Consider the following 57068-nt stretch of genomic DNA (forward strand, 5'->3'; position numbering starts at 1 on the left):
CGAGCACGAAGCCCCAGTGCAGCCGGAACTGCTCGCCGAGCAGCTTGGGGAACATCGCGGTGTCCGCTACCTGGGGGCTCACGGGGTTGGAGGAGCCCGGGCGCAGGAACGCCGGGCGGGTGAGCAGCCAGGCGACGAGGTTCAGCGCGATGTAGTTGAGCATGATCGTCAGGATCACCTCGTGGGCGCCGGTGCGGGCCTTGAGCACGCCGACGATCGCGCCCCACAGCGCGCCGCCGACGGCCCCCGCGAGGATCACGGCGAGCAGGTGCACGCCCACCGGCAGCTGCCAGGCGAAGCCGACCCAGGCGGCGAGCGCCGCGCCGATCAGCAGCTGCCCCTGGGCGCCGATGTTGAACAGCCCGGCCTGGAAGGCCACGGCCACGCCGAGCCCCGCCAGGACCAGCGGCGTGGCCACGGTGAGGGTCTCCGCGAGCGGGTAGACCCGCTGCGCGAACGTGGTGCCGTTCGGGTTGTAGACGGCGCCGTAGAACATCGCCTCGTAGGCGGAGGACGCGGCGGCCCACATGGCCGCGAGCGTGTCACCGGGGCGGGCGAAGAAGTAGCTCGCGGCGTCGGCGACCCGGTCGTCGGTCAGGGCGATGAGCAGTCCGCCCAGGACCAGGGCGGCGACGATCGCGAGCACGGACTGCACCGCGGAGCCCGTCCAGTCGCGCCGCGGCGCCCCGGGCGCGACGGCCGTGGGCGGCGGCGCCTTCTGCTGGTCGGCGACCGCGGGGGCCGGTCCGGTGGCACTCATGCCTGCTCCTTCGTGTGCTCCGCCGTGTCCTGCGGGGCGTCGGTCTGCTGGGGGACGGTCTGCTGGGCGCCGGTCTGCCGAGGCCCGGCCGGCCAGGCGCCGGCCGCGCGGAGCTCCTCGGCGGTGGCGCCGGCCATCATCTGCCCCAGCACGTCGCGCGGGGTGTCGGGGCCCACGATCCCCATGATCCGGCCGTGGAAGAACACGGCGATCCGGTCGGCCAGCGCGTACACCTCGTCGAGCTCGGTCGAGACGATGAGGACCGGCACGCCCTTGTCCCGCTCGGCGACGATCCGCTCGTGGATGAACTCGACCGAGCCGACGTCCACGCCGCGGGTGGGCTGGGAGGCGAGGAACAGCTCGAGGGGCCGGGAGAGCTCCCGGGCGATGACGACCTTCTGCTGGTTGCCGCCGGACAGGGTCTGCACGGGGGCGTCCACGGAGGGGGTGCGGACGTCGAACTGCTCGACGGCGCGGCGGGCGTTGGCCTGGACCTCGCCCCGGCGCAGGGACGGTCCGCGGGAGAAGCGGTCGTCGCCGTATAGGTCCAGCACGAGGTTCTCGGCGACGGTGAAGGGACCCACGAGCCCGTCCGTGGAGCGGTCCTCCGGGACGAAGCCCACGCCGGCGTCGAGGACCTGGCGCACGGACTTCCCGAGCAGCTCCGTGCCGCCCAGCCGGATGGACCCGGTGGCCCGCTCCCGCAGGCCGAGGATCGCCTCGGCCAGTTCCGTCTGGCCGTTGCCCTGCACGCCGGCCACCGCGAGGATCTCCCCGCGGGCCACGTCGAAGCTGACGTCGTCGAGCAGCTTCACGCCGTTGTCCGCGACCACGGTGAGCCCGGAGACCTCCAGGGCGCGCTCTCCCGGCTCGGCCTCGTCCTTGGCGACGGTCAGGGACACGTCCCGGCCCACCATGAGGGCCGCGAGCTCGGCGGTCGAGGCCTCCGGGGACGTCTGCCCCACCACCCGGCCGCGGCGGATCACCGTGATGACGTCGGAGATCGCCTTGACCTCCCGCAGCTTGTGGGAAATGAACAGGATCGACTTCCCGGAGCCGCGCAGCTGGCGCATGATCTCGAGCAGCTCGTCGGTCTCCCGCGGCGTGAGCACCGCGGTGGGCTCGTCGAGGATGAGCACCTGCGCCTCCCGCACGAGGGCCTTGATGATCTCGACGCGCTGCTGCACGCCCACGGGCAGGTCCTCGACCACGGCGTCCGGGTCCACGTGGAAGCCGTAGCGCTGCGAGATCTCCCGGATCCGGCGTCGGGTGGTCTCGAGGTCGAGGGTGCCGCCGCGGGTGCTCTCGGCGCCGAGCGCCACGTTCTCCGCGACGGTGAACACCGGCACGAGCATGAAGTGCTGGTGCACCATGCCGATCCCGGCGGCCATGGCGTCCCCGGGGCCCCGGAAGGCCACCGCGGAGCCGTCCACGAGGATGCGCCCCTCCGTCGGCCGGTACAGGCCGTACAGGACGTTCATCAGGGTGGACTTGCCGGCCCCGTTCTCGCCGAGGAGGCAGTGGATCTGCCCGGGCTCCACGACGAGGTCGACGTCCTCGTTCGCCGCGAAGGAGCCGAACCGCTTGGTGATGGACTGCAGTTCCAGCTTCATGTGGGGTGGTCCTCCTCCTGGGCCGTCCGCCGGTCCTGGGCGGGCACGCCACCGCCGCCAGCTGCGGCGGTGGCCTCCGCTGGCGGCGGTGGGTGCGGTGGTCGGTGTCGTCCGGGCTCAGGCCTGCGGCGAGTTCTCGGACTCGACGGTGACGGTGCCGTCGATGATGTCCTGGCGCAGCTGCTCGACCTCGCCGGCGAGCTCCTCGCCCACGGCCTCCTCCTGGTCGTGGAACGGGGCGATGCCCACGCCGTCGTTGTCGAGGGTGCCGACGTAGGGCTCGTTGCTGAACTCGCCCTCGGCGGCCGACTCGACGACGTCCTGCACGGAGGTGCTCATCTGCTTGAGCACGGAGGTGAGCTGGTACTCCTTGCCCTGGTCGAGGGTCTCGTAGCCGTCGGCGTCGACCCACACGAAGCGGACGTCGTCGCCGCCGCCGCTGTTGGCCTCCACCACGGCGTCGAGGGTGCCGAGCGCCGCCTGCCCGGCCACGGGCAGGACGATGTCCGCGCCCTCGTTGATGAAGTTCTGCGTGGTGGTCTTGGCGGCGGAGGTGTCCGTGAAGCTGTTGACGAAGGTGCCGTCCTGGGAGTCCTTGTCCCAGCCCAGCAGCCGGACGTCCTCGCCCTTGGTCTGGTTGTAGTGGTCGATGCCGTCGGCGAAGCCGTCCATGAACACGGTCACGGTCGGGATGTCCATGCCGCCGTAGGTCGCCACGGTCCCGCTCTGGGTGCTGCCCGCCGCGACGTAGCCGGCGAGGAACGCGGCCTCGGCCGTGTTGTAGACGAGCGGCTTGACGTTGTCGAGCTCGATCGAGGCGTCGTCGACGATCGCGAAGTTCGACTCGGGGTTGGCCTCGGCCACGGCCCGGGTGGCGTCGGCGAGCAGGAAGCCCACGGACAGCGTCAGGTCGCACCCGGACTGCACCATGGACGTCAGGTTGGGCTCGAAGTCGGTCTCGGCCTGGGACTCGGCCTGGTTGACCTCGATGCCCATGCTCTCCTCGACGGCCTTCAGGCCCTCGTAGGAGTTCTGGTTGAACGATCGGTCCTGGAACCCGCCGGAGTCCGAGACGATGCAGCCGGTGAAGTCCGTGGCCTGCTCCTGCGCCTCGCCGCCCTCCTCGGGGGCGGCGCCGCAGCCGGCAAGGACGAGGGCGGAGGCGCCGAGCAGCGCGGCGGCGGAGAGCGGGCGGGTTCCTCGGGACGTCCGGGGCGAGAAGGTCATGGTTCCTCCAGGAGACGGGCGCGGCCGGGCTGTGGGCCCGGTCACGCGGCAAGCGCGACGTGGTGCCACTCTACCCACGGGTAGACGCGGCGGGCCGGAGGCCGCCGCTAATTCGTCGTGACGTCCGGCCGTGTCTGCCGGGAGTGCAGCCGGATGGCCCGCAGGGCCGTGCTGGCCATCACCTGGATGCCGCAGCCGATCGCGGCCTCGTCCGCCACGTAGTCCGACTGGTGCAGGTCGTAGGTGTGCCCGCCCCGCGTGCGCGTGCCCAGCCGCATCATCGCCCCGGGGACCTCCTGGAGGAACCACGCGAAGTCCTCCCCGCCCATCGACTGGTGCACCAGCACCACCGCGTCCTCGCCGAGCTCGGCGCGGGCGGCGTTCTCGATCAGGGTGGTCTCGGCCTCCCCGTTGACCACGGGAGGGACGCCGCGGATGTGCTCCAGCTCCACGTCCACCCCGTACGGCGCCGCGACCTGGTGCACGACCTCGTCGAGCAGCTTGCCCGCCCGGTGCCAGGCGTCGGCGTCGAGGCACCGCATGGTCCCGGACATGAACCCGGTGGCGGGGATGGCGTTGGGCGCCACGCCGGCGTGCAGCTGGCCCCACACCACGGCCACCCCGGAGCGGACGTCGATCCGCCGGGAGAGCACGGCCGGGACGTTGACGGCGATCTGGGCCATCGCGTAGACGAGGTCCTGCGTGAGGTGGGGGCGGGAGGTGTGCCCGCCGCGGCCGGTGAACTCGATGCGCACGGTGTCGGAGGCGGACGTGATCGCACCGATCCGGGTGCCCACCTGACCGACGTCGACCTTGGGCTCGCAGTGCAGGGCGAACATCCGCGGCACGCCCTCGAGGACGCCCTGGCGCAGCACGGTGAGCGCGCCGCCGGGCAGCTGCTCCTCGGCGGGCTGGAAGACGATCCGCACGGTCCCGGCGATGTGCGCGGTCCGGTGCAGGTCCGCGAGCACCTTGGCCACGCCCACCATCACCGTGGCGTGGATGTCGTGCCCGCAGGAGTGCGCCACGCCGTCGTTGACGGAGGAGTACTCGAGGCCCGTGCCCTCCTGGATCGGCAGCGCGTCGATGTCCGCCCGCAGGCCCACGGCGATCGGGCCGTGCCCGATGTCCACGTAGCACCCGGTGTCCGAGAGCCGCACCGGGGTGAGGCCCATGTTCTCCAGGGCGCCCACGATCCGGTCCGTGGTGCGGAACTCCTGGTAGGACAGCTCCGGGTGCCGGTGCAGGTCCCGCCGGAAGGCGATCAGGTCGGGCAGGTAGCGCTTGAGCAGGGGGCCGATGGCGGGCGGGAGGCCGGCCTCCGGGGCCGCGGCGGTGGATGGCGCGTCAGGCATCTGTCCAGCCTACTCCCGGGCGCGCACGGCCCGGGACGCTCACAGGACGTCCGTGTTGCCGCTCTGCTTGAGCGAGGCCACCGCGTCCTTGACGCGCTGGGCGTGCTCCCGGGTGGTCACCAGCAGCGCGTCGTGGGTGTCGACGACGACGATGTCCTCGACGCCGATCAGCGCGATCAGCCGGCCCGTGTCCGAGACGACGATGCCGCTGGAGCTGTCGGAGAGCACCCGGCTGTTGTCGCCGAGGACCGTGACGTCGGGGTCGGTCTCGGGATCGACGTGGTTGAGCCGCCGGATCGCGGCGAAGTCCCCGACGTCGTCCCAGGTGAAGCTCGCCGGGACCATGGCCACGTCCCCGGCGGCCGCCGCGGGCTCGGCCACGGCGTAGTCGATCGCGATCTTGGGCAGGCCGGGCCACACCCGGTCCACCACCTCGTCCTGGGCGGGTGTGCCCCAGGCGTCGGCGATCTCGGTGAGCCCCGCGTGCAGCTCCGGCTGGCTCGCGGCGAGGTGGCGCAGCATCAGGGACGCGGGCGCCACGAACATCCCGGCGTTCCACGTGTAGTTGCCGCCGGCCACGTAGTGGCGGGCGGTGTCCTCGTCGGGCTTCTCCACGAACTCCTCGACCTGCAGGGCGTGCGGCGCGTCCGGCAGGCCGAGCTGGGAGCCGGCCCGGATGTAGCCGAAACCGGTGGCCGGGGAGCTCGGCGGGATGCCGATCGTCACGATCCGCCCCGACGCCGCCGCGGCCACGGCCTCCCGGACGACGTCCTGGAAGGCGTCGGCGGGCTCGATGACGTGGTCGGCGGCGAAGGACCCGACGATCGCCTCGGGGTCCCGGCGCTGGACGAGCATGCAGGCCAGGCCGATGGCCGCCGCGGAGTCCTTCGGGGACGGCTCGAGCACGAGGTCCCCGGCGGAGAGCTCCGGGAGCTGACGGCAGACCGCGGCGGCGTGGGTGCGCCCGGTCACGACCATGACCGGACCGTCGCCGAGGCCCGCGAGCCGGTCGTACGTGGCACGGAGCAGGGACGAGCCGGAACCGGTGAGGTCGAGCAGGAACTTGGGGGCGTCGGCCCGGGACAGGGGCCACAGCCGGGAGCCGACCCCTCCGGCAGGGATGAAGGGGTGGAAGTGCGCGAGTGGGGAGGTCACGGACAACACCATACGACCTCCCCCCGGGACGCACGGAAAACGACGTCAGCCCGCGGCGGAAACCGCGCGAGGGCGAGGGACAGCCTGTCAGTAAACACCGGCCGTGCTGGTATCGTGGGAGGGAACTCGCGCATCATCCGACACAGAGCCGGAGGGCTCCGCTCACGTCGTGCGCAGTGCGAATTCCCGAATATTTCTAGAGCGCACGACGGCGAGCGACTCAGGGAGGTTTTTCAGTGGCGAAGACATCCAAGGGCACCCTGTACCGCGGCCAGGCTCATGGCCAGTGGTCCTGGGTGGCCCACCGCATCACCGGCGTGGCCATCTTCTTCTTTCTTCTGGTCCACGTCCTGGACACCGCGCTCGTGCGGGTCTCACCCGAGGCCTACAACGCGGTCATGGCGACCTACAAGAACCCGGTCATGGGCCTCGGCGAGGCCGGCCTCGTGGCGGCCATCGTCTACCACGCGTTCAACGGCCTGCGCATCATCATGGTCGACTTCTGGTCCAGCGGCACCAAGTACCAGAAGCAGATGCTCTGGGGCGTCCTGGCCCTGTGGGTCGTCGTCATGATCCCGTTCCTCATCCGTCACCTGTCCCACGTCTTCGGGGGTTAATCACAATGAGCACACCGCTCAAGGCAAGCATCTCGGTCCCCCGGAGCAAGGACCTCGAGGTCAACGGCATCAAGTACAACCGCTCCTCGTCCCGCCGCAACAACTTCGAGATGTTCGCGTGGCTGTTCATGCGCCTGTCCGGCGTGATCCTGCTGGTGCTCGTCTTCGTCCACCTCTGGGTCAACCTCGTGGGCCCCGAGGGCGGCGTGAACGCCGTCGACTTCGCGTTCGTGGCCGGCAAGTGGGCCAGCCCCTTCTGGCAGGTCTTCGACCTGCTCCTGCTGTGGCTCGCGATGCTGCACGGCACCAACGGCCTGCGCGTGATCATCGACGACTACGCGGAGCGTGACCGCACCCGGTTCTGGCTGAAGGTCTTCCTCTTCACCACCTCCGCCTTCGTGATCCTGCTCGGCACCCTCGTCATCTTCACCTTCGAGCCCTGCCCCGCCGGCGCGGACCCCGCGCTGCTCGCGAGCTTCTGCACCGCGGGCTGAGCCCTGCCGGGGACGGTCCGCCCGCGGCGGGCCGTCTCCGCCGTCCGGTCACAGGCGACCGGGCCCCAGCACATCTGACTGAACATCCAACAGAAAGAACAACCGGTATGCAGGTTCACAAGTACGACGTGGTCATCATCGGCGCCGGTGGTGCCGGTATGCGCGCCGCCATCGAGGCCGGTCAGCGCTCCCGCACTGCCGTACTGACCAAGCTGTACCCCACGCGTTCGCACACCGGCGCGGCGCAGGGCGGCATGTGCGCGGCCCTCGCCAACGTCGAGGAGGACAACTGGGAGTGGCACACGTTCGACACCATCAAGGGCGGCGACTACCTGGTCGACCAGGACGCCGCCGAGGTGATGGCCAAGGAGGCCATCGACGCCGTCCTCGACCTCGAGAAGATGGGCCTGCCGTTCAACCGCACCCCCGAGGGCAAGATCGACCAGCGCCGCTTCGGCGGCCACACCCGGGACCACGGCAAGGCCCCCGTGCGCCGCGCGTGCTACGCCGCGGACCGCACCGGCCACATGATCCTCCAGACGCTGTACCAGAACTGCATCAAGCACAACGTGGAGTTCTTCAACGAGTACTACGTCCTGGACCTGATCATGACCGAGGTCGACGGTCAGCGCCGCGTCGCCGGCGTCGTCTCCTACGACCTCGCCTCCGGGGAGCTGCACGTCTTCCAGGCCAAGTCCGTGGTCTTCGCCTCCGGCGGGGCCGGCAAGGTCTACAAGACGACCTCCAACGCGCACACGCTCACCGGCGACGGCATGGCGATCGCGTTCCGCAACGGCCTTCCCCTCGAGGACATGGAGTTCATCCAGTTCCACCCGACGGGTCTGGCCGGGCTGGGCATCCTCGTCTCCGAGGCGGCCCGCGGCGAAGGCGGGATCCTGCGCAACGCCGACGGCGAGCGGTTCATGGAGCGCTACGCCCCGACCATCAAGGACCTCGCCCCCCGTGACATCGTGGCCCGCTCCATGGCCAACGAGGTGCGCGAGGGCCGCGGCGCCGGGCCCAACAAGGACTACGTCCTGCTCGACCTCACGCACCTCGAGCCGGCGCACATCGACGCGAAGCTGCCCGACATCACGGAGTTCGCCCGCACGTACCTGGGCGTGGAGCCCTACACCGAGCCCGTCCCGGTGTTCCCGACCTGCCACTACGCCATGGGCGGCATCCCGACCAACATCAAGGCCGAGGTGCTCCAGGACAACGAGACGGTGGTCCCCGGCCTGTACGCCGCGGGCGAGGTCGCCTGCGTGTCCGTGCACGGCTCCAACCGCCTGGGCACCAACTCGCTGCTGGACATCAACGTGTTCGGCAAGCGCGCCGGCATCTACGCGGCCGAGTACGCGCAGCAGGCCGAGTTCGTGCCCGTCCCGGACACCGCCCTGGACAGCACCGTGTCGCTGCTCGACAACGCCCGCAACGGCACGGGCACCGAGAAGGTCGCCGCGATCCGCAAGGACCTGCAGGACACCATGGACCTCAACGTCCAGGTGTTCCGCACCGCCGACACCCTGCAGGCGGCGCTGGACGACATCGCCGCCCTCGAGGCCCGGTACGCGAACATCTCCATCCAGGACAAGGGCAAGCGCTTCAACCTCGACCTGCTCGAGGCCGTGGAGCTCGGCTTCCTCCTGCAGCTCGCGAAGGTCATGACCGTGGCCGCCCTGCACCGCACCGAGTCCCGCGGCGGGCACTTCCGGGAGGACTTCCCGGAGCGCGACGACGCCAACTTCATGAAGCACTCGATGGTCTACCTCGACCCCTCCTCCCCCACCGCGGGGATCCGGCAGGAGACGAAGCCCGTCATCTTCACCCGCTACGAGCCCATGGAGCGTAAGTACTGATGTCTACCGCACAAACTCCCGACCGGCCCGAGGACGGCCGCAGCGAGGATCCCCAGGACCGCGCCCCCGAGCACGGCCACGCCCCGGCCCACGACCAGGACGACCGCGCCGGCTACAAGACCGACGCGGACGCCGGGTCGATCGACGAGCGCGACGAGGCCACGGCCCCGGCCGTGGACCCCGCCGCCGAGAACGCCGAGGGCGGGGAGCCCGCCGCGCGGGTGGAGCTTCCCGAGGAGCAGCAGGGCAACCAGGAGATCCCGACCTTCGACCTCACCCTGCAGATCCGCCGCTACAACCCGGAGGTCTCCGACGAGGTCCGCTGGGACGAGTTCAAGCTCACCATGTACGGCACCGACCGGGTGCTGGACGCCCTGCACAAGGTGAAGTGGGAGATCGACGGCACGCTGGTGTTCCGCCGCTCCTGCGCCCACGGCGTGTGCGGTTCGGACGCCATGCGCATCAACGGCCAGAACCGCCTCGCGTGCAAGGTGCTGCTCAAGGACCTGGACCTGTCCAAGCCCGTCACGGTGGAGCCCATCAAGGGCCTGCCGTGCGAGAAGGACCTGATCGTGGACATGGAGCCGTTCTTCCAGTCCTACCGCGAGATCATGCCGTTCCTGGTGGCCGGCGGCAACGAGCCGACCATGGAGCGCTACCAGTCCCAGGAGGACCGGGCGCGCTTCGACGACACCACCAAGTGCATCCTGTGCGCCGCGTGCACGTCGTCCTGCCCCGTGTTCTGGACCGACGGCCAGTACTTCGGTCCGGCGGCGATCGTCAACGCGCACCGGTTCATCTTCGACTCCCGCGACGACGCCGGGGACCTGCGCCTGGAGATCCTCAACGACAAGGAGGGCGTGTGGCGGTGCCGCACGACCTTCAACTGCACCGAGGCGTGCCCGCGCGGCATCCAGGTCACGAAGGCCATCGCCGAGGTCAAGAACGCCATCCTGAGCCGCTCCATGTGAGCGTCCCCCGAGGCCGCGGCGGCCCGTCCCCTGCACGGCAGGGGACGGGCCGCCGTCGTCGTGCGGGGCCGCTCCTCAGGGGCGCCCGGCCAGGGAGGCCATGGGCACCACGGTGATCGCCACCTTCTCGCCGTGCGGCTGCACGCGCCCCCCGCGCTGGTCCGCGTGCACGATCGCCCCGATGGCCGCCGAGAACAGCAGGATCTGGTTGAACAGGTAGAACCACAGGAGCACGCCGACCACGAGGGCGACCGAGAGCAGATACGGGTTGGTGGTGGCCCCGGCGACCACCGCGCCCCCGATGTAGCGCAGCGCGAAGCTGCCGGTCGCCGCGGAGAGCACCGTGACGGCCAGGGCTCGGCGGGTGATCCGCAGCCCGGCCACGCCCCGCACGAGCTCGAGGGCGAACAGCGCGTCGAGCACGACGACGAGCAGGGTGCTCAGCGCCCACGTCAGCCCCGTGCGCAGCCACTCGGGGCCGCTGCCCCAGCCGAGCTCTCCGGCGGAGTCCAGCAGGAACCCGAGGAAGCCGGAGGCCGCGCCGTTGGCCACGACCGAGAGGGCGAGCAGCACACCGAGCACGAGCAGGCCCAGCAGGTCGCGCGGCACGGCCGCGATGGGCAGGCCCTGCGCCGGGGGCACCTCGAAGAGACGGCGGAACGCGAGCCGCACCCCGGAGACCCAGCGCCAGCCGGAGAAGAACAGGACCGCGCCGCCGATCACCGTGGCGAGGGTGAAGGGCCGGGTGTCCTCGAGCAGCTCCAGGGGCACCACTCCCCCGCTGCCGGTGTCCAGCAGACCCGGCACCCTCTCGGTCACGGCCTCCACCACGGCGTCCCGCACCAGGGGGTCGTTGCCCAGGAACACGCCGATCACGGAGAAGCCCATCACCAGCAGGGCGGTCGACGCGAAGATCAGCACGAAGGACAGGCCCGCCGCCATGAGGGGCCCGCCGTGGAAGAGGTAGTGCAGGACCACGCGGACGGGCATCCGCCGGTACGTCTCGGCGAGCGCCACCCCGAGCGCCGAGCCGGCCACGCCGAGGGCGCCGGCGCCGGCGGCCCGCTTCTCGCGCAGCAGCGCCCGCTGGCGCAGCGCCTCGCGCCGCATGCCGTGCCGGTCGACCGCGCGGGGCGGCAGGTCAGGGGCGGGACCGGTGCGGGGACCGGCTCGGGTGCTCATGGCCGGGGCGGCTCAGCGCCGGTCGCGGTCGCGCCCCGTGAAGGGGAACTCCTCGCGGATCCGCCAGACGCCCCGGCCGTCGAGCTCGTAGAGGCCGATCCGGTCCACGAGGAACCCGGCGCGGTAGGTCCGCAGCATCTCCTGGGCCCGGTCGAGGTCCTCCTCCTCCACGGCCTGGGCGATCGTGACGTGGGGGTGGAAATCGAAGGGCGACGCCGAGACGAGCTGCTCCTCGTGCAGGGCGTCGTGCAGCGCCCGGCACTGCTGCTCGCCCTCCTGGATGCGCAGGTAGACCACCGGGCTCACGGGGCGGAACGTGCCGGTGCCGTTGATCTCCACCCGGAACGGCTCCCACTCGCGGGCCACGGACCCCACCCGCTGCACCACGTCCGCCCAGCGCTCCGCCTGCGGGGCGATCATCAGCGTGATGTGCGCCGGCACGGCGTAGGAGGCGGGGTCCCCGAAGGACGCGCGCCAGTCCTGCAGCTCCCGGCCCACGGGCTCGGGCAGCTCGATCACCACGCCCGCGTACACCTGGCCGGGACGGATGGTGGGGGACTGCTGCGTACGGGTCAACTCAACTCCTCACAGGACGGGACCCAGCCTAGCCCAGCCCTCCGGACCCGCCCAGGCTCGGCAGGAAGCCCATCCGGTCGTAGACCGACGCCAGGGTCCGGACGGTGATCTCCCGGCCCTTCTCGGCGCCCCGGGCGAGGAGGCGATCCAGTTCCGCCGGGTCGTCCAGCAGCTCCTGGGCGCGCGCCTGGATGGGGTCCAGCGTCCCGGTGACCACCTCGGCCAGCCCCACCTTGAGGTGGCCGTACAGCTTCCCCTCGTACTCCCCCACGACGTCGGCCACGGACCGGCCCGTGAGCGCCGAGTACACGGTCAGCAGGTTGGCGATGCCCGGCTTGGCCTCGCGGTCGAAACGGATCTCCGTGCCGTCGTCGGTGACCGCCGACCTGATCTTCTTCGCGTTCTTCTTGGCCGGGTCGAGCAGCCGGATCAGCCCGCTCTCCGACGCGGCGGACTTGGACATCTTGGCGGTGGGGTTCTGCAGGTCGTAGATCTTGGCGGACTCGGCGAGGATCAGCGCGTCCGGCACCACGAACGTGTCCCCGAGGCGGGCGTTGAACCGCTGGGCGAGGTTGCGGGTCAGCTCGAGGTGCTGGCGCTGATCCTCCCCCACGGGCACCTGGTGCGCCTGGTAGATCAGGATGTCCGCGGCCATGAGCACCGGGTAGGCGAACAGGCCGACCGTGGCGTTCTCGGCGCCCTGCCTGGCGGACTTGTCCTTGAACTGCGTCATCCGGGACGCCTCGCCGAAGCCCGTGATGCAGTTGAGCGCCCAGGCGAGCTGGGCGTGCTCGGGCACGTGCGACTGCACCAGCAGGGTGGAGCGCTCGGGGTCGATGCCCGCGGCGATGTACTGGGCCGCCGTGGTGCGGGTCCGCTGGGCGAGGGCGGCCGGGTCCTGCTCCGCGGTGATGGCGTGCAGGTCGGCGACGAAGAACACGCACTCGTTGTCGTCCTGCAGGTCCACCCAGTTGCGCACGGCCCCCACGTAGTTGCCCAGGTGCAGGGAGTCCGCCGAGGGCTGCACCCCCGAGACGACACGGGGCTTGCCGGAAGCGGTGGGGACGTCGAACGGTACGGGCTCAGGGGTCACGGTGCGGGGTCCTTCGATCGGGCGTGCGCGGGCGGGCGCGGAGCGGGAACGGGTCAGAGCTGGTAGTCGACCACCACGGGCGCGTGGTCGGAGAAGCGGGTGTCGTAGCTGGGGGCGCGGTCCACGGCGGCCGTCACTGCCCGGGCCGCGAGCCCCGGGGTGGCCATGTGGTAGTCGATGCGCCACCCGGCGTCGGTGTCGAAGGCCTTGCCCCGGTAGGACCACCACGTGTAGGGCCCGGGGACCGGACCGGCCAGCTCCCGGGCGACGTCCTTGTACCCGTGCTCGCCGAAGAAGCGGTCGAAGTAGGCGCGCTCCTCGGGCAGGAAGCCGGCGTTCTTGACGTTGCCCTTCCAGTTCTTGATGTCCAGCTCCGTGTGCCCCACGTTGAGGTCGCCGACGACGAGCACGTGCTCCCTCGTGCGGGCGAGCTCGGGCAGCCGCTCGGTCATGACGTCGAGGAAGCGGTACTTGTCGTCCTGACGGGGGGTGCCGACCTCCCCGGAGTGGACGTAGGCCGAGACCACGGTCAGCGTGCTGCCGTCGGACAGGGAGTGGTCGGTCTCGACCCACCGGCCCGAGGTCTCGAAGTGGTCGTGGCCGATGGAGTCGCGCCGCTGCACGGGCAGCAGCGACCCGTCCCGGGCGTCGCGGCGGGTGGCCACGGCCACACCGGCCCGGCCCTTGTCGGCCGCCTCGGCGTGGTGGACGTCCCACACCTGCTCGTCGAGCAGGTCCCGGACGATCCTGTCGGGGGCCCGGACCTCCTGCAGGCACAGGATGTCGACGTCACGGCCCGCCAGCCAGTCGGCCATGCCGCGCTTGTAGGCGGCGCGGATGCCGTTGACGTTGACGGTGGCGATGCGCAGGACGTTCTCGGGGCGGGACATGCGGGGGCACCTGGCTTCCGGGGAGTGGTGTGCGGGGGGGTCGTGCTGGGGCGGGCGGAGGTCAGTCGACCACGGTGCCGCTGAGGGGTTCCTGCCGCAGCATGCTCATCCCGTTGCCGGCCGTGATGTCGATGGTGTCGAGGGCGCGGTCCAGCGCCTCGCGCTCGGGCCCCTCGACGGACAGCGCGGTGAGCTCCTGCTTGATCACCTTGGACTGGACCAGGACGATCTGGAAGCTGTGGGAGAGCTTCTCGTCCCGCATGGAGCCCGCGGCGCCGGAGCGGGTGGCGGCGGGGGCGCGGCCGGAGCCGGTGCGCAGCTGCTCCCGGGCCTCGTCGACCTGCCGGCGGCCGAACCGGGCGGCCTTGCGGACCATGAGCACCACCCAGGTGGCGAGCAGCAGCCAGCCGAGGGCGATGCCGGCGAGCGCCCAGCCCAGCCACGAGTTGGCGTTCGCGGCCTGCAGCAGCGCCACCACGAAGATGACCACGAGCACGGCCAGTCCGATCACCGTGCCCCACTGGGCGGTGCGGCTGCCGGGCTCGGCGGCCGGGGAGGTGGACGGGGTCGAGGATCCGAGGGAGCGCATGGTCCCCATTGTCTCAAATCCCGGCCCGGGCCACGAACCGGCGCGGGCGCCCTCCCCGCCCCAGGGCCGGGAACGGCCGCGCCCCCGGGAGCGACGGCTCCCGGGGGCGTGGCGCGGTGGACGGTGCTCAGCGGAGGCCGGCGTGCCGCTCGGCGGTCTCCACGACGTTGAGCAGCAGCATGGCCCGGGTCATGGGCCCGACCCCGCCGGGGTTCGGCGACATCCAGGAGGCCTTCTCCGCCGCGGCCGGGTCGATGTCCCCGGTGAGCCTCTTGTTCCCCGTCGCGGGGTCCTCCACGCGGGAGACCCCGACGTCGAGGAGCACGACGCCGTCCTTGAGGCTGTCGGCCGTGATCATGTGCGGCCGCCCGGCGGCGGCCACGACGACGTCGGCCTGGGCCAGCAGCGCGTCGAGGTCCTGCGTGCCGGTGTGGGCGAGGGTGACCGTGGCGTTGATCTCCTTGCGGGTCAGCAGCAGCCCGATCGGCCGTCCGACGGTCACGCCGCGGCCCACGACGAGCACGTGCCGGCCCGCGAGCTCGACGTCGTTCCGGCGCAGCAGCTCGATCACCCCGTTCGGCGTGCACGGCAGCGGGGAGGTCATCGGCTCGGAGACGTTGAGCACCAGGCGGCCGAGGTTCGTCGGGTGCAGCCCGTCCGCGTCCTTGTCCGGGTCGATCCGCTCGAGGATCGCGTTGGTGTCGATGTGCGCCGGCAGCGGCAGCTGGACGATGTAGCCGGTGCACGCGGGGTCCGCGTTGAGCTCGTCAAGGACGTGCTCGAGCTCCTCCTGGGAGACGTCCGCGGGCAGGTTCCGGCGGATCGAGGAGATGCCGACCTCGGCGCAGTCCTTGTGCTTGCCGCCCACGTAGGAGTGCGAGGCGGGGTCGTCGCCCACCAGCACCGTGCCGAGGCCGGGGGTGATCCCCCGCTCCGCCAGCACGGCGACGCGCTCGGCGAGCTCGGCCTTGATGGCGGCGGAGGCCGCCCGTCCGTCGAGGACCCGCGCCCCCACGCTCACCACTCCTCGAGGCCGTCGTAGAGCGGGAAGTCCGCGGCCAGCCGGTCCACGCGGGCCCGCAGGCCGGGGATGTCCGCCCCGGGCTTGAGGGCGGTGGCGATGATCTCGGCGACCTCCTCGAACTGCGGGGCGCCGAAGCCGCGGGTGGCCAGCGCGGGGGTGCCGATCCGCAGCCCGGAGGTGACCATCGGCGGGCGCGGGTCCCACGGCACGGCGTTGCGGTTGACGGTGATCCCCGCCTGGTGCAGGAGGTCCTCGGCCTGCTTGCCGTCCAGCTCGGAGTCGCGCAGGTCCACCAGGACCAGGTGCACGTCGGTGCCGCCGGTCAGCACGGACACCCCCGCCGCGGCGACGTCGTCGGCGCCGAGCCGCTCGGCGAGGATGCGGGCGCCCTCGACGGTGCGCTCCTGGCGGGCGCGGAACTCCTCGGTGGCCGCGATCCTGAAGGCCACCGCCTTGCCCGCGATGGCGTGCATGAGCGGTCCGCCCTGCTGGCCCGGGAAGACGGCGGAGTCGATCTTCTTCTTGAGCTCGCCCGTGGTCAGGATCACGCCGGAGCGGGGCCCGGCGAGGGTCTTGTGCACGGTGGAGGTCACCACGTGGGCGTGCGGCACGGGGTTGGCGTGCAGACCCGCGGCCACGAGGCCCGCGAAGTGGGCCATGTCCACCCACAGCTTCGCCCCCACCTCGTCGGCGACCGAGCGGAACGCCTCGAAGTCCAGCTCCCGCGAGTACGCGGACCAGCCGGCCACGATGACCTGCGGGCGCTCGGCGAGGGCCTGCTCCCGCACCTTGTCCATGTCGATGGTGTAGGTGCCGGGGTCGACCTCGTAGGCGGCGATCTCGTAGAGCTTGCCGGAGACGTTGAGCTTCATCCCGTGCGTGAGGTGGCCGCCGTGGGCGAGGGAGAGGCCCATCAGCTTGTCGCCGGGGGTCATGAGCGCCTGCATGACCGCCGTGTTGGCCTGGGCGCCGGAGTGCGGCTGGACGTTGGCGTGCTCGGCGCCGAACAGGGCCGTGGCCCGGTCCCGGGCGAGGTTCTCGACGACGTCGACGAACTCGCAGCCGCCGTAGTAGCGGCGCCCGGGATAGCCCTCGGCGTACTTGTTCGTCAGCACGGAGCCCTGCGCCTCGAGGACCGCCCGGGGCGCGAAGTTCTCGGAGGCGATCATCTCGAGGGTGCCGCGCTGGCGGCCGAGCTCGTCGGCGATGGCCGCCGCGATCTCCGGATCGACCTCGGCGAGGGGCTGGTTGGTGACGGACGGGGACGTGCTCGTGGACATGCCGCTCCTGAAGTCGGGGACCTGGGTGGACCGTCTACGAGTTTAGGCGATGCCGCAGCACCCGGTCCCGCCCGGCGTGCGCGGCCCGGCCGACGACCCGCTCGAGGGGCCCCTGGCCCCGGACCCGGTGCCACAGGACCGCGAAGACGGTGCCCACCAGGACGTGCACGAGGAACCACAGCACCGGCTGCTCGTAGTGCAGCTCCAGGAAGAGGCCGAGCAGGTGCGCCGAGTACAGGGTGAGGGTCATGGAGCCGGTCGCGACCAGCGGCAGCAGCACGGACCCGGCCCGGCGGGCCACCAGGAGGCACAGTCCCAGCACGAGGGCGCCGGTGCCCACCCCGCTCAGCAGGGCGAACGGGGTGTTGGTGTGCGGCCCGTCCACGGCCAGCCACCACCAGGTGGAGGAGGGCAGGACGGGGTCCGGCCCGTACACGAGGATGTCCCGGACGTCCTCCCGGCCCAGGAAGGGACTGGCGGCGAGCAGGCGCTCGATCCCGCCGAGGGGGTGCAGCAGCAGCCAGGAGGTGACGGCGGACGCCGCCGCGAGCGCGGCCCCGCCGATCACCAGCCCGGCCTGCGTGCGTGCGGCCGAGAGGTCCAGCCGGCCCAGGGCCAGGCCGGCGAGCAGGAGGACGAGGTACGTCACGCCGGGGTACGAGCCGGTCACGAGAAGCTGGGCGAGGGTGGTGCCCGGCTCGGTGACGAGCTCGGCGAAGCCGGGGTTGTAGACGCCGGACATGGGCAGCACGGGGCCCAGCGCGTGCACCAGCACGGGCCCGAGCACGGCGAACCCCGCGGCCCAGGCGAGCAGGGCGCGCGCGGACAGGTGCAGGAAGGGCAGGGCGAGCAGGAAGAAGACGCCGTAGTAGACCAGGATGTTGTAGGCGGGCGGGTCGCCCGGCGAGAGCTGGTTGATCAGCAGCCCCAGGACGGTGATGAGCACCGCGCGCACGAGCAGCCCCGCCCGGTCGGCGGACATCCGCCGGCCCTCGTGCACCCGGGTCCCGCCCGAGCCGAGGGCCAGCCCCACGCCGGCGAGGAGGGCGAACAGGGCGGCGGCCCGGCCGGAGAACAGCGTCCACTGGGCGGTGGCCTCGAAGGTCTCCGGGTCCCAGGCCGGCAGGATGTGCACGGAGACCATGCCGAGCAGGGCGAGACCGCGGGCCGCGTCGATCCCGACCAGGCGCCGGCGGGCGGGCGGACCCGCGGACGGCTCCGCGGACCGGGCCTCTCCGACCGGGTGGCGGGTGTGCAGCATGGCGGTGGTTCCCCTCTCGTGGCGCGCCGCGCGGGCACCTGCCCGACGGGTCCGGGCCCGAGGGCCCGGTCATGGACCCACTCCAGCAGACGGGGATGTGGCGCTCTTATCGGCTTCCTGTGCCGGGGCTGTGAAGTGCGTCCGCGAACGATCCGCGGAGGAGCGAGGGGCGGGTCCGGCGCTACGCTGAGGACGGTCCGAGGACGCCGGTGCCGCCGGCGGGGACCAGGAGGGAGCCCGCCGTGACCGAGCCCGTGCAGCGGCCCACCGCCGTGGACCTCCCGCGCCTGCGACACCCCGACGGCGCACCGGTGCGCGCCCTCGTCGTCGACGACGAGCCGCTGCTGGGCCAGATGGTGTCCATGGGGCTGTCGATGCTGGGCTGGCAGGTGCGCTCCGCCCACGACGGGGACGCCGCGGTGGCCGAGGCCCGCGGCTTCCGGCCCGACGTCCTGGTGCTGGACGTCATGCTCCCGGGGTGCTCGGGGGTGGAGGTGCTCGAGCGGATCCGCTCCTTCTCCCCCACCGTCCCGGCCCTGTTCCTCACCGCGAAGGACAGCACCGAGGACCGCATCACCGGCCTCGCGGCGGGCGGGGACGACTACGTGACGAAGCCGTTCGACATGGAGGAGCTGCTGCTGCGGCTGCACCGCCTGGTGCAGCGCGCAGGCATCGCCCACCCGGACGCCGCCGAGCTGGTCGTGGGGGACCTCGTGCTCAACGCGGACACCCGGGAGGTCCACCGCGGCGGCGACGAGATCGCGCTGACGGCCACCCAGTTCGACCTGCTGCGCTGTCTGATGGAGAACGCGCGCCGGGTGCTCAGCAAGCCGCAGCTCCTGGAGCTGGTCTGGGGCTACGACTTCGGCGGACAGACCAACGTCGTGGAGCTCTACATCTCCTACCTGCGCAAGAAGATCGACGCCGGACGCCCGCCCATGATCCACACCGTGCGCGGCGCCGGCTACGTGCTCAAACCGGTCGAGTGAGCACCCGTCGAGGACGTGCCGTCCCATGAGCAGCGTTCGATGAGCACGGGGGGAGCGGCTCCGCGGGCCCGACCGCGGGGCACCGGCCGGGCCCTGCAGCTGCGCACGAAGCTGCTGCTGACGGTCCTGGCGCTGCTGACCGTCGCGTGCGCCGCGGTGGGCGCTCTGGGTCTCGCGGTCCTCGACATGTCCCTGGGCGAGCAGCTGGACGGCCGGGTCCGGGAGGCCTCGTTCCGCACGATCGAGTACGGGGTCCGGGCCGCGGCCGGGCCCTCGGAGGAGCTCGAGGCCATGATGGAGGTGCCCGCGCAGGGCGCCGGCACCCTCAACGCCCGGATCGTGGACGACGAGGTGGTCCGCGCCGGGCTGTTCGCGGCCGACGGGACGCGGCAGGAGCTGACCGACGAGGACCGCCGGCGCCTCGGGGAGCTCGTGACGTCGCTCGGGGCGGAGTCGGACGAGACCGGGGGCCGTCAGTGGGGCCCCGTGGACGTGGAGCTGACCGTGGGCGGCTACCGCGTGCTGGTGGTCGACGACCCGTGGGACTGGGGGCTCGTGCTGACCGGTCTGCCACTGGCCGACAAGGAGGACACCCTGCGCAGCTTCGGGGTGAGCACCGCGGCGATCTCGACCGGCGCCATCGCCGTCACGGGGCTGGTCGGGCTCGTCGTCGTCCGGCGCACCCTGCGCCCCGTGGAGCGGCTCTCCGAAGTGGCAACCCGCGTCTCGGAGCTCGACCTCGACCGCGGGGAGGTGGTCCTGCCGGTGGGCGCCGTGGCGCCGGCCGCGCACCCGGACACGGAGGTGGGCCGGCTCGGCCACGCCTTCGGGCGGATGCTGGACAACGTGGCCCACGCCCTGACCGCGCGACAGCGCAGCGAGACGCGCGTGCGCCGGTTCGTGGCCGACGCCAGCCACGAGCTGCGCACTCCCCTGGCCAGCATCCGCGGCTACGCGGAGCTGATCCGGCTCACGGAGCCGATGAGCGTGCAGGGCCGCAGCTCCCTGTCCCGGGTGGAGTCCGAGGCGGCGCGGATGACCGCGCTCGTCGAGGACCTGCTGCTGCTCGCGCGACTGGACGAGGGCCGGGCCGTGGTCAGCGAGGACGTCGACCTGCTCGAGCTGGTGGTCGAGACCGTCAGCGACCTCCGGGTCGCGGCGCCCGGCCACGTCTGGCGCCTCGAGCTGCCCGACGAGCCCGTGCTCGTCCGGGGCGACCCGGCCCAGCTGCGTCAGGTGCTCATCAACCTGCTCGCCAACGCCCACCAGCACACGCCCGCCGGGACGACGGTCACGGCGTCGCTCGGGACGGAGGCCGGGACGGAGGCCGGGACGGAGCCCGGCGGCGAGGCCGTGCTCGCGGTGGGCGACGACGGCCCGGGCATCGGCGCCGACTTCCTCGAGCACATCTTCTCCCGCTTCGCCCGGGAGGACCACGCCCGTGCCGGGAGCGCCCGCGGCGCGGGACTGGGGCTCTCGATCGTGGAGGCCATCGTGCACGCGCACCACGGGCGGATCGACGTCAGCAGCGTCCCGGGCAGCACCCGGTTCACCGTGCGCCTCCCCCTGGCGGACCACTGAGCGGACGCGGCTTGCCCCTGGGGCCCCCTGGCCGTTTAATGGGCTGGTCAGGAACCGTCGGCACGGACGGCCGTCCCCGCTCCAGTGCCAAACCGCAACGCCGCGTCCGGGGTCCGTCGCGTGCCGCGTGCTGAGGGTTTCTCCGTGCGGTTCCGAGGGGCCGCGGAAGCCGCACCCACCTTCCGGAGGAACTCTCGTGAACGCACTGCCCACCGCCCCGTTCACCGCGTCCCTGCCCCGCATCCAGGGCGCGGACGCACCTCCGCAGGCGGTCGACCAGCTGCGCATCCCCCACGAGGCCGTGATCTTCGACATGGACGGGGTGGTCACGGACACCGCCGCCGTGCACGCGGCGGCCTGGAAGACCCTCTTCGACGCGATCCTGGCCGACGACAGGCTCGAGCCGGCCGAGGCGGGCACCACGGTGGACCGGCGGCCCTTCGACGTCGACGCCGACTACCGCCACTACGTGGACGGGAGGCGTCGCGAGGACGGGATCCGCTCCCTGCTCGCCGCCCGGGGCGCGCGCCTGCCGGAGGGCGACGAGACGCCGGGGGCGTGGACGGTGCAGGGGCAGGCCGTGCTGAAGAACACCTACTTCCAGGACGCGCTGCAGGTCCAGGGCGTCCGCGTCTTCGAGAAGACCGTGGCGCTCATCGAGCGGCTCCGCGCGGCCGGGGTGCCGGTGGGCCTCGTGACCGCGAGCCGCAACAGCGTCCCCGTGCTGGCGGCGGCCGGGCTGCAGGACTCCTTCGACATCATCGTGGACGGCCACTTCGCCGCCGAGCACGGGCTGCCCGGCAAGCCGGCTCCCGACACGTTCCTGACCTGCGCGAAGATGCTCGGGGTGAACCCCGCCCGGTCCGCGGTGGTGGAGGACGCCGTGTCCGGGGTGCAGGCCGCGGCCGCCGGCGGCTTCGGCATGGTGGTGGGGATCCGCCGCCACGGCGAGCGCAAGGACCTGTACCGGGCAGGGGCCACGGTCGTGCTCAACGACGTCGGCGAGCTCGACCTCGGCGCCCGCCGCGACGACCCCTGGAAGCTGGTCTTCGAGGGCTTCGACCCGGCCACCGAGGCCCGGCGGGAGACCCTGCTCACGCTGGCGAACGGCTACATGGGCGTGCGCGGGTCCGCCTGCGAGTTCCCCGACAACGGGGTGCACTACCCCGGCAACTACCTGGCCGGCATCTTCAACCGGGTGGTGAGCCACCTGAGCGGCCGCGACGTCGAGCACGAGTCCATGGTCAACGCCCCCAACTGGACCCACCTGGACCTGCGGGTCTCCGGCGGCGACTGGTGGTCGGAGGGCGGGCTGCGCCCGTCCGAAGAGCGGATCGAGCTCGACCTGCGCCGCGGCCTGCTCATCCGGTCCCTGATCCTCACCGACCTCAACGGCGACCGGGGCGAGGACGGGGCCCGCGCCCGGCTGGAGATCGTCCAGCGCCGCCTCGTGTCCCTGCGCTTCCGCCACCTGGGGGCGCAGGAGACCACGGTGACCGCCCGGGGGTTCTCCGGGCGGCTGCACCTGCGCACGGGCATCGACCCCAGTGTGCGCAACAACGGGGTCGCCGAGTACCAGGACCTCAACGACCACCACCTGGTGGACCTCGAGTCGACGTCCCTGCCCGACGACCACGAGACCCTGCTCTCCCACGTGCGCACCACCCAGTCCAAGATCGAGATCACCACGGCACAGCGCACCACCATCGAGGGCGGCCAGAACGTCCGGGAGCGCCGCGAGATCCGCCCCGGCGGCACGGAGTTCCGCCGCCACCAGGTCAACATCGCCGACGGCCGCCCGGTGATCATCGACTCGACCACGGCGGTGGTCACGAGCCGCGACGCGGCGATCGGCTCGCCCCGCGAGGGCGCCCTCGCGGAGCTGGACCGCAACCCCAGCGGCGTCCGGGGCCTGCTGCCCTCGCACGAGATCGAGTGGTCCCTGCTGTGGGACCGCTTCGACGTGGACGTGTGCCCGGACCCGGAGGACTGCACCGGCGAGCTGTCCCTGACCCAGCTGGCGCTGCGGGTGCACCTGTTCCACGTGGCCCAGACCCTGGCGCCGCACATGTCCCTGCGGGACGCCGGCGTCCCGGCCCGCGGCCTGCACGGCGAGGGCTACCGGGGGCACATCTTCTGGGACGAGCTCTACATCCTCCCGGTCGTCAACCTGCACCAGCCGCAGGTGACGCGCGCGCTGCTCTCCTACCGGTGGCGGCGGCTGGCCATGGCGAAGCACCGGGCCACCGAGTTCGGGCTCGAGGGCGCGGCGTTCCCGTGGCAGTCCGGCTCGGACGGCCGGGAGGAGACCCCGCCGGAACTGTTCAACCACCACTCCAACCGGTGGCTGCCGGACAACTCGTGGCGGCAGTTCCACGTGGGCCTCGCGATCGCCTACAACGCCTGGATCTACTACGAGACCACCGGTGACCTCGACTGGCTGGCGGGGCAGGGCTCGGAGCTGATCATCGGGATCACCCGCCTGTTCGCGTCCCTCACCGACTACGACCCGGCGGACGGCCGCTACCACATCGCCGGCGTCATGGGCCCGGACGAGTACCACGACGGCCCGCGCGGCCAGCACGGCGGCGGACTGAAGGACAACGCCTACACGAACGTGCTCGCGGCCTGGCTGTTCCGGCACAGCGCCCACATCTTCCACGACATGGTCGAGCACCAGCGCGAGGAGCTCTCCGCCCGCTTCGACCTCTCGGCCGAGGAGGTCGGGACGTGGCAGCAGATGGCCGAGCGGATGTTCGTGCCGTTCAACTCGGACGGCACCATCAGCCAGTTCCACGGCTACGACGACCTCGACGAGCTGGACTGGGAGTACTACCGGACCAAGTACCGCAACATCGGCCGCCTCGACCTCCTGCTGGAGAACGAGGGCGACATGACCAACAACTACAAGCTGGCCAAGCAGGCCGACACCATCATGCTGGTGTACCTCTTCGGCCCCGACGGCCTCGTCGAGGAGCTCGGCCGGATGGGCTACGACGTCGACCACGCCGCCATCGAGCGCACCGTCGACTTCTACATCGCGCGGTCCTCGCACGGCTCGTCCCTGTCCCGGGTGGTCAACGCCTCGGTGCTCGCCTGGCTGAACCCGGACCGTTCGTGGACCGCGTTCCAGGACTCCCTGCTGGTGGACCTCGACGACACCCAGGGCGGGACCACGGGCGAGGGCATCCACCTGGGCGCCATGGCCGGCTCCGTCGACGTCGTCACCCGCGCCTACGCGGGACTGCGCGTGCGCGGCGGATGGCTCGAGTTCGACCCGGCCCTGCCGAGCCAGCTGGACACCGTCTCGTTCACCGTGCTGTACCGCGGGCAGGTGATCCGGGTCTGCATCGACCACCACGTCCTGGCGCTCGAGGGCGCCTCCCGCCGCGCGGACGACGTCACGATCCACGTGCACGGCGCGGAGTACGTGCTCAAGGGCGGCCAGACGATCCGCGTGGCCATCCAGCACGGGCACCACCGCGCCCCCCGGCCGGCCGTCACGCGGCAGGGCGTCTGAGTCGTGGGCCGCGGGCCCGCCGCTAGGCTGGGCCCATGGCACACTCCACGACACCGGGCCTGGTCCTCCCGCACGCGGGGCACGAGCCCCGGATCGACTCCTCCGCCTTCGTCGCCCCGACCGCCACGGTCGTGGGCGACGTCGAGCTGGGACCGGAGTCCGGGGTCTTCTACGGCGCCGCGGTGCGCGGGGACCGCTCCCCCGTCCGGCTGGGCGCGCGGTCCAACCTGCAGGACAACGTGGTGGTCCACTCCGACCCCGGCCACCCCTGCACGATCGGCGCGGACGTGAGCGTCGGCCACGGCGCCGTGGTCCACGGGTGCACCGTCGAGGACGAGGTCCTGGTCGGGATGAACGCGACCGTCCTCAACGGCGCCGTGATCGGCACGGGCTCGCTGGTGGCCGCGGGCGCCGTCGTCCTCGAGGGCACCGTGGTGCCGCCCCGCTCCCTGGTGGCCGGGGTGCCGGCCAAGGTCCGGCGCGGGCTCACGGAGGAGGAGCAGGAGAAGGTCCGCGCCAACGCGCGGACCTACGTGCAGCTCTCCGCCGAGCACCGCCGGCTCAACGCCTGACCCGGGCCCTGCGGCCCGTCACCGCGGCCGGTCACTGCGCCGCGAGGGTGCGCGCGTAGTCCAGGTACGCGCCGTGGTCGAAGCCGGGCAGCAGGCACGACTGCACCACCCAGCCCTGCAGCACCGAGAGGATGGCCTGGGCGAACATCCCGGCCCACTCGCGGGCCGCGCCGGCGTCGAGACCGAGCTCCTCGACGGCCCACCGCCCGTAGCGCTCCTCGACCCGGTCCCGCACGCGCGCCAGGTGCTCGCCGGCCAGCGCGGCCAGACCGGGGTCGCTCACCGCCCCGCCCCAGGTGATGAGCAGCAGGCGGGTGGTGGCGGGATCCGCGGCAAGCCGCTCGAGCAGGCCCACGACCCACGTCGCGGGGTCGGAGCCGGGCTCGTCCTCCGCGGCCGCGAGGACCCGGTCCAGGGCCGCGCCGGCGGCCGCCGCCACGAGCTGCTGCTTGCTCGGGAAGTGGTTGTACAGCGCTCCCGCGGACAGCCCCGTGGCGGCGATGATGCGGTGCATCGACGCCCCCTCGTAGCCGTGCTCGAGGAAGCACTCGCTGGCGGCGGCCACGATCTCGCGGCGGCGCTCGTCCTTGTACTGCTGGCTCACCCGGGGCACGGCCCCAGCCTACGCCACGAACGGTCGTTCGATCGGTGCCGTTGGGCGGGAGGGTGGGCGGTGGGCCGCGGCCTGCGTGGCAGAATGCGCCCATGTCTGCCCAGACCCTCAGCCCGTTCGTCGACGCCGCCCTCGACGCCGCCCACCTGGACGACCCCGGCACCGCGACCGGCCGCACGCTCGGGTGGGGCGTGGTCAGCACCGCCGACATCGCGGAGAAGGTGGTGCCCGACATCGCGGCGCTGCCCGACGCCCGGCTCGTGGCCGTCAGCTCGCGGGACCAGGCCCGTGCCGAGGACTTCGCCCGCCGGCACGGTGTGGAGCGGGCCTACGGCGGCACCGCCACCACCACGGGACTGGACCGGCTGGCTGCCGACCCGGACGTGGAGATCGTCTATGTGGCCACGCCGCACGGCTACCACCACCGGGACGTCTCGGCGCTGCTGCGGGCCGGCAAGCACGTGGTGTGCGAAAAGGCCCTCGCCATGACCGCGGCGGAGGTCCGGGACCTGCTCCGCCTGGCCCGCGAGCACGGCGTCTTCCTCATGGAGGCCGTCTGGACCCGCATGACCCCCGGCTTCCGCACCGCGATGCGCTGGGTCCGGGAGGGCCGGCTCGGCCGGGTGCGCTCGGTCGAGGGGTCCATCGGCACGCACCGGTCCCTGGACCCGGCCCACCGGCTGTTCCGCCGGGCCGACGGCGGCGGGGTGCTGCTGGACATGATGGTCTATCCCCTGACGTGGACCTCCGCGGTGCTGGGGGCCCCGGAGCGCTGGAGCGCCCGCGCGGAGCTCGGCGCCACGGACGTGGACCTGGACACCGCCCTGACCCTGGACTTCGGGCACGGCCGGGCCCACGTCAGCGGCACCCTGTCCGCCACGGTCCCCCACCAGGTGACGATCAGCGGCACGGACGGCTGGCTGCGCGTGGACGGCCGGATCAACTGCCCGACCACCCTGGTCCTGCAGACCTCCGAGGGCGCCCGCACGGGCGCCGCCCCCGTCGTGGAGCACGTGGACGTGGCGGGCGCCGGGTACGTCTTCGAGATGCGCGAGGCCACGCGATGCGTGCAGCAGGGCCTGCTCGAGTCCCCCGTCATGCCGTGGGCCGACTCCCTCGAACTGGTGGAGCTCTTCGACCGGGTGCGGGAGCGGATCGGCGTGCGATACCCCCACGACGCCCGCTGAGGGGCGGTTCGCCCTGGGCGATGAGGACTCGGACCTGTTGAAGACCCCCGGGAGCGGCACTATCATGATCAACAGTTGAGTTGATCCGACTCAACTAAATGTCGAAGCCATTGCTCATATGGTTGAGGAGATGATTGACGTGGCCACGATGTTCACCCCGTTCAACGATTTCGATCGGCTCGCCGCCTCGCTGTTCGCCCGGCAGGGCCTGCGCGAGATGCCCATGGACCTGTACCGGGACGGCGACCAGTACATCCTCCGGGCGGACCTGCCCGGCATCGACCCCGAGAGCGTCGACGTCGACGTCGACGGCCAGCTGCTGACCATCCGGGCGGAGCGGGAGCTGCCCGAGGTGCAGGACGTCCAGTGGATCACCCGGGAGCGGCAGAGCTCCTCGTTCGTGCGCCAGCTCAACCTGGGCCAGGGCATCGACATCCAGAACATCGCCGCGAACTACGACAACGGCGTGCTCACGGTGACGATCCCCGTCTCGGCGCAGGCCAAGCCGCGCAAGATCCAGGTGGTCTCCGGCCAGGGCGAGCAGCAGGCCCTGGGCGAGGGCCGGGAGGAGTCCGGCGACCGCGTGATCGGCGAGGGCGAGCTCGTCAACGGCGCCGGGTCCACCCAGTCCACCGAGGGCTGAGCCCGGTCCACCGGCCCCGCGCCGGGCGGCACGCCACGGCCACGGGCCCGCTCCCCACGAGGGGAACGGGCCCGCCCCCGTGCCCGGGCCGTCCGCGCCCTCCGGCCGGACAGCGGGCGGGGCGCCGCCTCGGGTATCTTGGCACCAGGAAGCAGCACCACCGGTCCGACGACATCATGGGAGACAGCCCGCACATGGCCAAGATCATCTACACCCGCACCGACGAGGCGCCCCTGCTCGCCACCTACTCGTTCAAGCCGATCATCGAGGCCTACGCCTCGACCGCCGGCGTCGAGGTGGAGACCCGTGACATCTCCCTGGCCGGCCGCATCATCGCCGCCTTCAGCGATCGCCTGCCCGAGGACCAGCGGGTGGACGACGCCCTCGCCGAGCTCGGCGAGCTGGCCAAGAAGCCCGAGGCCAACATCATCAAGCTGCCCAACATCTCCGCCTCCGTCCCGCAGCTCAAGGCCGCGGTCACGGAGCTGCAGGAGCAGGGCGTCGCCCTCCCGGACTACCCGGACGAGCCGCGCTCCGAGGAGGAGAAGGAGACCCGGGCCCGCTACGACAAGATCAAGGGCTCCGCGGTCAACCCGGTGCTGCGCGAGGGCAACTCGGACCGCCGCGCCCCCGCCTCGGTGAAGAACTACGTCCGCAAGAACCCGCACCGCATGGGCGAGTGGACGGCGGAGTCGAGGACGAACGTCGCCACGATGGGCGCCGACGACTTCCGCGACAACGAGAAGTCCGTGGTCATGGAGGACGACGACGCCCTGACGATCCGGCTGGTCGGCGAGGACGGCAGCACCACGGTGCTCAAGGAGTCCATCCCGGTGCTGGCCGGTGAGGTCGTCGACGGCACCGTGATGCGGGCCGCCGCCCTGGACGCCTTTCTCGCGGAGCAGGTCGAGCGCGCCAAGCGGGAGGACGTCCTGCTCTCGGTGCACCTGAAGGCCACCATGATGAAGGTCTCCGACCCGATCATCTTCGGCCACGTCATCGAGGCCTTCTTCCCGGAGCTCTTCGCCGCCCACGGCGCGGCCCTCGAGAAGGCGGGCCTCTCCTCCGCCAACGGGCTCGCCGCGATCCTCAACGGCCTCGACGCCCTGCCGGCCGAGGTGCGCGACGACGTGCGGGCCGCGATCGACAAGGGCCTCGCCGAGGGCCCGAAGCTGGCCATGGTGAACTCCGACAAGGGCATCACGAACCTGCACGTGCCCTCCGACGTCATCGTCGACGCGTCGATGCCGGCCATGATCCGCACCTCCGGGCGCATGTGGGGCCCCGAGGGCGAGGAGGCCGACACCCTCGCCGTGCTGCCGGACAGCTCCTACGCCGGGATCTACCAGGTGGTGATCGACGACTGCCGCGCCCACGGCGCGTTCGACCCGACCACCATGGGCTCGGTGCCGAACGTGGGCCTCATGGCGATGAAGGCGGAGGAGTACGGCTCCCACGACAAGACCTTCGAGATCCCCGCGGAGGGCACCGTCCAGGTCGTCGACTCCTCCGGCGCCGTGCTCATCGAGCACGAGGTCTCCCCCGGCGACATCTGGCGCGCGTGCCAGACGAAGGACGTCGCGATCCGGGACTGGGTCAAGCTCGCCGTGACCCGCGCCCGGGCCTCCGCGACGCCGGCCGTGTTCTGGCTGGACCGCACCCGCGCCCACGACACCAACCTCATCGCCAAGGTCGAGCAGTACCTGACCGAGCACGACACCGAGGGCCTGCAGATCGAGATCATGTCCCCCGAGGAGGCCACCGCGTTCTCGATCGAGCGGATCCGCCGCGGCGAGGACACCATCTCGGTCACCGGCAACGTGCTGCGCGACTACCTGACGGACCTGTTCCCGATCCTCGAGCTGGGCACCTCCGCGAAGATGCTCTCGGTGGTCCCGCTCATCAACGGCGGCGGGCTGTTCGAGACCGGCGCCGGCGGGTCCGCGCCGAAGCACGTCCAGCAGCTGGTCGAGGAGAACCACCTGCGCTGGGACAGCCTCGGCGAGTTCCTCGCCCTGGCGGCGAGTCTCGACCACCTGGCGACCACGGCCGACAACGCCCGCGCCCGGATCCTCGGCGAGACCCTCGACCGGGCGACGGGCACGTTCCTGGAGGAGAACAAGTCCCCGAGCCGGAAGGCCGGTGAGATCGACAACCGCGGCAGCCACTTCTACCTCGCCCTGTACTGGGCCCAGGAGCTGGCGCGCCAGGACGAGGACACCGAGCTGGCCCAGGCCTTCGCCTCCGTGGCGGAGCAGCTGGCCGCCAACGAGGACGCGATCAACGAGGAGCTGCTCTCCGTGCAGGGCAGGCCCGCCGACATCGGGGGCTACTACCGCCCCGACGACGCCAAGACGTTCCAGGTCATGCGCCCCTCGGAGACCTTCAACCGGGTCCTCTCCTCACTGAGCGCGTGAGCTGAGCGCGTGAGCTGAGCGCGGCGCGCAACGGCGCGAGCAGCACGCACGGCAACGGCCGCACCCCCTCCGGGAGTGCGGCCGTTGCCGTGCGCCGGGCCGCGGCGCGGGGCCGCCGGGCTGCGGCGGGCGGATCAGTGGAAGAAGTGCCGGGCCCCGGTGAAGTACATCGTCACGCCGGCGGCCTCGGCCGCGGCCACGACCTCCTCGTCCCGGATCGAGCCGCCGGGCTGGACCACGGCGCGCACGCCGGCGTCCAGGAGCACCTGCAGCCCGTCCGCGAACGGGAAGAACGCGTCCGAGGACGCGACGGCGCCGCGCGCGCGCTCGGCGCCCTCCTCCCCCAGGGCGTTGGCCCGCTCCACCGAGAGCCTGCAGGAGTCCACGCGGTTGACCTGGCCCATGCCGATGCCCACGGACGCGCCGTGGTCGGCGAGCAGGATCGCGTTGGACTTCACCGCCCGCAGCGCCTTCCACGCGAAGGCGAGGTCGGCGAGCGTCCGCTCGTCCGCCGGCTCCCCCGCGGCCAGCGTCCAGGCGGCGGGGTCGTCGCCCGCGGCGTCGAGCCGGTCCGAGACCTGCAGCAGCGCGCCGCCGGAGACCTGCCGGTACTCGAGGACGTCCCGCTCGAAGCCCTCGGGCAGCTCGAGCAGGCGGATGTTCTTCTTGGCCTGCAGGATCTCCAGGGCCGCGGGCTCGAAACCGGGGGCCACGACGACCTCGGTGAAGATGTCCTGCACGGTCTCGGCCATCGCCCGGGTCACGGTCCGGTTCGCGGCGATGACCCCGCCGTAGGCGGAGAGCGGGTCGCACGCGTGGGCCTTGCGGTGGGCGTCGGCGATCGGGTCCTCGGCGCCGGGGGTGGCCACGGCGAGCCCGCACGGGTTGTTGTGCTTGACGACGGCCACGGCCGGCTCGTCGAAGTCGTAGGCGGCGCGCAGGGCGGCATCGGCGTCCACGTAGTTGTTGTAGGACATCTCCTTGCCGTGCAGCTGGTCGGCCTGGGCGATGCCGGGGGACGCGGCCTCGTCGACGTACAGCGCCCCCTTCTGGTGCGGGTTCTCGCCGTAGCGCAGGGAGGCCGAGCGCTGCAGGGCCAGGCCGGCGTACGGCGGCCAGAAGCCGGCGTCCTCGTCCTGCTCGAACTGCTGGGCCGTCCAGGTCGCCACCGCGGTGTCGTAGGCGGCGGTGTGCGCGAACGCCGCGGCGGCCAGCCGGCGGCGCGCCCGCAGGTCGAACCCGCCCGAGGCCGCCGCCTCGACGACCGCGTCGTAGGAGGACGGGTCCACGACCACGGACACGGCCGCGTGGTTCTTCGCGGCGGCCCGGACCATGGAGGGGCCGCCGATGTCGATCTGCTCGACGACCTCGTCCTGGCCCGCGCCGGAGCGCACGGTGTCCACGAACGGATAGAGGTTCACGACCACGAGGTCGAACGGCTCGATCTCCAGCTGCGCAAGCTGGTCCATGTGGTCCTGCTTCCGGCGGTCCGCGAGGATGCCCGCGTGCACCCGCGGGTGCAGGGTCTTGACCCGTCCCTCCAGGCACTCCTGGAACCCGGTGACGTCCGCGACCTCCGTCACCGGCACGCCCAGGGCGGCGATGCGCCGTGCGGTCGAGCCGGTGGACACGATCGCCACGCCGGCCCGGTGCAGCCCCGTGGCGAGGCCCTCCAGCCCGGTCTTGTCGTAGACGGACACCAGCGCCCTCTTGATGGGCACGCGGTCGGGCTGGGTGGGGCTCACAGGTTCTCCAAGCGTTCGAGGTCGTGGTTGCCGGCGGGATCCGCCGGGAACCATTTTACGAAACCCGTGCCCGGCCCGCTCACCGGGCGTCGTGCAGGGCTGCTCGCCGGGCCGTCGCGCCGAGCGTGCGCACCAGCAGGTCGCGCTCGGCGGTCTTGATCCGCTCGTGCAGCCGCGCCTCGGTGTCCCCGTCCTCCACGGGCACGGCCGCCTGCGCCAGGATCGGACCGGCGTCGACGTCGGCGACGACCTCGTGGACGGTGACGCCGGTGACCTTCACCCCGTGCGCGAGGGCGTCGCGCACCGCGTGCGCCCCCGGGAAGGACGGCAGCAGCGAGGGGTGGGTGTTGACGATCCGTCCCCCGAACGCCTCGACGAACTCGGCGTCCACGATCCGCATGAACCCCGCGAAGAGGACCCGGTCGGGCTCCCGGGCGGCCACCGCCTCCTGCAGGGCACGGTTCCACCGCGTCCGGTCCGGGTGGTCGCCGGGCCGGACGAGGAACGTCTCGACGCCGGCCCGCCTGGCCCGCTCCAGGCCCGCGCAGGGCCTGTCGGCGCCCACGGCGGCGATCTCGACGTCGATCCGGCCGTCCTGGACGGCGTCGAGGACCGCCTGCAGATTGGTGCCGGAGCCGGAGACCATGACCACGATGCGCATGCCTCCGAGTCTAGTCGGGCGGGCGGGGGCCGGTCCCCGGGGTGCCCTAGAGTGAAGGGCATGACCCCTCCCCGCCCGAGCCCCGAGGCAGCCCCTGCGGACGCACGACGTGCCGCCGCGACCCGCACGGCGGGAGGCGGGCTGGTGTGCGCGGCGGTCGCTCTGGTGCTCGTCGCCTCCGGCCTGTGGTCGACCGTGGCGGGGGTCGTGCTGGCGGCCCTCGGGATCGGGCTGGGCATCGCGGCCCTCGTGCGCTCCCGCGGGACGGACCAGCGCCGGCTGCTGGTGGTGAGCGCGGTCGCCGCGATCGTGCTGGGCGCGCTGAGCCTGCTCACCGGCGGGGCCCGTCTGGCCCTGTGGCCGGTGGCCGAGGCCTACCAGGAGTGCGTCGCCGGCACCCTCACCCTCTCCGGGGCGGCGCAGTGCCAGCAGGAGCTCGAGGACGACATCTGGGGCTATCTCTCCGGCGGCCCGGGAGCGCCGGCCTCGGAGGGGGCCGCGGACGCCTCGACCGCGTCCACGTCGAACGCCTCCGCGGAACCGGGCTCCGCCACGGCCCGCCCCTGAGCCGCCCACGGGCCCGCGTCCCGGCCTCCGTACGGCGTGCTCCGCCCGGCCGCGCTGCGGTCGGCTGCGCTCCGGTCGGTGTCGTCCGCCCCGTGCCCGCGTGCCGCCTGCGGGCTCCGCCGGCCGGCCGAGCGCATCGCGCGCCGCGCCGCGGTCTCCTCCCGGCGCCGCCGGCGCGCCGCGCGCCGGCCGGCCGGTGTCCCGTCCTCCCCGTCCTCCGCGCCGCGCGGCGGTGCGAACGGCGGCTCGTGCTCGAGCCACGGGCCCACGACACAGCCGACCGCCGCCCCCACGGCCACCTCGGCACCGAAGAGCAGGAGCACGGCGGTCCCGTCCGGCCCCACCTCCGTGAGCCGCCCGAGCCCCAGCGAGCCGTGCGCCAGCCAGCTCAGCAGCATGACCAGCACGCCCGCGACCGCGCCCACGAAGAGCCCGGTCAGCAGCGTCGAGAGCGGGAACGTGATCCAGCGGGCGGGCAGCCGCAGCGCCATCCAGTCGTCCAGGTGGTTCTCCCCCTCGCGCAGGAACCACCAGCCGGCGAGGACGCCGGCCAGGACCGGCAGCACGACCACCGCGAGCGCCCAGGCCGGGAGCTCGGCCGGCGGCAGCGCGGCGAGCGCCGGGAGCAGCGGCACGGGCCCGGGGTCGGTGCCCAGCGGAGAGGTGTGCGTGCCGGAACCGACGTCGAAGCCCGCGCCCGTGGCCCAGGCCAGGGCGTAGACCGCGAGGTTGGGCAGGTAGCCGAGCTGGAGCCCCGTCAGCGCGGTGTCCCCCGGCACGCCGGTGCCGAGCCGCTGGTAGACGCCCACCACGTCGTTCCAGTTCCAGAACAGGGCGGCGGCGAGCAGGGCCGCCCCGGCCCCGACCCCGGCGACGGCCGCGACGAAGCCGGCGCGCAGCACCGCCCACACGTAGGACCCGGCCCAGCGGGAGTACTGGCTCGTGCGCTCGACCCACGCGGCGGCGTTGACGCCGATCAGCCCCGGCAGCGACCGGGAGACCCGGTACGCGCCCACGAACCCTCCCAGGGCCACGGGGACGAGCGGGAAGACGGCGGCCGCGGCCGGGCTCGCCGAGACCTCCCCTCCGCCGAACAGCAGCGCGGCCGCGGCGCCGAACGCGGAGTAGGCGGCCAGGCCGCTGAGGTACGGCTGCCAGAACTGGCCCTCCCAGCAGGCGCGCGCCAACCGACTGCCGGCGTGCCACGCGAGCGCGAACGGGACCAGGGTCAGCCCGAGCGGGACGAGGTTGAGCGTCCCGCTGGTCGCGGGCAGCCCCGCACCCGGGTCCAGGGCCACCTGGAGCGGTGTGAGGTGGGCGAGCAGCCACACGTGACCGGAGAGCACGAACCCGCCGGTCAGACCGAGGGTGTCGAAGCCGTCGGCGAGCCACACCATGAGGACGCTCAGGAGGACCAGCAGGTAGGACACCACGGCCACGGAGCCGAGTTCCAGCACGCCCTGCAGCCACAGCGGCATCGGCACACCCCTGCGGTCGGGGCGTGCAGCGGGGGAAGAAGAGCCAAGGGAGTTCATCACCGCCCATCCTCCCACGCCCGCGCGGCGCCCCGGCAGAGGCTTCACGGCGCCTTCACCGGCGGGCCACGCCCCGCTCGCCGTCCGGTCGCCCGGTCCGGGCAGGCTCGGGCCCATGAGAGTCGCCGTGGTCGCCGAGCAGTTCCTCCCCCACCTGAACGGAGTCACCCACTCGGCGCTGCGGGTCGTCGAGCAGCTGGTCGCCGGGGGGCACGACGTCGTCGTCGTGGCGCCGTCCTACGACCCCGCGCCGCTCGGGCGCCTCGCGGAGGAGGTCGTCGAGGACCTCGACGGGGTGCCGGTGCACCGGCTGCCCGCCGTGCCGCTCACCGGCTACCCCGCTGTGCGGGTGGCCGGCGGGACCGTGGCGCGGGTGCGCCGGCAGCTGGAGCGCTTCCGGCCGGACGTGGTCCACGTGGCCTCCCCGTTCGTGCTGGGCCGCCGGGCGATCCTGGCGGCCCAGCAGCTCGGGGTGCCGTGCGTGGCGGTCTACCAGACGGACGTGCCCGGCTACGCGGCCAAGTACGGGGCGCCGTTCCTCGAGCAGCTCCTGTGGGGGCACGTGCGCTCCATGCACAACCTCGCGACGCTCACGCTCGCGCCGTCCACCTCGGCGGTCCGGCAGCTCACCGAGCACGGCGTCCGGGACGTGCACCTGTGGCGGCGCGGGGTGGACACCACCCGCTTCTCCCCGCGGCACCGGGACGAGCAGTGGCGGCGGGAGGTCGGCGGCGGCCGGCGGATCGTCGGCTACGTGGGCCGGATCGCACCGGAGAAGCAGGTCGAGGACCTCTCCGCGGTCGCGGACCTGCCCGGCACGCGCCTGGTGGTCGTGGGCTCGGGGCCGGAGGAGGACGCCCTGCGCCGCCGGCTCCCGCAGGCCCACTTCACCGGCCGCCGCAGCGGCGCGGACCTCGCGCGCATCATGGCCTCCTTCGACGTGTTCGTCCATCCCGGCGAGTTCGAGACGTTCTGCCAGACGATCCAGGAGGCCATGGCCTCCGGGGTGCCGGTCGTCGCGACCGGCCGGGGCGGGCCCCTCGACCTCGTGGACCGGTCCCGCACCGGCTGGCTCTATCCCCCGGGCGACCTCGGGGCGCTGCGCGGTCACGTGACCGATCTCCTGGGCGACGAGGCGAAGCGGGCCGCGTTCGGCGTCGCGGCGCACGCCGCGGTCCAGGGCCGGACGTGGGACGTGCTGGTCGGGCAGCTGCTCGAGCACTACGAGAGTGCTGTGGCGCTCTCGGGGCAGGGGCGAGGCCGGCGCCACCGCCGGGCCGCCTGAGGGCTACCGCCGCGCGGGGGACGCGTCCAGCACGGAGGCCCCGGTACCGGCGTACCGCCCCGGCTCCGCGGTCAGCACGGTCAGCCCGTGCACCAGGGCCGTGGCGGCGGTGAGCCCCGCGAGCGGGTCGGCCGCCCCTGACGCGCCCAGCGCGCCCCAGGCCCGGGCCACGGCGGCGTCGACCGGCAGCACCCGGCCCGGGAAGCGCAGCTCGAGCTGCTCCGCCCACAGCATCTCGTCGGGCCGCTCGGCGAGCAGCTCGCCGAGCACGGTGGCCGGGAGGAAGAGCCGCCGGTGACCGTGCCGGCGCAGGACCTCGGCCAGCTCGGGGCAGCGCTCCGGGGTGCGCACCCCCAGCAGCACGGAACGGTCCAGGAGGAGGTCCACGGCGACGGGCCTCAGGCCGCGGCGGCGAGCTCCCCGCGGGCCGGAGCCAGCAGGAAGTCCACGAACTCGGCGCGGATCTGCACCACGCGGGCGTAGTCCTCGAGGCTCATGGCGGAGGCGCTGATCGCCGGGACGCCCGGCGTCGGGTCGTTGGGGACGGAGTCCCTCGGTGCCGGGACGCTCGGGGAGGCCTCGGAGGCGCCCGCGCGGGCGACGGCAGGGTGGCGGGGGTCGGACATGACCGGGATCCTTCGTGCGCTCTTGCTCGCACCGGGTACCGCTGCTGCGGCGATGCGAGCCGCTTCGTCATCCGAACCACCCGTGAACATGGGGTTGGTGCCCGGTCAAGTCGGAGCTTGCCGACCGGGTCTCTTGAAGCTTCCTCCATTGAACCACACCGGCGGAACCGCATCTGCGCGCGGCGTCCCGGGGGATTCCGGGGCCACCCTCCTGTGCGCCGGTCTTCCCCGGAGCGTCACCGCTCCGACACCTCGACGACACATCGATGCGCTGGAATGGGCCTCGAACAACCGGGGACGGCGCCGGCGACGGCCCCGAGCATTACGCTTCGGTGACACAACTCACGACTCGCCTGTCGTGGTGTCGGAGCAGCGGGGTAGCCTGAACCTGCTTCTCGAGATGCGGCGTCCACGTGCTCGACCGGAGATCGACGATCCCCGACGAGTCCGGGAAGGGGCTCCGACCCGCTGCGCGCCAACCCGATGTTCCCGGGTGGATCGGATGACGAAGCGGCGGGCAACGCCATCGGATGCCTGCAAGAACGTCAGGAGAAAACATGACCATGTCCGAAGAAAGAACAGCCATCACCACCGACCAGCGCGAGGAGTGGATCGACGTGACCGTCACCGCCCTCCCCGATCTGCACCTCGTCCGGCTCACGTCGACCGACGGGGACGTGCAGGAGTACCTGAGCCCTGAGGCCGACGACCTCGCCGCCGCGGCGGAGCACACGGAGGGAACCGCGCAATGGTGCGCCAAGTACCGCCAGCTCCTCGTTCCCGGAGCCCTCGCGGCGACCGGACGGCACCCGTTCTTCAAGCTCCACCCCTCATCCCTCCCGATGTCGGCCTAGCCGGCGGACGGGACACGACGGAGGCCGCAGCCCAACGGGCTGCGGCCTCCGTCGTGCGAGGGCGGAACCGTGCGGGAGCGGAACCGTGCAGGGTTGGAACCGTGCGGGGTCGGAACCGCGCGAGGACGTGCCACGGTGCGGAACGTCCTGCCCCGGTGCCGGGTGGCCGGTGGCGTACGACGACAGAACCGCCGGCGGGCGGAGCCCGACGACGGTTCTGGAGGATCAGCGGGCCGGGGCCCGCGGGGATCCTTAGGAGATGACGTTGATGTTCGCAGCCTGGGGGCCCTTGGGGCCGTCCTGGGTCTCGAACTCGACGCGGTCGTTCTCGTTCAACGAGCGGAAGCCGTTCGAGTTGATCGCGGAGAAGTGGGCGAAGACGTCCTTGGAGCCGTCCTCGGGGGTGATGAAGCCGAAGCCCTTGTCAGCGTTGAACCACTTGACGATACCGGTAGTCATGGGAGACCTGATCCTTCATGAGATGAACGTTTCCCGACGTTCGAGAAACACAACAGTTGTGATGCATGGAAAACGTCTTCTCAGAAAAACTGCTGCACCCGAGTGGGCCGAACTGCTTGAAAGACAAAAACGAACCTCAACAACTGCGAACCACTCTACACGAGATCCGGCGCCCTGCCACCCGGGCGGTGCCGGGGCCCCGCCAGGAGCCGCTCAGGCCGGCGAGGCGCCCAGCTCGATCAGGAGCACTCCGCCGACGATGAGGGCCACCCCCGCCGCCGTCACCCAGGTGAACGGCTCCCGGAACAGCAGCCGGCCGGCGAGCGCCGTCAGCGCCACCCCGGTGGCCGACCAGATCCCGTAGGCGACCCCGAGCGCCATGCCCTCGGCCAGGGCGAGACTCAGGCACGTGAACGCCACCAGGTAGCCGGCGACCACGGCGGCGTACCAGCGGGGACGGCCCCGGGCGGCCATCCGCAGGGAAAGGGTCCCGGCGACCTCGGTGAGGATCGCGACGGTGAGGAAGAGCCAGGCCATCAGCCGCCCCGCTCCTTCCGCCGGGCAGGGCTGTGTGAGCCGATCTCCACGCAGAGCACACCGGCCACGACCAGGCCGATCCCGGCCAGCACGGCCGGGCTCAGCTGCTCGCCGAAGGCCACGGCCGCCCCGAGAGCGGTGAGCACCACCCCGAGGGCGGCCCACACGCCGTAGGCGACCCCCACGGGCGTGCCACGGCCCAGCACGGCCGCCAGGAGGGCGAACGCGGCGAGGTAGCCGGTGACGACGAGGGCGTACCAGGCGGGCTCGTCCAGCGCCGCCTTCAGTGACAGCGTAGCCGCCACCTCGCAGAGCACGGCCGCGATCAGCAGCAGCCAACGGGCCACGACTCAGTCCTCCAGCAGGGCGTCGGCCACCGCCCGCACCCGCGCCCGCTCCGCGGGGTCGGGGGCGAAGACGCCGGCGGCGTCGGCGAACCACACGCCGTCGGCAAGCAGCCGCACGGCCAGCAGCCGGCTCCGGCGCTCGACGGGCAGGTCCACGGGCAGGTCCACCCACGGTGCCACCCGCGCGACCCAGCGCTCCTTGAGTGTCGCGCGCAGCCGCTGGTCCGTGAGCATCACCAGGTCCGTCTCGTCGACCTCGCCCGAGAGGCACCAGTCCAGGTAGGCGCGCAGCCGCTCGTCGGCCGGCACCTGCTCCGGCGGGGCGGAGAGGCGGCGGGACATCTGCGCGTCCCAGCCGTCCATCACCCGGTCCACCAGGGCGAGCATCAGCGCTTCCTTGGTGGGGAAGTGGTACATCACTCCCGGCTTGGTCAGGCCCACCTGCCGTGCGGCCGACGCGAGAGAGATCGTGCCGCCGCTCCGGATCAGCTGGAGGGCGCCGTCGAGAATCCGCTCACGGGAGGAAGTGCTCATGAAAAAGTACTTTACCAACCGGAAGGAAGGTGTCACGATGTTGCGCACGGCCGATGTGATGTTCAGCACCACACCGGCCCGCTACAGGACGACGACGTCCCGCCCCGCCCGGTCCGCACAGGTCCGGTCACCGGGTGCACCCGCCCTGGACCACTCTCCACAGGAGGATCCGTCCCATGACCACTGCCGTGCACGACAGCACGTCGACGACCGACGCCCCCGCCGGCGCGCAACGTTCCCAACCGACCGTGAACTGGGTCGTCTTCGCCGGCTCGGGCGTCAGCATCATCCTGTTCTCGCTGTGGGCGATCCTCGCCCCGGACCAGGCCTCCACGGTGATCAGCGCCGTGGTCGGCTGGATCGCCACCAACATGGGCTGGTTCTACGTGCTGACCGCCACCGTGGTGACGGTCTTCGTGCTCATGGTCGCGTTCTCCCGCGAGGGCACGATCAAGATGGGCCCGGACCACTCCAAGCCCCAGTACAACCTCTTCACCTGGACCGCGATGCTCTTCGCGGCGGGCATCGGCATCGACCTGCTGTTCTTCTCCGTGGCCGAGCCGGTCACCCAGTACTACGGCCCGCCCACCGGGGACGGCGAGTCGGCCGAGGCCACCCGCATGGCCGTGGTGTGGACGCTGTTCCACTACGGCGTCACCGGCTGGGCGATGTACGCGCTGATGGGCATGGCCTTCGGCTACTTCGCCTACCGCTGGAACATGCCGCTGAGCATCCGCTCGGCCCTCTACCCGCTGATCGGCAAGCGCGTGCAGGGGCGCACGGGGGACGCTGTGGACATCGCCGCGCTGCTGGGCACGATCTTCGGGGTGGCCACCTCCCTGGGCATCGGCATCGTGCAGCTCAACTACGGCCTGTTCCTGCTGTTCGGGATCGAGGAGGGCACCGCCGCGCAGATCGGGCTCATCGTCGTGGCCGTCGTGATGGCCACCGCCTCGTGCGTCTCCGGCGTGGACAAGGGCATCCGCCGGCTCTCCGAGCTCAACGTCCTCATGGCCGTGGCGCTCATCGTCTGGGTGCTCGTGGCCGGCCGGACCTCGTTCCTGCTCGACGCCACGGTGCAGAACCTCGGCGACTACGTGGCCGCACTGCCCGGGATGACCCTCGACACGTTCGCCTACACCGGGGCGGCGGAGTGGATGGCGGGGTGGACCCTGTTCTTCTGGGCCTGGTGGATCGCCTGGGCACCGTTCGTCGGACTGTTCCTGGCGCGGATCTCCCGCGGCCGCACCCTGCGCGAGTTCGTGATCGCGACCCTGACCGTGCCGTTCCTGTTCATCCTCATCCTGGTCTCGGTCTTCGGCAACAGCGCCCTGGCGATCGTCACCGGCGGCGACGACGCCTTCGGCGAGGCCGCCATGAACACCCCCGAACGGGCGTTCTACTCGCTGCTCGAGCAATACCCGGGCGCGCCGCTGCTGATCGCGCTCGCGACGGTCACCGGGCTGCTGTTCTACGTCACCAGCGCCGACTCGGGCGCGCTCGTGATGTCGACCTTCACCTCCACCATCCAGGACCCCACCCAGGACGGCGCCAAGTGGCTGCGCGTCTTCTGGGCCGCCGCCACCGGCCTGCTCACCCTGGCGATGCTGCTGGTGGGCGGGGTGCCGACCCTGCAGGCCGCCACGCTGATCATCGGTCTGCCCTTCTCGCTCGTGATGTACCTGATCATGATCGGGTTCTGGAAGGCACTGCGTGCCGAGCGCTCCCAGCGCGAGGGGCGCAGCTCCACCCGCCGCTCCGCGGCCGCCTCCCGCATCCCCGGCCCGGACAGCCACTGGCGCCGGCGGCTCTCCCGGACCGGCTCGTTCCCCGGCCCGAAGGCGGTGCTCCGCTACGAGGAGCAGGTGCTGGCCCCGGCGCTGGCGGAGGTCGTCGAGGAGTTCCGGGCGCAGGGCCTCGACGCCGAGCTCACCAGCTCGGTGGTCGGCTACCAGGGGCTGTCCGAGCACACGCTGAGCGTGCACATGGGCAAGGACCGGAGCTTCTGCTACCAGATCTATCCCGTGGCCACCCCGGTGCCCGCGTTCGGCGGGCACCGCACCAACCCGGACTCCGACCTCTACTACCGCCTCGAGGTCTTCAGCGAGACCGGCTCCCAGGGCACCGACGTCATGGACTGGGCCCACGAGCAGGTCATCAACGACGTCCTCGACAGCTGGGAGGCGCACCTGGCCTTCCTGAGCATCCACACCGGCCCGTCCAGGATCCAGGACGGCGCCGAGGGCCACCCCGACTGGTCCACCGACATCCACGACGTGCCGACGGGGCAGATCCCCGCGGTGAAGGAGGAACACCCGTGACCGAGACCCTGTTCATCGACGGACGCTGGGAAGCCGCCGCCCAGGGCGGCACCCGCACCATCGTCTGCCCGGCCGACGGCACCGAGGTCGGCGTGGTCGCCGAGGCCACGGCCGAGGACACAGGGCGCGCGATCGCCGCGGCCCGTCGCGCCTTCGACGACGGCCGCTGGTCGTCGGTGCCCGCCCCGGAGCGCGGTGACCTGCTGCTGCGGGTCGCCGCCCGGCTGCGCGAGCGCAAGGACGAGTTCGCCCGCGCCGAGTCCCTGGACACCGGCAAGCGCCTGGTGGAGTCCGAGATCGACATGGACGACATCGCCGCGTGCTTCACGTGGTTCGGCAAGAACGCCGCCGAGCAGGCCGGCCGCGTCGTCGACGCCGGGAACCCCGCCGTGGTCTCCACGGTCGTCACCGAGCCGGTGGGCGTGTGCGGGATGATCACGCCCTGGAACTACCCGCTGCTGCAGGCCGCCTGGAAGATCGCCCCGGCGCTGGCCGCCGGCTGCACCTTCGTGCTCAAGCCCGCCGAGCTCACCCCGCACACGGCGATCCTGATGATGCAGGTCCTCCAGGAGGTCGGCCTGCCCGACGGCGTGGCCAACCTCGTGCTCGGCGCGGGCGCCGAGGCCGGCGCGCCGCTGTCCTCCTCCCCGGACGTGGACCTGGTCTCCTTCACCGGCGGTGTGCTGACCGGCCGGCGGATCGCCGCCGCCGCCGCGCCGACCGTCAAGAAGATCGCCCTGGAGCTGGGCGGGAAGAACCCCAACGTGGTCTTCGCCGACGCCGACTTCGACGCCGCCGTGGACAACGCCCTCAACGGAGCGTTCGTGCACTCCGGGCAGGTCTGCTCGGCCGGGGCCCGCCTGGTGGTCGAGGAGTCGATCGCCGAGCGCTTCGTCGACGAGCTCGTCCGGCGCGCCGAGCGGATCCGCCTCGGCGGGCCCTTCGACGACGAGGCCGAGACCGGCGCGATCATCTCGGCCGCCCAGCGCGAGAAGGTCCACGCCTACGTGGAGCGCGCCCGTGAGCAGGGTGCCCGGATCCGCACCGGTGGCGCCTACTCGACCGGCCGCTCCGCCGACGGGACGCTGGACCTCGAGCAGGGCTTCTTCTACCCGCCCACCGTCATCGACCGCTGCACCCGGGAGATGGACTGCGTGCACGACGAGGCCTTCGGCCCCACCGTCACGGTCGAGACGTTCCGCACCGAGGACGAGGCCGTCGAGATCGGCAACGACACGATCTACGGCCTCGCAGGGGCGGTGTGGACCTCCGACGCCGGCCGCGCCCAGCGGGTGGCTGCCCGCCTGCGCCACGGCACGATCTGGATCAACGACTACCACCCGTACCTGCCGCAGGCGGAGTGGGGCGGCATGAAGCAGTCCGGCATCGGCCGCGAGCTCGGCCCCACCGGCCTGGGCGAGTACCAGGAGCTCAAGCACGTCTACCAGAACACCGCCCCCGCCGTGACCGGCTGGTTCGCCCAGCCCTGAACTGCGCCCACCGGCGTCGTCGTCGTTCCCCGGTCCGCGGGGACGACGACGCCGGGGGCCCGCCGACCCTGGTTCCACGATCACTGCAAGGAGAGACCATGACCGTCCCCAGCACCACCCGCGCACCCAGCACCCCGCAGGAGTTCGACTACCTCGTGGTCGGCGGCGGCTCGGCCGGCGCCGTCGTCGCCGCCCGCCTGTCCGAGGACCCGTCCGTGACGGTCGGGCTGATCGAGGCCGGACCGCACGACCGGGGCATCGACGAGGTGCTGACCCTCAGCCGGTGGATGGAGCTGCTGGAGTCCGGCTACGACTGGGACTACCCGCTCGAGGAGCAGGAGAACGGCAACTCCTTCATGCGCATGGCCCGCGCCAAGGTGCTGGGCGGCTGCTCGTCCCACAACTCGTGCATCGCGTTCTGGGCCCCGGCCGAGGACATCGACGAGTGGGAGGAGAAGCACGGCGCCGAGGGCTGGAACGCCGAGACCGCCTTCCGGCTCTACCAGAAGCTCGAGACCAACGACGACGAGGGCGCCCACCACGGCCACGACGGGCCCGTGCACCTGATGCAGGTCCCGGACGACGACCCGTGCGGCGTCGCCGTCCTCGAGGCCTGCGAGCAGGCCGGGATCCCGCGCACTCCGTTCAACACCGGCAAGACCGTGGTCAACGGCGCGAACTTCTTCCAGATCAACCGCCGGGCCGACGGCACCCGGGCCTCGTCGTCGGTGTCCTATCTGCACCCGGCCGCCGACCGGGTCAACCTCACCGTCCTGCACTCCACCCAGGCCACGCGCGTGGTGGTCGAGGACGGCCGGGCCACAGGCGTGGAGGTCGTGGACAACGCCTTCGGCACTCCCCGCACCGTGCGCGCCCGCCGCGAGGTGGTCGTCTCCGCCGGGGCGATCGACACCCCGAAGCTGCTGATGCTCTCCGGCATCGGACCCGCCGAGCACCTGCGCGAGGTCGGCGTGGACGTGCTCGTGGACGCCCCCGGCGTCGGCGCGCACCTGCAGGACCACCCCGAGGGCGTGATCCAGTGGGAGGCCAAGAAACCCATGGTCACCGAGTCCACCCAGTGGTGGGAGGCCGGGATCTTCACCCAGGTCGACCCGGACACCGACCGGCCGGACCTGATGATGCACTACGGCTCGGTCAACTTCGACATGCACACCTACCGACAGGGCTACCCGACCTCGGACAACGCCTTCTGCCTGACCCCCAACGTGACCCACGCCCGGTCCCGCGGCACGGTGCGGCTGCGCTCCCGGGACTTCCGCGACAAGCCCCGGGTCGACCCCCGCTACTTCACCGATCCCGAGGGCTACGACCTGCGCATCATGACCGCCGGGATCCGCAAGGCCCGCGAGATCGTGGCGCAGTCGCCGCTGGCCGAGTGGGCCGGGGAGGAGCTGTTCCCGGGGAAGGACGTGCAGACCGACGAGCAGATCGCCGACTACGTCCGGCGCACCCACAACACCGTCTACCACCCGGCCGGGTCCTGCCGGATGGGCCCGGCCGACGACGCGATGTCCCCCCTCGACCCGCAGCTGCGGGTCAAGGGCGTGCGCGGGCTGCGCGTGGCCGACGCCTCGGTGATGCCGGAGCTGACCACGGTGAACCCCAACATCACCGTCTACATGATCGGGGAGCGCGCGGCGGAGCTGATCGCCGCGGACGCCGGCGCGGAGCTGGTCGCAGCGAACGCCGACGCCTGATCGTCCGCCCGCGCAGCAGGACGGCGACGGGCCCCGGGTCGCACAGCGACCCGGGGCCCGTCCGTCCTCGGCGGACGCTCAGCTCATCAGCTTGTCGACCAGCGCCTGGGCGAACTCCGGGGAGACGTCCCCGTAGTTGAGCGAGAAGTCCTCGTCCACCTTGGCGGGAAGCAGTCCCGAGCACAGCACGGCGGCGCGGGCGTAGAGACCGGCCAGCTCCGCCCCGATGGGCACGGACAGCAGCTCCAGCTCGGGGTCGTAGGAGACGATCGGCACCCCGGACTGCCGGGCCGCGAAGTGCTTGCCGATCCCCGAGGCCACGAACCGCGCGTGGCCGGACTCGACGTCGGCCGGGGTGCGGAACGCGTACCGCGTCCGGTGGTGGTGGTTGATCCGGTACAGCCCGGGCCGGTTCCGGTCCTCGGTGGGCTCCCAGGTGGCGTCCTCGGGCACGAAGCGCTCGGCGACCCCGTTGTACTGCATCTCCGCGCGCCGCAGCTGCTGCTCGACCTCCGACAGCGGCGGCAGGGTCTCCAGCATCGCGGGCCCGGCGTCGAAGACGACGTCGCACAGTCCCACCGGCAGCGCCTCCTGCAGCGTCCCGAGGTCCACGTCCTGCAGCAGGGTGGTCCCGTGGTCCTCCGGGGAGAGCACCACCACGGACGCCTCCTGCGCCGCGGCCGCCTCCGCGACCACGGACTCCTTCTCCGGCGTCCAGCCGCCCGTGAGCAGCACGGAGCCGTCCACGAGCTGGGTGAGGGAGGGCCCGCAGACCTGCCAGCGCCGCACGGTCCAGTGCTCGTCGCGGACCACCTCGAGGAAGCCGAGGGCCTGCAGGTGGCCCACGAACCACTCCTCGAACCGCTCGGAGTCCTCGAGCTGACGGGCCACGATGGACAGGCTCGAGCGCTTGCCGCCGCCCAGGAACGTGAGGGCGTCCCGGAACGGCGCCCAGGACGTCGGGTACTCCCCCTCGTCCGGGCCGATGAAGCGCAGCGCCTCCACGGACCCGGTGGAGGTGAGCGCGGAGGGCTTGGTGAGCCGGCCCGGATAGCGCTTCTGCAGCCCGCACTGGGCGCACTGCCCGAAGATCCACGGCGCCTTCGCCTTGGGCTCCATGGCCGGCAGCACGATGCGGTGCCGGCCGGTGGCCAGGCAGGAGCGCCCCTCCGGCTCGGGCAGCGCGTTGGTGCGCTCGAGCAGCAGCTGCCCCTCGGAGGAGTGCCACCCGGGGGCGCCGGGGACCTCGTGGTCCCCGGCCGCCTCCCGCGCGGGCAGGTTGTCGAACGCGCCCTGCACGTAGCGCTCGGGCAGCTCCGCCACGATGCCCGCCGTGACGGGCCACAGGGGCTCCTCCTCGAGGTGCACCATCTCGCCCTCGTAGCCGAGGGAGCGCTGGGTCAGGTGGAAGGACGAGTCCCGGAGCTTGAACTCGCGGCGCTGCCGGACCGTGCGGCCCGCCTTGAGGACCAGGGTGTAGTCGTTGGGCTTGAGGGTCCGGTCCGCCCGCGCCATCGGCGTGCCGTGCAGCGAGATCTGGAACGGCGGGACGCGCCCCTCCACGAGCTTGGCCTTCTCCAGCTTGAAGGAGTGGGGGTTGCGCCACTCGCACTCCACGGTCAGGGGCGCGTCCGTGTCCGAGGTGATCGTCACCTGCGGGGGGCGCAGCGCGGACCAGCGCACCACGTCGCCGGGGATCCGCAGACCGCCCGAGAGGGTCACGGCGGGCACCAGGCGGGGCACCAGGCCGGAGAAGTTGTCGTTGGCGGTGAGCTCCGGGTTGCCCGCGCGGAGCACCTGCACGTCGTCGAACATCACCCAGCCCTCGGCGAGGCCGTGGGAGCCGGCCTCGACGAAGCGGTAGTCCGGGGAGGCGGAGTCGTCGAGGATCCGCTTGATCTGGGCGATCCACTCGGGCTCGTCCCGGACCATGATCCGGCACGGCCAGGCCGCGGGGATGTGGTCCACGGAGATGAAGGTGTCCGAGAAGCCGTCCTTCGCGAAGATGACGACGGGGCGCGGGCTGCGCTCGAAGCGCACGTCCCCGGCGCTGAGCCGCAGGGTCCCGCCCAGCAGCGATCCCGGGTCCATCCGCGCGGTGTAGGCGGAGACCCCCAGGAAGGCGTCCCCGATGAAGGACAGGAACACGGTGCGGGGCCCCGCCGTGGTCTCGAGCTCCACCTCCCGGCCGGAGAGGAAGCGCTTGGGCACCACGAAACCGAGCTCGAACACGGGGTTGCCCACGTAGTCGGTGCTGTCCGTGAGGGACAGCGAGCACGACTTGACGGCGCTGCGGCCCGGCCCCCGGCCGTTCGCCCGGACCTCGGCGCGGGCCTGCTCGCGGGACTGCTCCCAGACCGCGAGCTCCGCCAGGGCGATCTCGAGACCGGGCTCGCGGGTGAGGGGGTTCGCCCAGACCTGCTTCATGGCCTTGGACGCCTTGGTCTCGGCCATGTCGAGCCAGAAGTCGAGGTAGACCCCGAGCTCGGCGGCGGAGAGGCCCTGGGCGGTGGTCATCCCCAGGTCCTCGAACATGCGGTGCAGCTGGCGGCGCTCGGCCTCGCCGAACATCGTCTGCGACAGCGCGAGCCCGACCGGCCGCTGGTTCACCGCGTACGCCGTGGGCAGGCCGATCTCGCCGTTGCGCAGCTCGAGCCAGTAGCGCAGCGCGTCCCAGTACGCCTCGGTGTCCTTCTTGAAGGAGGACTCGAGGGCCTTGGCGTTCTCCGGCCCGGCCTGCAGGAGCACGGTCAGGGGCAGGAAGAACGCGGACACGGACTTGTTGCCCGTCCGCGCGGCGAGGGTGGACATGTGCCGTCCGGCGAGGGCGAACAGTGCGAGCAGGGCGACGACGGGCGGCGGCGGGATCTCCGCGATGGAGTCCAGGCTGCGGCGGGTGGCGCGGTACCACAGTCCGTTGAGCCGGTTGAACACGTCGAACACCGAGCGCCGCCCGTCGCCGGTCACGAGCAGCGGGGTCACCGAGTCGGCGAGCGCCCGCAGGGTCGAGGGCCCGTCGAGTCCGCGGTCCTCGCCGATCGCGGCGAGCGTCTTGTCGTCGAGGTCGAGGTAGATCAGCTCCCCCGCCCGCTCCGGACCGAAGAACGCCGTGCAGACGGCGTCGTTCCAGCGGAGGTAGGCGAGCTCCTCGGCGCTGTCGGCAATGGCATGGTCTCCGAGGCGGAGCCCAGCAGTGTCGGGCACGAGTCCTCCGTCCGCGGCCGCACGTGGGGCCGCTGTCGTCGTTCGAGGGGTCGCCTCGATTATAGAGAGCCCGCGGGACCGCTCCGCACGCGCGGCGCCCGTCGCCCCGGCCCGATACGGTGGGACGATGCACTCCCCTCCCGGTCCCCTCGTGGACTCCCGGCGGCTCGTCGCCGCCTCCGGGCCCGCCGTCTTCCGCCGCGGCCAGGAGTACTTCCGCACCGGTCGCGTGCGCGCCGTGCGGTGGTCCCCGCGTGCGGAGGGGGCCGGCAGCCTCTCCGCCGAGGTCGAGGGCTCCGGGTCGGTGTACTCCGTCTCCGTGCACGTCGGGGCCGGCGGCGCGCCGGGGCCCGCGTGGTGCAGCTGCCCGGCCGGGGGGTTCTGCAAGCACGCCGTCGCCACGGTGCTGCGCCACAACTTCGAGACCGCGGTCCGGGCCCACCAGCAGGGCGGGACCGCGGCGCCGTCGTCCCCGGCCGGCGGCACCGCGCTCCCGGAGGGTTCCGCGTCCGTGCTGGGCCCCACGTCCACGGTGGGCCCCGGGTCCGCGATGGGCCCCGCGTCCGCGCGACGGGGCGGGGCACCCGACTGGAAGGACGCCCTGACCGAGATCCTGGGCGGGCCGGGCCCCGCGGAACCGCCCGCCGAGGAGCCCGAGGGGGTGGCCCTGGAGTTCGACCTGCGCCGGGAGCCGTACCGGTACGTGCACGGCACGGGCCGCGCGGGCTCGCCGTGGCACCTCTACGTCCGCCCGGTGCGCCGGGGCCGGCGGGGCGGGTGGATCAAGGGCGGGCTGGACTGGGAGAGCGTCACCGCCGACGCCGGCCGGTGGTCGCTGAGCCCCGCGCAGGTCGACTGGTTCGACGAGCTCCGGGCGCTGAGTGCCACCCGCTCCCCGTACGCGGTGCACGACCGGCACTGGATCCGGCTCGACTCCTACGCCTCCCCCCTGCTCTGGGGCATCCTCGCCCGGGCGGAGGCCGCCGGGATCACCCTGGTCGGCCGGGAGCACGGGCTGCCCGTGACGGTCGAGGAGCCGGGACGCTTCCACGTGGACGTGCTGCGCGGGCCCGGGAAGGACCTCGAGCTGCGGCCCACGGTGGACAGCGGCGGCCGCCGGATCGCCCTCGGCACCGCCCGGATCATCGGCGACCCCGGGCACGGGCTGTTCGCCCCGGACGGCGACCCGCAGGACGTCGCCGACACCGAGGACCTCAACGCCTTCCCGCTGCGCCTCGTGCCCCTGGCCACCCGGCTCACCCGCGAGCAGCGGCGGTTTCTGGACACCGCGGGCGGGCTGCGGATCCCCGAGGACGAGGTCGAGGAGTTCTTCGACCGGTACTTCCCGCGGCTGCACCGCAGCATGGACGTCGACACCGGGGACGGGTCCATCGAGCTGCCGCAGGTCGCCGACCCCGAGCTGGTGCTCACCCTGGAGCACCAGGAGCTCACGATCCGCGCCCGCTGGGAGTGGGAGTACCAGAAGGGCCACGACCGGATCCTGCTGCCCTTCCGCCCCGAGGACCCGCTCGCCGACGAGCCCGTGCACCGCGAGTCGTCCTGGGAGACCGCGGTCACCGCCGCGGTCCGGCACCGGGCGCCGGGCGTGGACTTCCGCCGCTCGAGCTACGTGGCGCAGGACGCCCTGGTGCTCGTGCGCGAGTGGCTGCCCGCCCTCGAGAAGGTGCCGGACCTGCGGATCGAGCACACCGGCGGGCGCCGGGCGTACCAGCAGATCGCCGACCCGCCCACCATCACCGTCAGCACCGCCGCCACGGAGCGCCGCGACTGGTTCGACCTGGGGGTGACGGTCAAGGTGGGCGAGTTCTACATCTCCTTCGCCGACGTCTTCCGCGCCCTCGACCTCGGCCAGGACGTGATGCTGGCCCCGGACGGGTCGTGGTTCTCCCTGGACCGCCCCGAGTTCGACCGGCTGCGGGAGCTCATCGCCGAGGCGCGCTCGCTGCAGGAGACCCCCGAGGGGCCGCTGCGCATCCACCGGCACCAGGCCGGGCTGTGGCAGGACTTCGAGGACGTCGCGACGGACACGGACCAGGCCGAGGCCTGGCGGGAGGGGGTGCGCTCGCTGCTCGAGCTCGAGGCCGTCGAGGCGCCGCCCGTCCCCGCGACCCTGCACGCCGAGCTGCGCCCGTACCAGCGCGACGGCTACTCGTGGCTGAGCGTGCTGTGGGACCACGGCCTGGGCGGGATCCTCGCCGACGACATGGGTCTGGGCAAGACCGTGCAGGCCATCGCCCTGATCTGCCGCGCCGTCGAGCGCGACCCGGACCTCCCGCCGTTCCTGGTGGTCGCCCCGACCTCCGTGGTGCCCAACTGGACGGCGGAGATCCGGCGCTTCGCCCCGTCCCTGCCGGTCGTGGGCGTGACCGACACCCAGGCCAAGGCCGGCACCGAGCTCGCGGACTCCGCCGCGGGTGCCCGCGTGGTGGTGACCTCCTACACCCTGCTGCGCCTGGACGAGCCCGCCTACCGGGCGCTGCCCTGGGCGGGGATCCTCCTCGACGAGGCGCAGTTCGTGAAGAACCCGCGGACCAAGGCGCACCGGGCCGCGAAGGACCTCGACGCCCCGTTCAAGCTGGCGATCACGGGCACCCCCCTCGAGAACAGCCTCGTGGAGCTGTGGGCGCTGCTGTCGCTGACCGCGCCCGGCCTCTTCCCGTCCCGGCGGAAGTTCACGGAGACCTACCAGCGCCCCATCGAGCGCGGGGAGGACGCCGCCGCCCTCGCCCGGCTGCGCCGCCGCGTCAAGCCCCTCATGCTCCGCCGCACCAAGGAGTCCGTGGACCTCGAGCTGCCCCCCAAGCTCGAGCAGACCATCGAGGTGGAGCTCTCCCCCGCCCACCGCCGCATCTACGACACGCGCCTGCAGCGCGAGCGGCAGAAGGTCCTGGGCCTGCTGCGCGACCTCGACCGCAACCGGTTCACGATCTTCCAGTCCCTGACCACCCTGCGCCTGCTCAGCCTCGACGCGTCCCTCGTGGACCCCACGGCGGACGTCTCCTCGAGCAAGCTCGACCTGCTCTTCGAGCACCTGCCCGAGATCGTGGCGGAGGGCCACCGGCCGCTGGTGTTCAGCCAGTTCACGAGCTTCCTCAAGAAGGCGGCGGCCCGCCTGGACGAGCTGCGGATCCCCTACGCCTACCTCGACGGCTCGACGACGGACCGGGCCCGGGTGCTCGAGCGGTTCACGTCCGGTGAGGTCCCTGTGTTCCTGGTGAGCCTCAAAGCCGGCGGATTCGGGCTCAACCTCACCCAGGCGGACTACTGCTTCCTCCTGGACCCGTGGTGGAACCCGGCCACCGAGGAGCAGGCCGTGGACCGGACCCACCGCATCGGCCAGCAGAAGAAGGTCATGGTCTACCGGCTCGTGGCGCGGGACACGATCGAGGAAAAGGTCATGGCGCTCAAGGAGCGCAAGGCCAGGCTGTTCACCGCTGTGCTGGACGACGACAGGATGTTCTCCAGCGCCCTCACCGCGGAGGACATCCGGGGCCTGCTCTCGCCCTGACCTGCGGCTTCGTGCACCAGCTGGTCCGGGACCCGTCATCAGAGGGTCACATTCCACCGCACGTGCAGGGACCGGCGAGCAGGGACTAGCATCGGAAGTGCGTGGTGTCGTGCGGCGGCGTGGTGTCGTACGACGGCGCGGCCCCCTCGGCCCGGGCACCTTCCCCGAGCCGTTCCGACCATCCGACCGGAGGACCCACCATGCCTCATGCCGTGGCGGGTCTCGCAGCGTTCGTGCAGCGCTATGGCTCGCTGATCCACGCGATGGCCGACCGCGGGATGACCCGCGGCCAGGTGCGGATGCGCTTCCAGCTGCTGTTCCCGGAGGAGTCCCCCGTCCTGCTGGACGCGGCCATCGCACACCTGGGGCAGCGATTCCCGCGGGACGCCGCCGCCCCGGACATCAACGACGGCGCGGTCGGCGCCGGCGTGTGGCTCGTCATGGCCCAGCACCTCGGCCTGGCCCCGGCCCCCGACTACGCGGCGCTGAACCTCAGCGCGCAGCTGGTCCGTGACGTGACCGGGCTGCTCGCGGCGTCCGACGCCGACGGTTCGATCACCCGGCGGGCCCTGGCTCTGATCGGGGCGGCCCAGCAGCACTGCGCCCAGAAGTCCTCCTGCCGCCCCCTCAGCGCGCACAGCTACGAGATCGCGCGGCTGGGACTGTGCACGGAGTCCGACTTCCTGTGCGTGCTCGCCCACCACTGGCCCGTGCCCCAGCGCATCGTCTCCCAGCGCCTGGGCGGCGGGCGGTGGGACCTGGCGCTCGGGCGGATCGGGCTGCAGGCCGGCGCCGAGCCCGCCCTCGAGCACGTCTTCACGGAGGAGGAGTACGCGACCGCCGTGACGGCGTTCCTCTCCCACTGCCGCAGCACCGGCCACCACCCGACCACGGCCCGCTACGGCCGGTGGGTCGTCGAGCAGGAGGCGGGCAGCACCCCCCGGCCCTACTTCGACGGCGTCCGCCGGTTCTTCGGCTCCTGGGAGGAGGCCATGCGCTTCGCCTCGGCCCGCCAGCCGGTCGGGGAGTCCCTGGGGGACGGCTTCGCCGACACGAGGACCTGGTCCGACCTGGCCACGCCGGAGGCACAGGAGATGCTGGGCCGCGCCGGCATCGGCGTGGTCCTGCCGGACGCGGTCACCCCGGTGGCCGGCGAGGAGGTGTGGGAGGACCTCCGCCGGCTCATCGCCACGGTGCTCGCGCGGCTGCCCTGGAACGACTTCCTCGTCGTGGAGTACGAGCGCGACGACGACCGGTCGGAGGCGCCCGTCGCGTGGGCCGGGGTCGGCCCGCACGGCGTGGAGTGCGCCGTGCTCTCGGGCGGGCAGCTCACGCACGCGGCCTGGCCCGTGGACGCCACCTTCTTCCACGAGGACGAGTGGAACGAGCCCACGGGCTCGGACCAGCCGTGGACCACCGCCCCGCTGGGCTTCCCGGAGGCGGCGCAGAAGCTCGTCGAGGGCCTGCGCTTCGGCTGGGGCTGCGCCGACCCGTACCGCTTCCACTGGGGCGTGGGTTCCTTCCCCGCGCAGACCCGGGACGAGGCCTCCGTCATCGCCCCCGACCGCCGGCAGTGGCGCTCTCCGGCGGCGCCGGACACCGTCGACTCCTGAGCCCCACCGGCCGACTCATACGCCGGACGCGGGGAATCATGCAGGACTGATATTTATCCCACGGAGGGCGGCGCCCTAGGCTGGCACGGTCCGCTGTTCCGTCACCGGGTGCTGTCATCCAGTTCCGGCAGCCCGTCCTGCCGTCCGGCTCTGTCATCCCACTCTGCCCTCCAGGAGCACCCCATGAGCCACCACGTCCCGAGCACCACCCGGCAGGCCGGGCAGCCGGGCCGCGGCCTCGGGCGGGACTGGTCGGCGTCGGCGACCCTCGCGGGATTCGTGGCCGTGGTCGTCTCCTACTCGGGGCCCGTGCTCGTGGTCCTCGAAGCCGCCCGGGCGGGTGGACTCGGCCCCGAGCTCACCTCCTCCTGGGTGTGGGCCGTCTCGGTCGGCTCCGGCATCACGTGCGTCCTCATGAGCCTGTGGACCCGCCAGCCCGTCATGGTGGCGTGGTCCATCCCGGGGGCGGCACTGCTCATCACCTCCCTCGGCAACCACCCCTTCTCCGACGCGGTGGGCGCCTATGTCGTCACCGGAGTCCTGGGCCTGCTCCTGGGCGTGACCGGTCTGATCGGCCGGATCCTGGCCGCGGTGCCCCAGCCCATCACCGCCGCCGTCCTGGCCGGCGTGCTGTTCCCCTTCTCCATCAAGGTGGCCGCGGCCGTCGTCGAGAACCCGTGGGTGGCGGGCGCCCTCGTCCTCGGCTACCTCCTGGGCCGGCGCTTCCTCCCCCGCTACGCCGTCTTCGCCGCACTGGGCCTGGGCGTGCTGACGGCTCTCGTCCGGGGGCGGATCGAGCCCGTGGCCCTGGACCTGTCCCTCACGCAGCCGGTGCTGACCGCGCCCACGTTCTCGTGGGAGGCGATCGCCGGGATCAGCATCCCGCTGCTGATCGTGACCGCGGCCGGGCAGAACGCCCCGGGACTGGCCATGATGCACACGGCCGGCTACGCCGTCCGGGACCGCCTGCTGCTCGGAGCCTCGGGCGTCGCGTCGGTCGCCTTCGCGCCCTTCGGCAGCCATGCCCTGAACCTCGCCGCCGTGACCGCGGGCATCGCGACCAGCCCCGAGTCCCACCCGCACATCGACCGGCGCTACGTGGCCGGCGTCTCGTGCGGCGTCTTCTACCTCCTCTTCGGCCTGTTCGCGGACACCATCGTCGCCGCGTTCTCGGCGATCCCCCCGGGCATGATCACGGCCCTCGCCGGCGTGGCCCTGCTCGGTGCGCTGCAGGGCTCCTTCTTCGACAGCATGCACCCCGGCCGGCACCAGCCGGCGGTCATCGAGGCGGCGCTCATCACCCTGGTGGTCACGGTCTCCGGGATCGCCCCCTACGGCATCGTCTCCCCGTTCTGGGGCATGCTCGCGGGCATCGCGGCGTACGCGATCCTGCGCCGCCCCGCGGCGGCCGGCTCCCGCTGAGCGCCCCGCACGGCTTCGGGGCACCGAATCCCGGGGCCGCCACCGCGGGTCTACACTCGTCGGGAAGCGAAGGGGAGTAGTTCCCGGGTGCCGTGCACCCGTCGGTCTGTCGCCATCCCGGTCTCGACGAGCAGTCCCGGCAGCCCACCCGGTCCCACGGGCGAACGAGACCTTCCGGACCGCACTGCACCCCCAGATCGGACCCCGCGCGCCCCGGGCCGCACCGGTTCCGAGGAAGGCCCCATGACACCCGCACCCGACTCCCACTCCCCCGCCCCCCGCGGAGACCCCGCCCGCCCGGCCCGGCCCGACCGCGGGCAGATCCGCCGCTGGCGCAAGTACCTCGCGGAGGAACGCGCCGAGGCGCGGATCTACCACCTCCTCGCCGCCCGCAGCACCGGCCGGGAGCAGGAGATCCTGCACCAGGTCGCCGAGGCCGAGCAGCGCCACGCCGAGCACTGGGTCCGGCTGCTCGGCCCCCACGCGGAGGCCGAGGCCCGGCCGTCCCTGTACTCCCGACTGCTGGTCTTCCTCGCCACGCACTTCGGCTCCGTCTTCGTCCTGGCCCTGATCCAGCGCGCCGAGAGCCGCTCTCCCTACGAGCGGGAGGAGGACGCGTCCGACGCCATGGCGGCCGACGAGGCGGTGCACGAGGAGATCATCCGCGCCCTCGCCACCGAGGGCCGGCACAAGCTCTCCGGCAACTTCCGGGCGGCGGTCTTCGGCGCCAACGACGGCCTCGTGTCCAACCTCGCACTGGTCATGGGCGTGGGCGCCACCGGCACCTCTCCCGGGATGGTGCTCTTCGCGGGGATCGCCGGACTGCTCGCGGGCGCGCTCTCCATGGGGGCCGGGGAGTTCGTCTCCGTGCGCTCGCAGCGCGAGCTGCTCGACGCCTCCCAGCCGACCCAGGTGACGCTGCAGGTGGCACCGAACCTGGACCTGGACGCCAACGAGCTCGTGCTGATCTACCGGGCCCGGGGCATGAGCGAGGAGGCCGCCGAGCACCGCGCCGCGGAGCGGCTGGGCTTCTTCGAGTGCGACTGCGACCCCTCACGGTCGTTCCGCGACACCGTCGAGGACGAGCCGGAGCCGCACTCCACCGTGGCCCTGGGCACGGACCTGGGGGCCGCGGCGTCCAGCTTCTGCTTCTTCGCCTCCGGGGCGATCATCCCGATCCTCCCGTACCTCGTGGGGCTCACGGGTGTCCCCGCGATGCTCGTCGCCCTCGTGCTGGTCGGGTTCGCCCTGCTGGTCACGGGAGGCCTGGTCGGCCTGCTCTCCGGGGCCTCCCCCTGGAAGCGCGGCCTGCGCCAGCTGGCCATCGGCTACGGCGCCGCCCTGGCCACCTGTCTCCTCGGCCTGCTGTTCAACACGAGCGTCGCCTGACCCGGCCGCCGGGCGTCACCGAGCCCAACGGATGCTGTCCTCACTTACGGGGACAGGGGGGGCGAGCGGCGGACCGGGTTGCCGAACGCCCGGCCACGAACGGGCCGGTCGGAGCCGGATTCTCCACTGTTCCAGCGGCCCGGGGCCCGGTGGGCCGGCCCACGACGGCCCACCCGGCGGGCGTGCGCGGCCCGTCCCGAGAATTCCCTGGGGAAACCGGGTGCGGACGCGGTGCCGCTTCGGATAAGGTTGCGATCGTGGTGAGAACCACAGCAATGGGGGAAATTGCACGGGTCGGACCGATTCGGACGCACTGGGGGGTGCACCGTCTGCGGCATCCGTGTTCTGAAAGCCGCTCAGCCCACGGCTCTCCTCTGTTGAGGCGTTCAACGCCTGCCGATGGCCGCGGGTCCTCCATGGGAGGCGCATCTCTCCCCGCGCCGGGCGGACTCCTACCGCCCGTTCCCGCGGCCATCGGTCTACACCGCACTCCCGGCCCGGCCGCCCTGCACGGCACGCCGCCCGGGTCTCTTGCGCGCTGGGGCTAGGATCGGAGGGCCGCGCCCGTCGTCGTCGAGACCGGACCGCGCGGCGCACCCGTCACCAGCGCCGAGGAGCCCGCCCATGCCCGCCCAGGGGACCGTCGAACACGTCCTGACCGTCCACTGCCCCGAGGCCCACGGGCTCGTGAGCGCCATCACGTCCAACCTGACGCAGCAGGGCTGCGACATCTTCGACGTGAAGCACTTCTCCGACCGTTTCACCGACGAGTTCTTCATCCGCTGCCACACCGTGAGCGAGGCCGGCACGGCCACCGTCGATTCCCTGACGGAGGGCTTCGCCCCGGTCGCGGAGCAGCACGACATGCGGTTCCGGCTGGTCTCCGTGCAGCGCCGGACCCGGGTGCTCGTCATGGTGTCCCGCTTCTCCCACTGCCTCACGGACCTGCTGCACCGCACCCGGATCGGTGAGCTGCCCATCGAGATCGTGGCCGTGGTCTCGAACCACCTGGACCACAAGAGCCTCGTGGAGTGGCACGAGGTCCCCTTCCACCACATCCCCGTCACGGCCGGGACCAAGCCGCAGGCCGAGGGCCGGCTGCTCGACCTCGTGGACCGCTACGACGTCGAGCTGGTCGTGCTGGCACGCTACATGCAGGTGCTCTCCGACGAGCTGACCCGCGAGCTGTCGGGGCGGTGCATCAACATCCACCACTCCTTCCTGCCCTCGTTCAAGGGCGCCAGGCCCTACCACCAGGCCTACGCCCGGGGCGTGAAGATGGTGGGGGCCACCGCCCACTACGTGACCGCGGACCTCGACGAGGGCCCGATCATCGCCCAGCGGGTCATGCCCGTGGACCACGCCCACACCCCGGCGGACCTCGTGGCGGTGGGCCGCGACGCCGAGATGCAGGCACTGTCCCGGGCGGTGAAGTGGCACGCCGAGGGCCGCGTGGTGCTCTCCGGCAACCGCACCATCGTCCTGGTCTGACCCGCCCCCCGCGCAGCGGGGAGCCCGGGCTCGCTCACGCTCGGGCCGTGCGGCGGACCGCGTGCGCCGAGTCGTCGGATGTCCCGAGCGGCTCCACCCGGACCGCAGCGCCCGTCTCGAGCGAGCGCTGCGCGGCGTCGGCCACCCAGGAGGCGGCCACGGCGTCACGGGCCGTGCAGGGACTCGGGATCTCCCCGCGCACCACCCGCACGAAGGCCGCCATCTCGCGGCGGTAGGCCTCGGCGAAGCGCTCGTGGAACGTGGTGTGCGGCG

General features: G+C 72.5%; 47 protein-coding genes and 1 riboswitch (2 of these 48 cut by a window edge). Of the genes, 22 read left to right on the forward strand and 25 right to left on the reverse strand.

The features are described 5' to 3' along the window. The 5 genes from ACFYE3_RS09165 to ACFYE3_RS09185 form a co-directional block, all read right to left on the reverse strand. A protein-coding gene (locus tag ACFYE3_RS09165; protein WP_387608260.1) for an ABC transporter permease crosses the window boundary here: on the reverse strand, positions 1–760 show its 5' portion. Its footprint begins 509 nt before the window's first position; 760 of the gene's 1269 nt are visible here — the first part of the coding sequence; it begins with the start codon at positions 758–760; its stop codon lies beyond the left edge, outside the window. Beyond that, complete coding sequence (locus ACFYE3_RS09170; RefSeq protein WP_387608262.1) at positions 757–2373, reverse strand: ABC transporter ATP-binding protein; 1617 nt, start codon at positions 2371–2373, stop codon at positions 757–759. The genes ACFYE3_RS09165 and ACFYE3_RS09170 overlap by 4 nt, the downstream gene beginning before the upstream one ends. Before the next feature lie 117 nt (positions 2374–2490). Continuing rightward, entirely contained in the window at positions 2491–3600 is a 1110-nt protein-coding gene (locus ACFYE3_RS09175) for a BMP family lipoprotein (protein WP_387608265.1), read from the reverse strand. 107 nt (positions 3601–3707) lie between these two features. Beyond that, a complete protein-coding gene (locus tag ACFYE3_RS09180) occupies positions 3708–4955 on the reverse strand; it encodes an amidohydrolase (protein ID WP_387608266.1) in 1248 nt (415 codons plus the stop codon). Between the two features lie 39 nt (positions 4956–4994). Continuing rightward, a complete protein-coding gene (locus tag ACFYE3_RS09185) occupies positions 4995–6122 on the reverse strand; it encodes a mannose-1-phosphate guanylyltransferase (RefSeq protein ID WP_387608269.1) in 1128 nt (375 codons plus the stop codon). 224 nt (positions 6123–6346) lie between these two features. Between ACFYE3_RS09185 and sdhC the strand changes: the two genes are divergently transcribed. The 4 genes from sdhC to ACFYE3_RS09205 all read left to right on the forward strand — a co-directional run bounded on the left by sdhC (position 6347) and on the right by ACFYE3_RS09205 (position 10051). After that, on the forward strand, positions 6347–6727 hold the full coding sequence (gene sdhC / locus ACFYE3_RS09190; protein WP_017832184.1) for a succinate dehydrogenase, cytochrome b556 subunit: 381 nt from the start codon (positions 6347–6349) through the stop codon (positions 6725–6727). A gap of 5 nt (positions 6728–6732) precedes the next feature. Continuing rightward, the gene (locus tag ACFYE3_RS09195) at positions 6733–7221 is read left to right on the forward strand and encodes a succinate dehydrogenase hydrophobic membrane anchor subunit (RefSeq protein ID WP_387608272.1); all 489 of its coding nucleotides are present in this window, start codon (positions 6733–6735) and stop codon (positions 7219–7221) included. A 107-nt stretch (positions 7222–7328) separates the two neighbouring features. Next, positions 7329–9080: a succinate dehydrogenase flavoprotein subunit gene (sdhA, locus tag ACFYE3_RS09200; protein WP_387608274.1), complete on the forward strand. Its 1752-nt coding sequence runs from the start codon at positions 7329–7331 to the stop codon at positions 9078–9080. Further along, positions 9080–10051, forward strand: a complete 972-nt coding sequence (locus ACFYE3_RS09205; protein ID WP_387608277.1) for a succinate dehydrogenase iron-sulfur subunit — start codon at positions 9080–9082, stop codon at positions 10049–10051. The genes sdhA and ACFYE3_RS09205 overlap by 1 nt, the downstream gene beginning before the upstream one ends. Before the next feature lie 75 nt (positions 10052–10126). Here the strand turns inward: ACFYE3_RS09205 and ACFYE3_RS09210 are convergent, their stop codons facing one another. The 8 genes from ACFYE3_RS09210 to ACFYE3_RS09245 all read right to left on the reverse strand — a co-directional run bounded on the left by ACFYE3_RS09210 (position 10127) and on the right by ACFYE3_RS09245 (position 17946). Further along, positions 10127–11233 (reverse strand): YihY/virulence factor BrkB family protein, encoded by a 1107-nt coding sequence (locus tag ACFYE3_RS09210; RefSeq protein ID WP_387608279.1) that lies wholly within the window; start codon positions 11231–11233, stop codon positions 10127–10129. A gap of 12 nt (positions 11234–11245) precedes the next feature. Beyond that, a complete protein-coding gene (locus tag ACFYE3_RS09215) occupies positions 11246–11809 on the reverse strand; it encodes a 2'-5' RNA ligase family protein (RefSeq protein WP_387608281.1) in 564 nt (187 codons plus the stop codon). A gap of 28 nt (positions 11810–11837) precedes the next feature. Beyond that, positions 11838–12902 (reverse strand): tryptophan--tRNA ligase, encoded by a 1065-nt coding sequence (gene trpS, locus ACFYE3_RS09220; RefSeq protein ID WP_387608283.1) that lies wholly within the window; start codon positions 12900–12902, stop codon positions 11838–11840. A 53-nt stretch (positions 12903–12955) separates the two neighbouring features. Further along, entirely contained in the window at positions 12956–13792 is an 837-nt protein-coding gene (locus tag ACFYE3_RS09225; protein ID WP_387608285.1) for an exodeoxyribonuclease III, read from the reverse strand. 61 nt (positions 13793–13853) lie between these two features. Continuing rightward, positions 13854–14381: a hypothetical protein gene (locus tag ACFYE3_RS09230; RefSeq protein ID WP_368832444.1), complete on the reverse strand. Its 528-nt coding sequence runs from the start codon at positions 14379–14381 to the stop codon at positions 13854–13856. A 127-nt stretch (positions 14382–14508) separates the two neighbouring features. Continuing rightward, positions 14509–15396, reverse strand: coding sequence for a bifunctional methylenetetrahydrofolate dehydrogenase/methenyltetrahydrofolate cyclohydrolase (locus ACFYE3_RS09235; protein WP_387608512.1), 888 nt, complete (start codon positions 15394–15396; stop codon positions 14509–14511). A 2-nt stretch (positions 15397–15398) separates the two neighbouring features. Then, on the reverse strand, positions 15399–16685 hold the full coding sequence (glyA, locus tag ACFYE3_RS09240) for a serine hydroxymethyltransferase (protein WP_387608288.1): 1287 nt from the start codon (positions 16683–16685) through the stop codon (positions 15399–15401). Positions 16686–16719: 34 nt separating this feature from the next. Next, a complete protein-coding gene (locus ACFYE3_RS09245; RefSeq protein WP_387608290.1) occupies positions 16720–17946 on the reverse strand; it encodes a heparan-alpha-glucosaminide N-acetyltransferase domain-containing protein in 1227 nt (408 codons plus the stop codon). Positions 17947–18188: 242 nt separating this feature from the next. Between ACFYE3_RS09245 and ACFYE3_RS09250 the strand changes: the two genes are divergently transcribed. The 4 genes from ACFYE3_RS09250 (at position 18189) to ACFYE3_RS09265 (ending at position 24608) form a co-directional block, all read left to right on the forward strand. Continuing rightward, on the forward strand, positions 18189–18935 hold the full coding sequence (locus tag ACFYE3_RS09250) for a response regulator transcription factor (RefSeq protein ID WP_387608293.1): 747 nt from the start codon (positions 18189–18191) through the stop codon (positions 18933–18935). A gap of 39 nt (positions 18936–18974) precedes the next feature. Continuing rightward, complete coding sequence (locus ACFYE3_RS09255) at positions 18975–20516, forward strand: sensor histidine kinase (protein WP_387608295.1); 1542 nt, start codon at positions 18975–18977, stop codon at positions 20514–20516. A 196-nt stretch (positions 20517–20712) separates the two neighbouring features. Then, positions 20713–24036 carry a beta-phosphoglucomutase family hydrolase gene (locus ACFYE3_RS09260; protein ID WP_387608297.1) on the forward strand — a complete coding sequence of 1108 codons (3324 nt, stop codon included), beginning with the start codon at positions 20713–20715 and terminating at the stop codon, positions 24034–24036. Positions 24037–24071: 35 nt separating this feature from the next. Beyond that, positions 24072–24608 (forward strand): gamma carbonic anhydrase family protein, encoded by a 537-nt coding sequence (locus ACFYE3_RS09265; RefSeq protein WP_387608299.1) that lies wholly within the window; start codon positions 24072–24074, stop codon positions 24606–24608. A 31-nt stretch (positions 24609–24639) separates the two neighbouring features. Here ACFYE3_RS09265 and ACFYE3_RS09270 read toward each other — a convergent pair whose 3' ends face one another. Then, a complete protein-coding gene (locus tag ACFYE3_RS09270; RefSeq protein ID WP_387608302.1) occupies positions 24640–25221 on the reverse strand; it encodes a TetR/AcrR family transcriptional regulator in 582 nt (193 codons plus the stop codon). Between the two features lie 92 nt (positions 25222–25313). On the opposite strand from ACFYE3_RS09270, the gene ACFYE3_RS09275 reads away from it, so the two are divergent. From ACFYE3_RS09275 to ACFYE3_RS09285, 3 genes are all read left to right on the forward strand, one after another. After that, the gene (locus tag ACFYE3_RS09275; protein WP_387608304.1) at positions 25314–26408 is read left to right on the forward strand and encodes a Gfo/Idh/MocA family protein; all 1095 of its coding nucleotides are present in this window, start codon (positions 25314–25316) and stop codon (positions 26406–26408) included. Positions 26409–26538: 130 nt separating this feature from the next. After that, on the forward strand, positions 26539–27051 hold the full coding sequence (locus tag ACFYE3_RS09280; RefSeq protein ID WP_387608306.1) for an Hsp20/alpha crystallin family protein: 513 nt from the start codon (positions 26539–26541) through the stop codon (positions 27049–27051). Positions 27052–27245: 194 nt separating this feature from the next. Next, positions 27246–29468, forward strand: a complete 2223-nt coding sequence (locus tag ACFYE3_RS09285) for an NADP-dependent isocitrate dehydrogenase (RefSeq protein WP_387608308.1) — start codon at positions 27246–27248, stop codon at positions 29466–29468. Between the two features lie 134 nt (positions 29469–29602). Here ACFYE3_RS09285 and purH read toward each other — a convergent pair whose 3' ends face one another. Both purH and purN read right to left on the reverse strand, forming a co-directional pair. After that, positions 29603–31213, reverse strand: a complete 1611-nt coding sequence (gene purH, locus ACFYE3_RS09290) for a bifunctional phosphoribosylaminoimidazolecarboxamide formyltransferase/IMP cyclohydrolase (RefSeq protein WP_387608311.1) — start codon at positions 31211–31213, stop codon at positions 29603–29605. Between the two features lie 79 nt (positions 31214–31292). After that, positions 31293–31874 carry a phosphoribosylglycinamide formyltransferase gene (purN, locus tag ACFYE3_RS09295; protein WP_387608313.1) on the reverse strand — a complete coding sequence of 194 codons (582 nt, stop codon included), beginning with the start codon at positions 31872–31874 and terminating at the stop codon, positions 31293–31295. 60 nt (positions 31875–31934) lie between these two features. Here purN and ACFYE3_RS09300 point away from each other — a divergent pair, with 60 nt between their 5' ends. Continuing rightward, on the forward strand, positions 31935–32441 hold the full coding sequence (locus tag ACFYE3_RS09300) for a hypothetical protein (protein WP_387608314.1): 507 nt from the start codon (positions 31935–31937) through the stop codon (positions 32439–32441). On the opposite strand, the gene ACFYE3_RS09305 is transcribed toward ACFYE3_RS09300, so the two are convergent. Next, positions 32330–33919: a cell division protein PerM gene (locus ACFYE3_RS09305; protein ID WP_387608317.1), complete on the reverse strand. Its 1590-nt coding sequence runs from the start codon at positions 33917–33919 to the stop codon at positions 32330–32332. The genes ACFYE3_RS09300 and ACFYE3_RS09305 overlap by 112 nt on opposite strands. 172 nt (positions 33920–34091) lie before the next feature. Here ACFYE3_RS09305 and ACFYE3_RS09310 point away from each other — a divergent pair, with 172 nt between their 5' ends. After that, the gene (locus ACFYE3_RS09310) at positions 34092–35261 is read left to right on the forward strand and encodes a glycosyltransferase family 4 protein (RefSeq protein ID WP_387608319.1); all 1170 of its coding nucleotides are present in this window, start codon (positions 34092–34094) and stop codon (positions 35259–35261) included. 3 nt (positions 35262–35264) lie between these two features. Here ACFYE3_RS09310 and ACFYE3_RS09315 read toward each other — a convergent pair whose 3' ends face one another. Together ACFYE3_RS09315 and ACFYE3_RS09320 are read right to left on the reverse strand one after the other, a co-directional pair. Further along, on the reverse strand, positions 35265–35648 hold the full coding sequence (locus ACFYE3_RS09315; protein WP_387608322.1) for a PIN domain-containing protein: 384 nt from the start codon (positions 35646–35648) through the stop codon (positions 35265–35267). An 11-nt stretch (positions 35649–35659) separates the two neighbouring features. Continuing rightward, positions 35660–35887: a nuclease PIN gene (locus tag ACFYE3_RS09320; RefSeq protein WP_387608324.1), complete on the reverse strand. Its 228-nt coding sequence runs from the start codon at positions 35885–35887 to the stop codon at positions 35660–35662. 13 nt (positions 35888–35900) lie between these two features. Then, positions 35901–36026: riboswitch (SAM riboswitch) on the reverse strand. A gap of 418 nt (positions 36027–36444) precedes the next feature. Between ACFYE3_RS09320 and ACFYE3_RS09325 the strand changes: the two genes are divergently transcribed. Next, entirely contained in the window at positions 36445–36741 is a 297-nt protein-coding gene (locus ACFYE3_RS09325) for a hypothetical protein (RefSeq protein WP_368796532.1), read from the forward strand. A 252-nt stretch (positions 36742–36993) separates the two neighbouring features. On the opposite strand, the gene cspE is transcribed toward ACFYE3_RS09325, so the two are convergent. The 4 genes from cspE to ACFYE3_RS09345 all read right to left on the reverse strand — a co-directional run bounded on the left by cspE (position 36994) and on the right by ACFYE3_RS09345 (position 38618). Next, positions 36994–37200, reverse strand: coding sequence for a transcription antiterminator/RNA stability regulator CspE (gene cspE, locus ACFYE3_RS09330; protein WP_017832155.1), 207 nt, complete (start codon positions 37198–37200; stop codon positions 36994–36996). A gap of 213 nt (positions 37201–37413) precedes the next feature. Further along, entirely contained in the window at positions 37414–37737 is a 324-nt protein-coding gene (locus ACFYE3_RS09335; RefSeq protein ID WP_387608327.1) for a DMT family transporter, read from the reverse strand. Then, positions 37737–38084 carry a DMT family transporter gene (locus ACFYE3_RS09340; protein ID WP_387608329.1) on the reverse strand — a complete coding sequence of 116 codons (348 nt, stop codon included), beginning with the start codon at positions 38082–38084 and terminating at the stop codon, positions 37737–37739. The genes ACFYE3_RS09335 and ACFYE3_RS09340 overlap by 1 nt, the downstream gene beginning before the upstream one ends. Positions 38085–38087: 3 nt before the next feature. After that, positions 38088–38618: a TetR/AcrR family transcriptional regulator gene (locus tag ACFYE3_RS09345; RefSeq protein WP_387608331.1), complete on the reverse strand. Its 531-nt coding sequence runs from the start codon at positions 38616–38618 to the stop codon at positions 38088–38090. 176 nt (positions 38619–38794) lie between these two features. Between ACFYE3_RS09345 and betT the strand changes: the two genes are divergently transcribed. From betT to ACFYE3_RS09360, 3 genes are all read left to right on the forward strand, one after another. Beyond that, entirely contained in the window at positions 38795–40939 is a 2145-nt protein-coding gene (gene betT, locus ACFYE3_RS09350; protein ID WP_387608333.1) for a choline BCCT transporter BetT, read from the forward strand. Further along, positions 40936–42429: an aldehyde dehydrogenase family protein gene (locus ACFYE3_RS09355; RefSeq protein ID WP_387608334.1), complete on the forward strand. Its 1494-nt coding sequence runs from the start codon at positions 40936–40938 to the stop codon at positions 42427–42429. Before betT ends, ACFYE3_RS09355 begins: the two co-directional genes overlap by 4 nt. 98 nt (positions 42430–42527) lie before the next feature. Further along, a complete protein-coding gene (locus ACFYE3_RS09360; protein WP_387608336.1) occupies positions 42528–44147 on the forward strand; it encodes a GMC family oxidoreductase in 1620 nt (539 codons plus the stop codon). A 78-nt stretch (positions 44148–44225) separates the two neighbouring features. On the opposite strand, the gene ACFYE3_RS09365 is transcribed toward ACFYE3_RS09360, so the two are convergent. Beyond that, the gene (locus tag ACFYE3_RS09365) at positions 44226–47351 is read right to left on the reverse strand and encodes a hypothetical protein (protein ID WP_387608338.1); all 3126 of its coding nucleotides are present in this window, start codon (positions 47349–47351) and stop codon (positions 44226–44228) included. 127 nt (positions 47352–47478) lie between these two features. Here ACFYE3_RS09365 and ACFYE3_RS09370 point away from each other — a divergent pair, with 127 nt between their 5' ends. The 5 genes from ACFYE3_RS09370 (at position 47479) to purU (ending at position 56795) form a co-directional block, all read left to right on the forward strand. Next, positions 47479–50880, forward strand: coding sequence for a DEAD/DEAH box helicase (locus ACFYE3_RS09370; protein ID WP_387608340.1), 3402 nt, complete (start codon positions 47479–47481; stop codon positions 50878–50880). 200 nt (positions 50881–51080) lie between these two features. Then, positions 51081–52493 (forward strand): TY-Chap domain-containing protein, encoded by a 1413-nt coding sequence (locus ACFYE3_RS09375; protein WP_387608343.1) that lies wholly within the window; start codon positions 51081–51083, stop codon positions 52491–52493. A 183-nt stretch (positions 52494–52676) separates the two neighbouring features. Next, entirely contained in the window at positions 52677–53915 is a 1239-nt protein-coding gene (locus tag ACFYE3_RS09380; RefSeq protein ID WP_387608346.1) for a benzoate/H(+) symporter BenE family transporter, read from the forward strand. A 243-nt stretch (positions 53916–54158) separates the two neighbouring features. After that, positions 54159–55304, forward strand: a complete 1146-nt coding sequence (locus ACFYE3_RS09385) for a VIT1/CCC1 transporter family protein (RefSeq protein ID WP_387608349.1) — start codon at positions 54159–54161, stop codon at positions 55302–55304. 624 nt (positions 55305–55928) lie between these two features. Then, on the forward strand, positions 55929–56795 hold the full coding sequence (gene purU, locus ACFYE3_RS09390; protein WP_387608351.1) for a formyltetrahydrofolate deformylase: 867 nt from the start codon (positions 55929–55931) through the stop codon (positions 56793–56795). A gap of 34 nt (positions 56796–56829) precedes the next feature. Here the strand turns inward: purU and ACFYE3_RS09395 are convergent, their stop codons facing one another. After that, positions 56830–57068: the final stretch of a Gfo/Idh/MocA family protein gene (locus ACFYE3_RS09395; RefSeq protein ID WP_387608353.1), read on the reverse strand. It continues 826 nt past the right edge of the window; only the last 239 of its 1065 coding nucleotides appear in the window; the start codon falls outside the window, past its right edge; the stop codon is at positions 56830–56832.

Origin of the sequence: Kocuria arenosa, assembly GCF_042879215.1 — a bacterium.
GTDB lineage: Bacteria > Actinomycetota > Actinomycetes > Actinomycetales > Micrococcaceae > Kocuria > Kocuria arenosa.

Excerpts from the sequence above, each read along its gene's own strand:
- ACFYE3_RS09170 (WP_387608262.1), bottom strand. The coding sequence starts at position 2,373 with ATGAAGCTGGAACTGCAGTCCATCACCAAGCGGTTCGGCTCCTTCGCG.
- ACFYE3_RS09175 (WP_387608265.1), bottom strand. The coding sequence starts at position 3,600 with ATGACCTTCTCGCCCCGGACGTCCCGAGGAACCCGCCCGCTCTCCGCC.
- ACFYE3_RS09180 (WP_387608266.1), bottom strand. The coding sequence starts at position 4,955 with ATGCCTGACGCGCCATCCACCGCCGCGGCCCCGGAGGCCGGCCTCCCG.
- ACFYE3_RS09185 (WP_387608269.1), bottom strand. The coding sequence starts at position 6,122 with ATGGTGTTGTCCGTGACCTCCCCACTCGCGCACTTCCACCCCTTCATC.
- ACFYE3_RS09195 (WP_387608272.1), top strand. The coding sequence starts at position 6,733 with ATGAGCACACCGCTCAAGGCAAGCATCTCGGTCCCCCGGAGCAAGGAC.
- sdhA (WP_387608274.1), top strand. The coding sequence starts at position 7,329 with ATGCAGGTTCACAAGTACGACGTGGTCATCATCGGCGCCGGTGGTGCC.
- ACFYE3_RS09205 (WP_387608277.1), top strand. The coding sequence starts at position 9,080 with ATGTCTACCGCACAAACTCCCGACCGGCCCGAGGACGGCCGCAGCGAG.
- ACFYE3_RS09210 (WP_387608279.1), bottom strand. The coding sequence starts at position 11,233 with ATGAGCACCCGAGCCGGTCCCCGCACCGGTCCCGCCCCTGACCTGCCG.
- ACFYE3_RS09225 (WP_387608285.1), bottom strand. The coding sequence starts at position 13,792 with ATGTCCCGCCCCGAGAACGTCCTGCGCATCGCCACCGTCAACGTCAAC.
- ACFYE3_RS09230 (WP_368832444.1), bottom strand. The coding sequence starts at position 14,381 with ATGCGCTCCCTCGGATCCTCGACCCCGTCCACCTCCCCGGCCGCCGAG.
- glyA (WP_387608288.1), bottom strand. The coding sequence starts at position 16,685 with ATGTCCACGAGCACGTCCCCGTCCGTCACCAACCAGCCCCTCGCCGAG.
- ACFYE3_RS09245 (WP_387608290.1), bottom strand. The coding sequence starts at position 17,946 with ATGCTGCACACCCGCCACCCGGTCGGAGAGGCCCGGTCCGCGGAGCCG.
- ACFYE3_RS09255 (WP_387608295.1), top strand. The coding sequence starts at position 18,975 with ATGAGCACGGGGGGAGCGGCTCCGCGGGCCCGACCGCGGGGCACCGGC.
- ACFYE3_RS09265 (WP_387608299.1), top strand. The coding sequence starts at position 24,072 with ATGGCACACTCCACGACACCGGGCCTGGTCCTCCCGCACGCGGGGCAC.
- ACFYE3_RS09275 (WP_387608304.1), top strand. The coding sequence starts at position 25,314 with ATGTCTGCCCAGACCCTCAGCCCGTTCGTCGACGCCGCCCTCGACGCC.
- ACFYE3_RS09280 (WP_387608306.1), top strand. The coding sequence starts at position 26,539 with ATGATTGACGTGGCCACGATGTTCACCCCGTTCAACGATTTCGATCGG.
- ACFYE3_RS09285 (WP_387608308.1), top strand. The coding sequence starts at position 27,246 with ATGGCCAAGATCATCTACACCCGCACCGACGAGGCGCCCCTGCTCGCC.
- purN (WP_387608313.1), bottom strand. The coding sequence starts at position 31,874 with ATGCGCATCGTGGTCATGGTCTCCGGCTCCGGCACCAATCTGCAGGCG.
- ACFYE3_RS09300 (WP_387608314.1), top strand. The coding sequence starts at position 31,935 with ATGACCCCTCCCCGCCCGAGCCCCGAGGCAGCCCCTGCGGACGCACGA.
- ACFYE3_RS09305 (WP_387608317.1), bottom strand. The coding sequence starts at position 33,919 with ATGCCGCTGTGGCTGCAGGGCGTGCTGGAACTCGGCTCCGTGGCCGTG.
- ACFYE3_RS09310 (WP_387608319.1), top strand. The coding sequence starts at position 34,092 with ATGAGAGTCGCCGTGGTCGCCGAGCAGTTCCTCCCCCACCTGAACGGA.
- ACFYE3_RS09320 (WP_387608324.1), bottom strand. The coding sequence starts at position 35,887 with ATGTCCGACCCCCGCCACCCTGCCGTCGCCCGCGCGGGCGCCTCCGAG.
- ACFYE3_RS09325 (WP_368796532.1), top strand. The coding sequence starts at position 36,445 with ATGACCATGTCCGAAGAAAGAACAGCCATCACCACCGACCAGCGCGAG.
- cspE (WP_017832155.1), bottom strand. The coding sequence starts at position 37,200 with ATGACTACCGGTATCGTCAAGTGGTTCAACGCTGACAAGGGCTTCGGC.
- ACFYE3_RS09335 (WP_387608327.1), bottom strand. The coding sequence starts at position 37,737 with ATGGCCTGGCTCTTCCTCACCGTCGCGATCCTCACCGAGGTCGCCGGG.
- ACFYE3_RS09345 (WP_387608331.1), bottom strand. The coding sequence starts at position 38,618 with ATGAGCACTTCCTCCCGTGAGCGGATTCTCGACGGCGCCCTCCAGCTG.
- betT (WP_387608333.1), top strand. The coding sequence starts at position 38,795 with ATGACCACTGCCGTGCACGACAGCACGTCGACGACCGACGCCCCCGCC.
- ACFYE3_RS09360 (WP_387608336.1), top strand. The coding sequence starts at position 42,528 with ATGACCGTCCCCAGCACCACCCGCGCACCCAGCACCCCGCAGGAGTTC.
- ACFYE3_RS09370 (WP_387608340.1), top strand. The coding sequence starts at position 47,479 with ATGCACTCCCCTCCCGGTCCCCTCGTGGACTCCCGGCGGCTCGTCGCC.
- ACFYE3_RS09375 (WP_387608343.1), top strand. The coding sequence starts at position 51,081 with ATGCCTCATGCCGTGGCGGGTCTCGCAGCGTTCGTGCAGCGCTATGGC.
- ACFYE3_RS09380 (WP_387608346.1), top strand. The coding sequence starts at position 52,677 with ATGAGCCACCACGTCCCGAGCACCACCCGGCAGGCCGGGCAGCCGGGC.
- ACFYE3_RS09385 (WP_387608349.1), top strand. The coding sequence starts at position 54,159 with ATGACACCCGCACCCGACTCCCACTCCCCCGCCCCCCGCGGAGACCCC.
- purU (WP_387608351.1), top strand. The coding sequence starts at position 55,929 with ATGCCCGCCCAGGGGACCGTCGAACACGTCCTGACCGTCCACTGCCCC.